Origin of the sequence: Xanthomonas cannabis, from assembly GCF_040616535.1 — a bacterium.
Lineage (GTDB): Bacteria > Pseudomonadota > Gammaproteobacteria > Xanthomonadales > Xanthomonadaceae > Xanthomonas > Xanthomonas cannabis.
In genome coordinates, this window is the sequence record NZ_CP136580.1 from 3,970,442 (window position 1) to 4,028,112 (window position 57,671).

At 62.0% G+C, this 57,671-nt stretch carries 48 protein-coding genes (2 of these 48 running past the window's edge); 20 read left to right on the plus strand and 28 right to left on the minus strand.

Features of this window, described 5'->3' with window-relative positions; translation table 11 throughout:
• The 3 genes in view from RZV17_RS16690 to RZV17_RS16700 are tightly spaced (at most 2 nt apart) and all read left to right on the plus strand, a layout consistent with a single transcriptional unit that may run on beyond the window.
• Positions 1 to 835, plus strand: the 3' portion of a protein-coding gene (locus RZV17_RS16690; protein ID WP_166744261.1) for an ABC transporter ATP-binding protein. Its footprint begins 2 nt before the window's first position; only the last 835 of its 837 coding nucleotides appear in the window; its start codon straddles the left edge of the window (only 1 of its three bases is visible, at position 1); its stop codon occupies positions 833 to 835.
• Between the two features lie 2 nt (positions 836 to 837).
• Positions 838 to 1,764 carry an MlaD family protein gene (locus tag RZV17_RS16695; protein ID WP_039412542.1) on the plus strand — a complete coding sequence of 309 codons (927 nt, stop codon included), beginning with the start codon at positions 838 to 840 and terminating at the stop codon, positions 1,762 to 1,764.
• A complete protein-coding gene (locus RZV17_RS16700; RefSeq protein ID WP_184367716.1) occupies positions 1,761 to 2,405 on the plus strand; it encodes an ABC-type transport auxiliary lipoprotein family protein in 645 nt (214 codons plus the stop codon). The genes RZV17_RS16695 and RZV17_RS16700 overlap by 4 nt, the downstream gene beginning before the upstream one ends.
• A gap of 176 nt (positions 2,406 to 2,581) precedes the next feature.
• Here the strand turns inward: RZV17_RS16700 and RZV17_RS16705 are convergent, their stop codons facing one another.
• Positions 2,582 to 3,178 (minus strand): alpha-ketoglutarate-dependent dioxygenase AlkB, encoded by a 597-nt coding sequence (locus RZV17_RS16705; RefSeq protein ID WP_166744259.1) that lies wholly within the window; start codon positions 3,176 to 3,178, stop codon positions 2,582 to 2,584.
• A gap of 125 nt (positions 3,179 to 3,303) precedes the next feature.
• On the opposite strand from RZV17_RS16705, the gene RZV17_RS16710 reads away from it, so the two are divergent.
• The gene (locus tag RZV17_RS16710; RefSeq protein ID WP_355605119.1) at positions 3,304 to 4,953 is read left to right on the plus strand and encodes an electron transfer flavoprotein-ubiquinone oxidoreductase; all 1,650 of its coding nucleotides are present in this window, start codon (positions 3,304 to 3,306) and stop codon (positions 4,951 to 4,953) included.
• A gap of 29 nt (positions 4,954 to 4,982) precedes the next feature.
• On the opposite strand, the gene RZV17_RS16715 is transcribed toward RZV17_RS16710, so the two are convergent.
• Both RZV17_RS16715 and RZV17_RS16720 read right to left on the minus strand, forming a co-directional pair.
• The gene (locus RZV17_RS16715) at positions 4,983 to 5,615 is read right to left on the minus strand and encodes a CoA transferase subunit B (protein WP_184555993.1); all 633 of its coding nucleotides are present in this window, start codon (positions 5,613 to 5,615) and stop codon (positions 4,983 to 4,985) included.
• Positions 5,615 to 6,346: a CoA transferase subunit A gene (locus RZV17_RS16720; RefSeq protein ID WP_166744256.1), complete on the minus strand. Its 732-nt coding sequence runs from the start codon at positions 6,344 to 6,346 to the stop codon at positions 5,615 to 5,617. The genes RZV17_RS16715 and RZV17_RS16720 overlap by 1 nt, the downstream gene beginning before the upstream one ends.
• A gap of 134 nt (positions 6,347 to 6,480) precedes the next feature.
• Between RZV17_RS16720 and RZV17_RS16725 the strand changes: the two genes are divergently transcribed.
• Together RZV17_RS16725 and RZV17_RS16730 are read left to right on the plus strand one after the other, a co-directional pair.
• The gene (locus RZV17_RS16725) at positions 6,481 to 7,827 is read left to right on the plus strand and encodes a phosphomannomutase/phosphoglucomutase (protein ID WP_039403516.1); all 1,347 of its coding nucleotides are present in this window, start codon (positions 6,481 to 6,483) and stop codon (positions 7,825 to 7,827) included.
• A 45-nt stretch (positions 7,828 to 7,872) separates the two neighbouring features.
• Entirely contained in the window at positions 7,873 to 9,276 is a 1,404-nt protein-coding gene (locus RZV17_RS16730) for a mannose-1-phosphate guanylyltransferase/mannose-6-phosphate isomerase (protein ID WP_039403518.1), read from the plus strand.
• A 274-nt stretch (positions 9,277 to 9,550) separates the two neighbouring features.
• Here the strand turns inward: RZV17_RS16730 and RZV17_RS16735 are convergent, their stop codons facing one another.
• From RZV17_RS16735 to rfbB, 5 genes are all read right to left on the minus strand, one after another.
• Positions 9,551 to 10,717 carry a nucleotide sugar dehydrogenase gene (locus RZV17_RS16735; RefSeq protein WP_047692982.1) on the minus strand — a complete coding sequence of 389 codons (1,167 nt, stop codon included), beginning with the start codon at positions 10,715 to 10,717 and terminating at the stop codon, positions 9,551 to 9,553.
• A gap of 342 nt (positions 10,718 to 11,059) precedes the next feature.
• On the minus strand, positions 11,060 to 11,959 hold the full coding sequence (gene rfbD, locus RZV17_RS16740) for a dTDP-4-dehydrorhamnose reductase (RefSeq protein ID WP_047692981.1): 900 nt from the start codon (positions 11,957 to 11,959) through the stop codon (positions 11,060 to 11,062).
• Positions 11,956 to 12,513 (minus strand): dTDP-4-dehydrorhamnose 3,5-epimerase, encoded by a 558-nt coding sequence (rfbC, locus tag RZV17_RS16745; protein ID WP_047692980.1) that lies wholly within the window; start codon positions 12,511 to 12,513, stop codon positions 11,956 to 11,958. The genes rfbD and rfbC overlap by 4 nt, the downstream gene beginning before the upstream one ends.
• Positions 12,510 to 13,397: a glucose-1-phosphate thymidylyltransferase RfbA gene (gene rfbA, locus RZV17_RS16750; RefSeq protein ID WP_047692979.1), complete on the minus strand. Its 888-nt coding sequence runs from the start codon at positions 13,395 to 13,397 to the stop codon at positions 12,510 to 12,512. The genes rfbC and rfbA overlap by 4 nt, the downstream gene beginning before the upstream one ends.
• Positions 13,398 to 13,448: 51 nt before the next feature.
• Positions 13,449 to 14,504: a dTDP-glucose 4,6-dehydratase gene (gene rfbB / locus RZV17_RS16755; protein WP_047692978.1), complete on the minus strand. Its 1,056-nt coding sequence runs from the start codon at positions 14,502 to 14,504 to the stop codon at positions 13,449 to 13,451.
• Between the two features lie 229 nt (positions 14,505 to 14,733).
• On the opposite strand from rfbB, the gene RZV17_RS16760 reads away from it, so the two are divergent.
• From RZV17_RS16760 to RZV17_RS16785, 6 genes are read left to right on the plus strand one after another with little or no spacing between them, the layout of a single operon-like run.
• Complete coding sequence (locus RZV17_RS16760) at positions 14,734 to 15,480, plus strand: electron transfer flavoprotein subunit beta/FixA family protein (RefSeq protein WP_047692977.1); 747 nt, start codon at positions 14,734 to 14,736, stop codon at positions 15,478 to 15,480.
• Entirely contained in the window at positions 15,480 to 16,424 is a 945-nt protein-coding gene (locus RZV17_RS16765; RefSeq protein ID WP_047692976.1) for an electron transfer flavoprotein subunit alpha/FixB family protein, read from the plus strand. Before RZV17_RS16760 ends, RZV17_RS16765 begins: the two co-directional genes overlap by 1 nt.
• A gap of 52 nt (positions 16,425 to 16,476) precedes the next feature.
• Entirely contained in the window at positions 16,477 to 17,580 is a 1,104-nt protein-coding gene (locus tag RZV17_RS16770) for a DegT/DnrJ/EryC1/StrS aminotransferase family protein (protein ID WP_047692975.1), read from the plus strand.
• Entirely contained in the window at positions 17,574 to 18,518 is a 945-nt protein-coding gene (locus tag RZV17_RS16775) for a glycosyltransferase (RefSeq protein WP_047692974.1), read from the plus strand. The genes RZV17_RS16770 and RZV17_RS16775 overlap by 7 nt, the downstream gene beginning before the upstream one ends.
• Positions 18,519 to 18,520: 2 nt before the next feature.
• Complete coding sequence (locus RZV17_RS16780) at positions 18,521 to 19,459, plus strand: WxcM-like domain-containing protein (protein WP_355605130.1); 939 nt, start codon at positions 18,521 to 18,523, stop codon at positions 19,457 to 19,459.
• Entirely contained in the window at positions 19,456 to 19,875 is a 420-nt protein-coding gene (locus RZV17_RS16785) for a GtrA family protein (RefSeq protein WP_221927967.1), read from the plus strand. Before RZV17_RS16780 ends, RZV17_RS16785 begins: the two co-directional genes overlap by 4 nt.
• Before the next feature lie 654 nt (positions 19,876 to 20,529).
• Here the strand turns inward: RZV17_RS16785 and RZV17_RS16790 are convergent.
• From RZV17_RS16790 to RZV17_RS16845, 12 genes are all read right to left on the minus strand, one after another.
• Positions 20,530 to 21,021 (minus strand): IS3 family transposase, encoded by a 492-nt coding sequence (locus RZV17_RS16790; protein WP_186005703.1) that lies wholly within the window; start codon positions 21,019 to 21,021, stop codon positions 20,530 to 20,532.
• A gap of 102 nt (positions 21,022 to 21,123) precedes the next feature.
• Entirely contained in the window at positions 21,124 to 21,261 is a 138-nt protein-coding gene (locus tag RZV17_RS16795) for a hypothetical protein (protein ID WP_139015136.1), read from the minus strand.
• A 359-nt stretch (positions 21,262 to 21,620) separates the two neighbouring features.
• Positions 21,621 to 23,546 carry a hypothetical protein gene (locus RZV17_RS16800; RefSeq protein ID WP_139015135.1) on the minus strand — a complete coding sequence of 642 codons (1,926 nt, stop codon included), beginning with the start codon at positions 23,544 to 23,546 and terminating at the stop codon, positions 21,621 to 21,623.
• Positions 23,547 to 23,764: 218 nt separating this feature from the next.
• Positions 23,765 to 26,173 (minus strand): hypothetical protein, encoded by a 2,409-nt coding sequence (locus RZV17_RS16805; RefSeq protein WP_139015134.1) that lies wholly within the window; start codon positions 26,171 to 26,173, stop codon positions 23,765 to 23,767.
• 14 nt (positions 26,174 to 26,187) lie between these two features.
• A complete protein-coding gene (locus tag RZV17_RS16810; RefSeq protein ID WP_081422243.1) occupies positions 26,188 to 30,921 on the minus strand; it encodes a glycosyltransferase in 4,734 nt (1,577 codons plus the stop codon).
• Complete coding sequence (locus tag RZV17_RS16815; protein ID WP_081422242.1) at positions 30,918 to 32,267, minus strand: ABC transporter ATP-binding protein; 1,350 nt, start codon at positions 32,265 to 32,267, stop codon at positions 30,918 to 30,920. The genes RZV17_RS16810 and RZV17_RS16815 overlap by 4 nt, the downstream gene beginning before the upstream one ends.
• On the minus strand, positions 32,257 to 33,102 hold the full coding sequence (locus RZV17_RS16820) for an ABC transporter permease (protein ID WP_081422241.1): 846 nt from the start codon (positions 33,100 to 33,102) through the stop codon (positions 32,257 to 32,259). Before RZV17_RS16820 ends, RZV17_RS16815 begins: the two co-directional genes overlap by 11 nt.
• Positions 33,099 to 34,283, minus strand: a complete 1,185-nt coding sequence (locus RZV17_RS16825) for a cystathionine gamma-synthase (protein WP_355605138.1) — start codon at positions 34,281 to 34,283, stop codon at positions 33,099 to 33,101. The genes RZV17_RS16820 and RZV17_RS16825 overlap by 4 nt, the downstream gene beginning before the upstream one ends.
• Before the next feature lie 102 nt (positions 34,284 to 34,385).
• A complete protein-coding gene (locus tag RZV17_RS16830) occupies positions 34,386 to 35,756 on the minus strand; it encodes a pyridoxal-phosphate dependent enzyme (protein WP_039403582.1) in 1,371 nt (456 codons plus the stop codon).
• Positions 35,757 to 35,987: 231 nt separating this feature from the next.
• Positions 35,988 to 36,206, minus strand: coding sequence for a YdcH family protein (locus RZV17_RS16835; RefSeq protein ID WP_005991804.1), 219 nt, complete (start codon positions 36,204 to 36,206; stop codon positions 35,988 to 35,990).
• A gap of 354 nt (positions 36,207 to 36,560) precedes the next feature.
• On the minus strand, positions 36,561 to 37,451 hold the full coding sequence (locus tag RZV17_RS16840; RefSeq protein WP_166744244.1) for a hypothetical protein: 891 nt from the start codon (positions 37,449 to 37,451) through the stop codon (positions 36,561 to 36,563).
• On the minus strand, positions 37,448 to 37,831 hold the full coding sequence (locus RZV17_RS16845) for a DUF4398 domain-containing protein (RefSeq protein ID WP_047692969.1): 384 nt from the start codon (positions 37,829 to 37,831) through the stop codon (positions 37,448 to 37,450). Before RZV17_RS16845 ends, RZV17_RS16840 begins: the two co-directional genes overlap by 4 nt.
• A 99-nt stretch (positions 37,832 to 37,930) precedes the next feature.
• Between RZV17_RS16845 and RZV17_RS16850 the strand changes: the two genes are divergently transcribed.
• A complete protein-coding gene (locus RZV17_RS16850; RefSeq protein ID WP_039403605.1) occupies positions 37,931 to 39,064 on the plus strand; it encodes a PilT/PilU family type 4a pilus ATPase in 1,134 nt (377 codons plus the stop codon).
• A gap of 467 nt (positions 39,065 to 39,531) precedes the next feature.
• Here the strand turns inward: RZV17_RS16850 and maiA are convergent, their stop codons facing one another.
• Together maiA and RZV17_RS16860 are read right to left on the minus strand one after the other, a co-directional pair.
• Positions 39,532 to 40,194: a maleylacetoacetate isomerase gene (maiA, locus tag RZV17_RS16855; RefSeq protein ID WP_355605142.1), complete on the minus strand. Its 663-nt coding sequence runs from the start codon at positions 40,192 to 40,194 to the stop codon at positions 39,532 to 39,534.
• A gap of 43 nt (positions 40,195 to 40,237) precedes the next feature.
• Positions 40,238 to 41,227, minus strand: a complete 990-nt coding sequence (locus RZV17_RS16860; RefSeq protein ID WP_355605145.1) for a fumarylacetoacetate hydrolase family protein — start codon at positions 41,225 to 41,227, stop codon at positions 40,238 to 40,240.
• A gap of 378 nt (positions 41,228 to 41,605) precedes the next feature.
• Here RZV17_RS16860 and RZV17_RS16865 point away from each other — a divergent pair, with 378 nt between their 5' ends.
• Positions 41,606 to 42,988 carry a DEAD/DEAH box helicase gene (locus RZV17_RS16865; RefSeq protein ID WP_039403615.1) on the plus strand — a complete coding sequence of 461 codons (1,383 nt, stop codon included), beginning with the start codon at positions 41,606 to 41,608 and terminating at the stop codon, positions 42,986 to 42,988.
• Positions 42,989 to 43,196: 208 nt separating this feature from the next.
• On the opposite strand, the gene RZV17_RS16870 is transcribed toward RZV17_RS16865, so the two are convergent.
• Positions 43,197 to 45,500 (minus strand): transferrin receptor-like dimerization domain-containing protein, encoded by a 2,304-nt coding sequence (locus RZV17_RS16870; protein ID WP_355605149.1) that lies wholly within the window; start codon positions 45,498 to 45,500, stop codon positions 43,197 to 43,199.
• A 163-nt stretch (positions 45,501 to 45,663) separates the two neighbouring features.
• Positions 45,664 to 48,297 (minus strand): TonB-dependent receptor, encoded by a 2,634-nt coding sequence (locus RZV17_RS16875; RefSeq protein ID WP_355605152.1) that lies wholly within the window; start codon positions 48,295 to 48,297, stop codon positions 45,664 to 45,666.
• 261 nt (positions 48,298 to 48,558) lie between these two features.
• On the opposite strand from RZV17_RS16875, the gene queD reads away from it, so the two are divergent.
• Positions 48,559 to 48,912, plus strand: coding sequence for a 6-carboxytetrahydropterin synthase QueD (gene queD / locus RZV17_RS16880; protein WP_008576903.1), 354 nt, complete (start codon positions 48,559 to 48,561; stop codon positions 48,910 to 48,912).
• Between the two features lie 193 nt (positions 48,913 to 49,105).
• On the plus strand, positions 49,106 to 49,441 hold the full coding sequence (locus RZV17_RS16885) for a phasin family protein (RefSeq protein WP_047692965.1): 336 nt from the start codon (positions 49,106 to 49,108) through the stop codon (positions 49,439 to 49,441).
• Between the two features lie 318 nt (positions 49,442 to 49,759).
• On the opposite strand, the gene bioD is transcribed toward RZV17_RS16885, so the two are convergent.
• Positions 49,760 to 50,434 carry a dethiobiotin synthase gene (gene bioD, locus RZV17_RS16890; protein WP_047692964.1) on the minus strand — a complete coding sequence of 225 codons (675 nt, stop codon included), beginning with the start codon at positions 50,432 to 50,434 and terminating at the stop codon, positions 49,760 to 49,762.
• A 243-nt stretch (positions 50,435 to 50,677) separates the two neighbouring features.
• On the opposite strand from bioD, the gene RZV17_RS16895 reads away from it, so the two are divergent.
• Positions 50,678 to 51,160 carry a GAF domain-containing protein gene (locus RZV17_RS16895; protein WP_047692963.1) on the plus strand — a complete coding sequence of 161 codons (483 nt, stop codon included), beginning with the start codon at positions 50,678 to 50,680 and terminating at the stop codon, positions 51,158 to 51,160.
• Entirely contained in the window at positions 51,157 to 51,549 is a 393-nt protein-coding gene (locus RZV17_RS16900) for a TfoX/Sxy family protein (RefSeq protein WP_047692962.1), read from the plus strand. The genes RZV17_RS16895 and RZV17_RS16900 overlap by 4 nt, the downstream gene beginning before the upstream one ends.
• A 259-nt stretch (positions 51,550 to 51,808) precedes the next feature.
• Here RZV17_RS16900 and gph read toward each other — a convergent pair whose 3' ends face one another.
• Together gph and dinB are read right to left on the minus strand one after the other, a co-directional pair.
• A complete protein-coding gene (gene gph, locus RZV17_RS16905) occupies positions 51,809 to 52,459 on the minus strand; it encodes a phosphoglycolate phosphatase (RefSeq protein ID WP_047692961.1) in 651 nt (216 codons plus the stop codon).
• 119 nt (positions 52,460 to 52,578) lie between these two features.
• The gene (gene dinB, locus RZV17_RS16910; protein ID WP_047692960.1) at positions 52,579 to 53,658 is read right to left on the minus strand and encodes a DNA polymerase IV; all 1,080 of its coding nucleotides are present in this window, start codon (positions 53,656 to 53,658) and stop codon (positions 52,579 to 52,581) included.
• A 345-nt stretch (positions 53,659 to 54,003) separates the two neighbouring features.
• Here dinB and fabA point away from each other — a divergent pair, with 345 nt between their 5' ends.
• Both fabA and fabB read left to right on the plus strand, forming a co-directional pair.
• On the plus strand, positions 54,004 to 54,519 hold the full coding sequence (gene fabA, locus RZV17_RS16915; protein ID WP_039403728.1) for a 3-hydroxyacyl-[acyl-carrier-protein] dehydratase FabA: 516 nt from the start codon (positions 54,004 to 54,006) through the stop codon (positions 54,517 to 54,519).
• A complete protein-coding gene (gene fabB, locus RZV17_RS16920; RefSeq protein ID WP_047692959.1) occupies positions 54,519 to 55,727 on the plus strand; it encodes a beta-ketoacyl-ACP synthase I in 1,209 nt (402 codons plus the stop codon). The genes fabA and fabB overlap by 1 nt, the downstream gene beginning before the upstream one ends.
• A 97-nt stretch (positions 55,728 to 55,824) precedes the next feature.
• On the opposite strand, the gene RZV17_RS16925 is transcribed toward fabB, so the two are convergent.
• Positions 55,825 to 57,671 carry the 3' portion of a M3 family metallopeptidase gene (locus RZV17_RS16925; RefSeq protein WP_047692958.1) on the minus strand. 178 nt of this gene lie beyond the right edge of the window, so 1,847 of the gene's 2,025 nt are visible here — the last part of the coding sequence; its start codon lies off the right edge, out of view — the gene reads right to left on this strand; it ends in the stop codon at positions 55,825 to 55,827.

A 57,671-nucleotide genomic window follows, 5' to 3' on the forward strand; every position in this document is an offset into this window, starting at 1 on the left:
GATCAATCCCGAATCCCCACTCCCCAATCCCGCCCCAGAGGCCGACGACGAGCAGCTGGCGATTTCAGTGCGCGGGCTCACCAACCGCTTCGGCAGCCAGACCGTGCACGAGGAACTGGATCTGGACGTGCGTCGCGGCGAGATCCTGGGCGTGGTCGGCGGCTCGGGCACCGGCAAGTCGGTGCTGATGCGCAGCATCCTGGGCCTGCGCGAGCCGGATGCCGGCAGCATCCACGTGCTGGGGGCGGATGCGCGTTCGGGCAGCTTCGCCGACCGGCAGCTGATCACCCGCAACACCGGCGTGCTGTTCCAGGACGGCGCGCTGTTCTCTTCCATGACCGTGGGCGAGAACGTGCAGGTGCCGCTGAAGGAACATCACGGCGAGTTCCCGGAGCGCTGGTATTTCGAGCTGGCGCTGCTGAAGATCAAGTTGGCCGGCCTGCCGGCCGATGCGTTGGACAAGCTGCCCTCGCAATTGTCCGGCGGCATGCGCAAGCGCGCGGGCCTGGCGCGTGCGCTGGCACTGGACCCGCCGCTGCTGTTTCTGGACGAACCCACTGCCGGGCTGGATCCGATCGGCGCGGCCGCCTTCGACCGCCTGATCCGTACCCTGCAGCAGGCCCTGGGCCTGACGGTGTTCCTGATCACCCACGACCTGGATACGCTGTACGCCATCTGCGACCGCATCGCCGTGCTGGCCGATCGCAAGGTGATCGCCAACGCGCCATTGGCCGAGGTCGAACAACTCGACCACCCCTGGATCCAGGAATACTTCCACGGTCCGCGCGCCCGCGCCGCACGCGCGGCCAAGACCGACTCCACCGAGACCGCCTGAGCATGGAAACCAAAGCCAATTACGTCCTGATCGGCGCCTTCACCATTGTGGCTGGCCTGGCCCTGCTGCTGTTCGGGCTGTGGGCCGCCAAGTACTCCTCCGACCGCACCTGGCAGCAATACCGGGTGGTGTTCCGCGAGGCGGTCACCGGCCTGTCGGTCGGCAGCCCGGTGCAGTACAACGGCATCGCGGTGGGCTCGATCACCGAATTGACGCTGGCGCCGAACGATCCGCGCCAAGTGGTCGCCCACGTGCGGGTGAATTCCACCACGCCGATCAAGAGCGACACCCGCGCCAAGCTGGCCATCACCAGCCTGACCGGTCCGTCGATCATCCAGCTCTCCGGCGGCACGCCCGAGGCGCCGTCGCTGACCACCATCGACAAGAGCGATGCGCCGATCATCCAGACCACGCCGTCGGCACTGCAGAACATCACCGACACCGCCAACCGCATCGTCGAACGCATGGACGAGATGCTCTCGGACAAGAACGTGGCGAGCATTTCGGCCACGCTGCAGAACCTGGAAAAGATCAGCGGCGGCATCGCCGATCGCGACGAAGGCATGCAGGCGCTGATCGTCAGCGCGCGCGATGCCGCACGCAACCTGGATACCACCCTGACCACCACCAACGGCACCATCAAGCGACTGGATCAGAACCTGGTGCAGCAGCTGCCGGGCATCCTGAGCAAGCTCGATGCAACGCTGGTCAAGCTGGATTCGGCCGCCGGCAATGCCGACAACATCCTTGGCGAGAACCGCGCGGCCATCAACAGTTTTGCCAACGACGGGCTGGGCCAGCTCGGCCCCACGCTGACCGAATTGCGCGGCCTGATCCGCGACCTGCGCCGGGTCAGCGACAAACTGGACAACAACCCTGCGCGCTACCTGCTCGGCCGCGACGCACCCAAGGAGTTCGAACCGAAATGACTGCCATGCGCGTGTTGCGTCCCCTGCTGTGCATCTCGTTGCTGGCGCTGGGCGGCTGCTCGGTCCTGACCGGCGGCGACCAGAAGCCGGCCACGATCTACGCGCCCACCGTGCGCGTGACGCCGAATCCGTCCTGGCCGCAGGTCACCTGGCAGCTGGCCATCAATAAGCCCAGCGCTGCGCGCGTGATCGACAGCCCGCGCATCAACGTGCGCCCGACGCCGGGCGAATTGCAGATCTACCACGGCGCCGGCTGGGCGCAACCGGCCACCGACATGCTGGAAGACAGCGTCGTGCGCGGGTTCGAGGACTCCGGCAAGATCGCGGCGGTCGCGCGCATCGGCACCGGCATCCGCTCGGACTACAAACTGGCGATCGACCTGCGCCGCTTCGAGTCCGATTACGCCGGCCAGCCGGTGCCGTCGGCCACCATCGAGCTCAACGCCAAGCTGCTGCACTCCTCGGATCAGCGCGTGGTCGCCTCGCGGACCTTCCTGGTCGCCCGCCCTTCCAGCGGCACCGATGTGGCAGCGGTTGCCGCGGCGTTCGAGCAGGCGCTGACCCAGGTCACCACCGACCTGGTGGGCTGGACGCTCACCACCGGGCAACAGGACAGTGCGGCGCTGCCACGCACACCGTAAGCCGGCACGCCGATCTGCAGCCCCGGACGCATCTCACCCGGCATCAGATCCAGCACCCTGCACGCGACGGGATCCACCCGCCTCCCTTCTCCCGCAAGTGGGAGAAGGTGGCGCGCAGCGTCGGATGAGGGCACGCAATGCCCCATGCCTGATCTCACGCCTGCCGCGAACCACCGTCATCCTGCCGCAGCCGATGCAATCTGCCGAAAAGTCAGATTGATCCGCTCCCCCACCGGACGCGCCGTGCGTGGCAGGGCGTGCTTGTAGCAGCGCTGGGTGTCGCCACCCATCAGCAGCAAATCGCCGTGCCCCAGTTCCAGCGTCTGCTTCAAGGCCGCATCGTCGCGATGTTTGAACGCAAAGCGTCGCGTTGCGCCCAGGCTCACCGAGGCAATCAACGGCTGGGCGCCCAACTCCGGTTCGTCGTCGCTGTGCCAGCCCATCGCATCATTGCCACTGCGATACCGATTGACCAGCACGCTATTGAACGGGCGGCCGGTGTCTTCCTGCAGACGAGCACGTAACGGCTGCAATGCGTCCAGCCACGGCTGCGGCGAAAACTGCGTGCCCGAATAACGATAGCTTGCCTCCGGATCGCCGATCCAGCTGCTCAGACGCGGCGAATCCACCACCCGCCCGAACATGCGGATGCGGTGCACCTCCCACTGCACCTGTGTCAGCAATGTCTGCAGCAACGCATCGGCCGCCGCCGCCTGCAACCAGCCGCGCCACCACTGCACCTGCGCGCCCGGCAATGGGACCGGAATCTTCATCCCCGAACGCTAGCACGCAGGCCCCTGGCGGCGCTGTCCACGGCGGATGAATCGCAGCGATTTGCCGCCATCACATGCAATCCCGGAAAATGCGCACCAGCCATCGAGCCAACGGGAGCGGAGCAATGTCGGAAGCGGGAATCGGCGCGCAAGCGTCAGAGGCGGTCGAGCGTGACGTCATGGAATACGACGTCGTCACCGTCGGCGCCGGTCCGGCCGGGCTGTCGTTCGCGATCCGGCTCAAGCAGCTCAACCCCGAGCTGAGCGTCTGCGTGATCGAAAAATCCAGCACCATCGGCGCACACATCCTGTCCGGTGCGGTGATCGAGCCCGGCCCGCTGGATGCCCTGCTGCCGGGCTGGCGCGACAACCCGCCGCCGATCTGCGTGGCCGCCACCGAAGACGAATTCTGGTTCCTCGGCAAGGACAGCGCACGCAAGTTTCCGATGGTGCCGCCGGGCATGCGCAACCACGGCAACTTCATCGTCAGCCTGGGCGCGATGTGCGCCTGGCTCGCGCCGCAGGCCGAAGCGCTGGGCGTGGAGATCTACCCCGGCTTTGCCGCTGCCGAGACCCTGCATGACGACAGGGGCCAGGTGGTGGGCGTGCGTATCGGCGACATGGGCGTGGCCAAGGACGGGTCGCACAAGCCCGGCTACACCGCCGGCATCGACATCCGTGCCAAGGTCACCGTACTGGCCGAAGGCGCACGCGGGCATCTGACCAAGCGCCTGCTCAAGCGCTTCGACCTCACGGCCGACAGCGACCCGCAGGGCTATTCCATCGGTATCAAGGAACTGTGGCAGGTGCCCGAAGGCCGCGTCACGCCCGGCAAGATCGTGCATACGCTGGGCTGGCCCGCGGACAACCGCACCTACGGCGGCAGCTTCCTGTATCACCTGGACAATAACCAGATTGCGCTCGGCTATGTCAGCGGGCTGGACTACAGCGACCCCGAATACCAGCCGTGGGAAGCCTTCCAGCAATGGAAGAACCACGCACTGATCAAGTCGCTGCTGGAGGGTGGCAGCATTCTGTCGGCGGGCGCGCGCGCCATTGTCACCGGCGGCTGGCAGTCGCTGCCGAAGGTGGAGATGCCGGGTGCCCTGCTGATCGGCGACACCGCCGGCCTGCTCAATGTGCCCAAGATCAAGGGCACCCATCAGGCGATCCGCAGCGGCATGCTGGCGGCCGAACATCTGGTGCAGTCGCAGCTCGCCCCGCAGGGCTTCGACGCCAAGTTGCGCGCCTCCGATGCCATGGCCGAGTTGAAGACCGTCCGCAATATCAAGCCCGGTTTCAAGAAGGGGCTATGGTTCGGCCTGCTCAACGCCGCCTGGGAGACCGCCCTCAAGGGCGCCTCGCCGTGGACCCTGAAGAACAAGCCCGACTGGTCGGCCCTGCGCAAGATCGGCGACTACGAACAACCCAAGCGCGACTACGTCAGCCGCGAGCTCGCCCCGCGCGACCGCCTGCAGGCGGTGTATTTCGCCGCCACCGAGCACGACGAAGACCAACCGGTGCATCTGCAGGTGCTCGACACCAACATCTGCGCCACCCGCTGCGTGGAAGAGTACGACAACCCCTGCACCCGCTTCTGCCCGGCCAACGTCTACGAGATGGTCGCAGACACCGCCAGCCCCTCCGGCAAACGCCTGCAGATCAATGCCGCCAACTGCGTGCACTGCAAGACCTGCGACATCAAGGACCCCTACGAGATCATCAACTGGGTCACACCGGAGGGTGGTTCGGGTCCGAACTACCAGAATCTCTAAAAACAGGGGCCGGACAGGCCCCTGACGATTTATGCGGTCTTGAAGACAGCGCCGGTCTTGCTGCGCAATTCCGAAATCTCCACTCCATCGGCCGCCTCCACCAACACCAACCCATCAGCGGTGACATCGAACACCGCCAGGTCGGTGATGATGCGATCCACCACGCCGACGCCGGTCAGTGGCAGGTCGCATTCGCGCAGGATCTTGTGGCTGCCGTCCTTGGCGACGTGCTCCATCAGCACCACCACGCGCTTGACGCCGGCCACCAGGTCCATCGCGCCGCCCATGCCCTTGACCATCTTGCCGGGCACCATCCAGTTGGCCAGGTCGCCGCGGTCGGTGACCTGCATTGCGCCCAGGATCGCCAGGTCGATATGGCCGCCGCGGATCATCGCGAACGAATCGTGGCTGCCGAAATAACTGGCGCCGGCGCGCGCGGTCACGGTCTGCTTGCCCGCATTGATCAAGTCCGCATCCACTTCGTCCTCGGTGGGAAACGGGCCGATGCCGAGCAGTCCATTCTCTGATTGCAGCCACACGTCCACGCCTTCCGGGATGTGGTTGGCCACCAGCGTCGGCAGTCCAATTCCCAAATTGACGTAGGCGCCATCGGTCAGTTCACGCGCCGCACGGGCGGCCATCTGGTCTCGGGTCCAGGCCATTACTGCTGTCCTTCGCGCACGGTGCGCTGTTCGATGCGTTTTTCCGGCGTGGCGTTGAGCACCAAGCGGTCGACGTAGATACCTGATAGATGCACGTGGTCCGGGTCGATGGCGCCCAACTCCACGATTTCTTCGACTTCGGCAATGCAGACGCGACCGGCCATGGCGCAGGCCGGATTGAAATTGCGCGCCGTCTTGCGGAACACCAGGTTGCCCGCGGTATCGGCTCGCCATGCCTTGACCAGCGCGACGTCGGCCTGCAGTGCGGTTTCCAGCACATAGTGCTTGCCGTCGAATTCGCGGGTCTCCTTGCCCTCGGCCACGATCGTGCCGTAGCCGGTGGCGGTGTAGAACGCAGGGATTCCCGCACCGCCCGCACGCAGGCGCTCGGCCAGCGTGCCCTGTGGGTTGAACTCAAGCTCGAGCTCGCCAGCCAGATACTGACGCTCGAACTCCTTGTTCTCGCCCACGTAGGACGAAATCATCTTGCGAATCTGCCGCGTGGCCAATAATTGACCAAGCCCGAATCCATCGACCCCGGCGTTGTTGGAAATCACCGTCAACCCGCCCACCCCGCTGTCGCGCACGGCGGCGATCAGCGCCTCGGGGATCCCGCATAACCCGAAGCCGCCTACTGCCAGGGTCTGGCCATCGGCCAGCACGCCCTCGAGCGCCGCCTCGGCATCGTCGTAGCGCTTGCCAGCTGCCTTGTCACGTCCATCACTGCGCATCACCGCCCTCACCTCGCTGATGTGAAGCGGCCATTCTATCCGCTGACTGTTCCCTGTCCTCGGTCGCAATTCCGCCACACCCAAGACACGGCGCACCCGCTAAACTCGGGTGTCCCCCACCCCAGGAATTGCCCATGACGCTACCCGCCTTCAAGGCCTACGACATTCGCGGCCGCGTGCCGGATGAACTCAACGAGGACTTGGCCCGCCGCATTGGTGTGGCACTGGCGGCGCAGCTGGATCAGGGGCCGGTGGTCCTGGGCCACGACGTGCGCCTGGCCAGCCCGGCGCTGCAGGAAGCGCTCTCGGCCGGTCTGCGCGCCAGCGGCCGCGAGGTCATCGACATCGGTCTGTGCGGCACCGAGGAGGTCTATTTCCAGACTGATTACCTCAAGGCCGCCGGCGGCGTCATGGTCACTGCCAGTCACAACCCGATGGACTACAACGGCATGAAGCTGGTCCGCGAGCAGGCGCGACCGATCAGTTCCGATACCGGCCTGTTCGCCATCCGCGACACCGTCGCGGCCGATACCGCCGCACCCGGCGAGCCCACAGCCGCCGAGCAGAGCCGCACCGACAAGACCGCCTACCTGGAGCACCTGCTCAGCTACGTGGACCGCAGCACGCTCAAGCCGCTCAAGTTGGTGGTCAATGCCGGCAACGGCGGCGCTGGCCTGATCGTGGATCTGCTTGCGCCGCATCTGCCGTTCGAGTTCGTCCGCGTGTTCCATGAGCCCGATGGCAACTTTCCCAACGGCATCCCCAACCCGCTGCTGCCGGAAAACCGCGACGCCACTGCCAAGGCGGTCAAGGACCACGGCGCCGATTTCGGTATCGCGTGGGACGGCGACTTCGATCGTTGCTTCTTCTTCGATCACACCGGCCGCTTCATCGAAGGCTATTACCTGGTCGGCCTGCTCGCACAAGCCATCCTTGCCAAGCAGCCGGGCGGCAAGGTCGTGCACGACCCGCGCCTGACCTGGAACACGGTCGAGCAGGTCGAAGAAGCCGGCGGCATTCCGGTGCTGTGCAAGAGCGGCCACGCCTTCATCAAGGAAAAGATGCGCAGCGAGAACGCCGTGTACGGCGGCGAAATGAGCGCGCACCACTACTTCCGTGAATTCGCCTACGCCGATTCCGGCATGATTCCGTGGTTGCTGATTGCCGAGCTGGTGTCGCAGTCCGGTCGTTCGCTGGCCGATCTGGTCGAGGCGCGCATGCAGAAGTTCCCCTGCAGCGGCGAGATCAACTTCAAGGTGGCCGATGCCAAGGCCGCGGTTGCCCGCGTGATGGAGCATTACGCCGACCTGTCGCCGGAGCTGGACTACACCGACGGCATCAGCGCGGACTTTGGCCAATGGCGCTTCAACCTGCGCAGCTCCAATACCGAGCCGCTATTGCGTCTGAACGTGGAAACCCGCGGCGATGCCGCATTGCTGGAAAGCCGTACGCAAGAGATTTCCGATCTGCTGCGCGGCTGATTTACCCTCCTCCCCCACTTTGACGCACTGGAGTTTCCCCCGCTCATGAGCGACGTCCTTCCGATTATCTTGTCCGGCGGCTCCGGCACGCGCCTGTGGCCGCTGTCGCGCGAGTCCTATCCCAAGCAGTTCCTGCCGCTGGTCGGCGACAAGAGCATGTTGCAGGCCACCTGGCTGCGCGCGGCTCCCGTTGCAGGCCATGCTCCCATCGTGGTGGCCAACGAGGAGCACCGCTTCATGGCCGCCGAGCAGCTGCAGCAGCTGGGCGTCAAGCCCTCTGCCATCCTGCTGGAACCCAAGGGCCGCAATACCGCCCCCGCCATCGCGGTTGCTGCGCTGGAAGCGACCCGTGACGGCGCCGACCCGCTGTTGCTGGTGCTGCCGTCCGATCATGTGATCGGCGACGAAGCTGCCTTCCAGGCTGCGGTGAACGTTGCTGCAGCTGCCGCAGAACAAGGCAAGCTGGTGACCTTCGGCATCAAGCCGACCGCACCGGAAACCGGCTACGGCTATATCAAGGCCGGCGCGGGCACTGGCGCGAGTGCAGTCGAACGCTTCGTCGAGAAGCCCGACCTGGCAACCGCGCAAGGCTACCTGGCCAGCGGCGAGTACTACTGGAATAGCGGCATGTTCCTGTTCCGTGCTTCGCGCTACCTGGAAGAACTGCGCAAGTTCCATCCGGCCATTGCCGATGCCTGCCAGACCGCCTGGCAGAACGGCAAGCGCGACGCCGACTTCACCCGCCTGGACAAGGACGCCTTCGCAGCAAGCCCGTCGGATTCGATCGACTACGCGGTGATGGAAAAGACCGCCGATGCGGTCGTGGTGCCGTTGGATGCCGGCTGGAACGACGTCGGCTCGTGGTCGTCGCTGCTGGACGTGTCCGAGCAGGATGGCCAGGGCAACGCGCATCATGGCGATGTGATCCAGCTGGATTGCCGCAATACCTACGCCTACGGTTCGCGCCTGATCGCCATGGTTGGCCTGGAAGACGTCGTCGTCGTCGAGACGCCGGATGCCGTGCTGGTCGGTCACCGCGATCGCATCCAGGAGGTGAAGGATGTGGTCGGCCGGATCAAGTCCGACGGTCGCTCCGAAGCCACCTGGCATCGCAAGGTGTATCGCCCGTGGGGCGCCTACGACTCGATCGACATGGGCCAGCGTCACCAGGTCAAGCGCATCACCGTCAAGCCCGGTGCCGTGCTGAGCCTGCAGATGCACCACCACCGCGCCGAACACTGGATCGTGGTGAGCGGCACTGCCGAAGTCACCCGTGGCGAGGAAGTGCTGTTGCTGACCGAAAACCAGAGTACCTACATCCCGCTGGGCGTCACGCATCGCCTGCGCAATCCGGGCAAGCTGCCGCTGGAACTGATCGAAGTGCAGTCCGGCAGCTATCTGGGCGAAGACGACATCGTGCGTTTCGAGGACACCTACGGCCGCGCCTGATCGCGCACTCGACGTAGACGGCAACATCGACGGCGGCCAATGGCCGCCGTTTTGCGTTATCCCTGTCTCGCTTCGATCACAACACGCTGCGCAGGCAGGTCACAGGTCGCCTGCTTCCGCAGGCTGCATCGCACGTGGATGCGACCGGGCAATGCCAGTGCCACCCCGCGGGCGTTCGCCCAAAAGGCCGCGAACGGCCCCGTAGCCCAGGACAACATCATGGATGGCCTGGACGGGTGGAATTGCCACCCGCCAGACACAGGGCCTGCCCGACTCAGTTGTCGCCGAACAGGTCGCGCGTATAGACCTTGTCCTGCACGTCCTGTAGCGCGTCGGCCATGCGGTTGCTGATGATGACGTCGGCCTCGCGCTTGAAGGCCTCCAGATCGTTGACCACGCGCGAGCGGAAGAACTCCGGCTCGCTCAGCGTCGGTTCGTACACGATGACGTCCACGCCCTTGGCCTTGAGGCGCTTCATCACTCCCTGGATGCTGGACGAACGGAAGTTGTCCGACCCCGCCTTCATGATCAACCGATAGATGCCGACGACCTTGGGATTGCGCCGCAGCACGTCGGCGGCAATGAAGTCCTTGCGGGTGGTGTTGGAATCGACGATCGCCCGGATGATGGTCTGCGGCACGCTCTGGTAGTTGGCCAGCAACTGCTTGGTGTCCTTGGGCAGGCAGTAACCGCCGTAGCCAAAGGACGGATTGTTGTAGTGGCTGCCGATGCGCGGATCCAGGCAGATGCCCTCGATGATCTGGCGGCTGTCCAGCCCATGGGTGAGCGCGTAGGTGTCCAGTTCGTTGAAGTAGGACACCCGCATCGCCAGGTAGGTGTTGGCGAACAGCTTGATCGCCTCGGCCTCGGTCGGCTCGGTGAACAGCACCGGCACGTCGGGCTTGAGCGCGCCTTCCTGCAGCAGCCGCGCGAAGGTTTCCGCGCGCGCCGAGCGCTCGCCGACGATGATCCGCGACGGGTACAGGTTGTCGTACAACGCCCGCCCTTCGCGCAGGAATTCGGGCGAGAAGATGATGTTGTCGGTCCCGAACTGCGCGCGCAGCTTGGCGACGTAACCGACCGGAATGGTCGACTTGATCACCATCGTCGCCTGCGGGTTGATCTCCAGTACCTTGGCGATCACGACCTCGATCGAGCGGGTGTTGAAGTAATTGGTGTCCGGATCGTAGTCGGTGGGTGTGGCGATGATCACAAATTCTGCGCCGGCGAATGCCTCGTTGGCGTCCAGCGTGGCCTTGAAGTTCAGGCCGCCCTCGGCCAGCGCAGCCTCGAGCTCCTTGTCGACGATCGGCGAGCGGCCTTCGTTGAGCAGCTTGACCTTGGCCTCGACGATGTCCAGCGCCACGACCTCATGGTGCCTGGCGAGCAACACGCCATTGGACAGACCGACATAGCCGGTACCCGCGACAGCGATCTTCATTGGGATTCCTTGCGATTTTGGATGGGGGAGGAGGCAGCGCGCTGCGCCCAGGTCGTGGCGTGAAGACGGTACGGCCGAGCCCGTCATGGGCCGGCGCGCCCGCTGGGGGACACGCGAAAACCTGCACGGTGCCAACCGATGCGACGTAGCGCACACACATGCACGCATCCAGCCCATGCATCACGCATCGCATCCGCTTCAGCGGCACATCCACGTTGGCCACGACCTGCGCAGAGCAGGTCGCCGGCCTGGCGTGGACCAGTCACCGATGGTAGCCGAAGCGAGAGTCAAGCTATGAGTCGGTGCTGAAGCCGCACCGATCTATGCCGCTATTGAAGCCGCTCAACCCTGGGCGAGCGTGTCCAGCACCTGGCTCAGTCCGTCCTGCCAGTCGGGCAAGCGGACGCCGAACGTGTCCTGCAGGCTGTGGGTATCCAGCCGCGAATAGGCCGGGCGCGTGGCCGGCGTTGGATAGTCGGCGGTGGTGATCGCCTCCACGCGCGGCGCACGGGCAATCAGCCCGCGCGCGTGCGCCTGGGCGAAGATGGCTTCGGCGAAGCCGTGCCAGCTGGTCTGCCCGGCGGCGGTCAGATGCCACAGACCGGAGGGTTCACCGGGCTGGCGCAGCGCGTGCGCCGTGATGTCAGCGATCAACGCCGCCGGCGTTGGCGTGCCGATCTGGTCGGCGACCACGCGCAGCACGTCGCGCTCGGCTCCCACGCGCAGCATCGTGCGCAGGAAATTGTGCCCGTGCGCGGCGTAGACCCAGGCGGTGCGGAAGATCAGATGCCGGCCGCCGGCCGCCTGCACCGCCTGTTCGCCGGCCAGTTTGCTCTGCCCGTAGACGCCGAGCGGCGCGGTGGCGTCGTCCGGCCGATAGGGGCGAGTGCCCTGCCCATTGAAGACGTAGTCGGTCGAATAATGGACCAGCGGCACGCCGGCGCGCGCGCACCACTGCGCAATGACCGCCGGCGCCTCGGCATTGGCACGGAAGGCCGCATCACGCTCCTGCTCGGCACGATCGACGGCGGTGTAGGCAGCCGCATTGACGACGCGGGTGGGCGCAAGGTGATCCAGCAATTCGCTAAGGCGATGCGGTGCGTCGAAGTCGGCCACCTCACACGCGGTACCGTCCGGCAACCGACCACTGCGGGTTGTGGCCAGGATCGGACCATCGCCTGCCAATGCGCGCAGCAATTCCGTGCCGACCTGTCCATTGGCTCCCAGCACCAATGTTGTCATGGTGCAAAGACCGGCAGACGCTCGCCCGGCACATCCGCCAGGAAAGGTGCTGCGGCATCCTTGGCCGAGAGCACCGGATCGCTGATCGGCCAGTCGATGCCGATCGCCGCATCGTCCCAACGCACGCCCGCATCTGCTTCCTTGACGTAGACGTCGGTGCACAGATAACTGAACACTGCACGCTCCGACAGCACAGCAAACCCATGGGCGAAGCCTTCCGGGATCCAGAACTGCTTCTTGTTTTCCGCGCTCAGTACAACCGCCGCCCACTGCCCGAAGGTTGGCGAGCCGTGGCGAACATCCACAGCAACGTCATAGACCTCACCTTCCAGAACGCTGACCAGCTTGCCCTGCGGACGCGGCCACTGGTAGTGCAAGCCACGCAGCACGCCCTTGGCCGAGGTCGACACATTGCTTTGCACAAAACGCGTCGGCAAGCCCTGTTGGCCAAAACGCTCGGCATTCCACGTTTCAAAGAAATAGCCACGTTCGTCGCCGAATACCGCCGGCTCGATGACCACGCAGCCAGATAAGGCCGTTTCGATCACCTTCAAGGGACTACCCCACGCCTGGCCAGTGCATGCAGATATTTACCGTAATCGTTTTTCAACAGGGGCGCAGCCAAGCGCTCCAACTGCTGGGCATCAATCCATCCCTGTCCAAAAGCAATCTCTTCCGGACAGCACACCTGCAAGCCCTGACGCATCTGGATGGTTTCGATGAAATTGGCTGCCTCATGCAACGATTGGTGCGTGCCGGTGTCCAACCACGCATAGCCGCGCCCCAAGGGCTCGAGATGCAGGTCGCCGGCATCGAGATAACAGCGATTGAGATCGGTGATCTCCAGCTCGCCGCGCGGCGAAGGCGTCAAGGCAGCGGCATAATCGCTGGCCTTTCCGTCATAGAAATACAGACCGGTCACCGCATAATTAGAGCGCGGTTTTTCCGGCTTTTCGGCAATGTCGATCACCTTGCCGTGCTGGTCGAACTCGGCCACGCCGTAACGCTCGGGATCATTGACCCAATATCCGAAGACCGTCGCCCCCTGCTCACGCGCATCCGCGCGCCGCAGCGTATCGGTCAGACCATGACCATGAAAGATGTTGTCGCCCAATACTAGGCAGCTCGGCTTGCCATCGACGAACTCGCGGCCGATCAGATAGGCCTGCGCCAGACCGTCAGGGCTGGGCTGCACGGCATACTGAATATTGACGCCCCACTGAGAGCCATCGCCCAGCAGCGTCTGGAACAGCGCCTGCTCGTGCGGCGTATTGATGATCAGGATATCGCGGATACCCGCGAGCATCAGCACGCTCAGCGGGTAGTAGATCATCGGCTTGTCGTACACCGGCAACAGCTGCTTGCTGACGCCTTTGGTGATCGGATACAAGCGCGTTCCCGAACCGCCCGCGAGGATGATGCCTTTACGTTGAGTCATGAGAGCGTCCTTGGAGGTCCGCACAGCATTATGCGGACGCTGAGATGAGTATCAGGCGGTCGCGCCAATGCGTTCAAGGCGATAGCTTCCATCAAGCACGCCCTGTACCCACGCTTGGTTGGTCAGATACCACTCAATCGTCTGCGCGATGCCCTGCTCGAAGGTGTAAGCAGGCTCCCAACCCAATTCGTTCTTCAACTTCGACGCATCGATCGCGTAACGACGGTCGTGCCCAGGCCGGTCGGTGACATGGGTGATCTGGCTTGCCCGCGGCTTGCCGTCGTCGCGTGGACGATGCTGATCCAGCAGCGCACAGATCGCCTGCACGACCTCGATGTTCTGGCGCTCGGAGTTGCCGCCCACGTTATAGGTCTCGCCGACCCTGCCCTTGGCCAGCACGGTGCGGATCGCCTCGCAGTGGTCGCTGACGAACAACCAGTCGCGCACCTGCTTGCCATCGCCATACACCGGCAACGGCTCGCCGGCCAGCGCCTTGGCGATCACCAGCGGAATGAGCTTTTCCGGGAAATGGTAGGGGCCGTAGTTGTTCGAGCAGTTGGTGGTCAGCACCGGCAGCCCGTAGGTGTGGTGGAACGCGCGCACCAGGTGATCGGAGGCCGCCTTGGATGCCGAATACGGGGAATTGGGTGCATACGGCGTGGTTTCGGTGAACTTGCCGGTCTCGCCCAGCGTGCCATAGACCTCGTCGGTGGACACATGCAGGAACCGAAAGGCCTCGCGGCGCGCGTCCGGCAGCGCTTTCCAGTAATCGCGCACGGCCTCGAGCAATGCCAGGGTGCCGACCACGTTGGTCTGGATAAACGCGCCAGGACCTTCGATCGAGCGATCCACATGGCTTTCGGCAGCGAAATTCAGCACTGCGTCCGGCTGATGTTCCTGCAGCAGGCTGGCCACGAGGGCGCCGTCGCCGATGTCGCCCTTGATGAAGACATGGTCGGCATTGCCTTCCAGCGACGCCAAGGTATTCAGGTTCCCCGCATAGGTGAGGGCGTCAAGATTGATTACGCGGATCCCGCGCGCAACTGCCTCAAGAACAAAATTTCCGCCGATAAAGCCGGCCCCGCCGGTCACTAGCCAAGTCGCCACTGTCTACCCTCCTGGTCGCGCGCGAACTGCGCTGCGTCTTCAAACCGCACAGGATATACGGTCGAGCTGCGCTGGGCTTGTATATCTTCGAATGAGTGGCTTCGAATCTATTGCACCGCACCATCCATACGCCATCGCATGGTGCGCCCTGCCCGGTTAGAATGGCTCCACTCCCGAGCCTGCCGCCGCGGCCGGGCCTTCCCGCAATAGCTGAAGGATCTCGTACACGATGAAAATCCTCGTCGCCTACAAGCGCGTGGTGGACTACAACGTCCGCATTCAGGTCAAGCCGGATGGCTCCGGCGTGGTGACCGAGGGCGTCAAGCTCTCGCCCAACCCGTTCGATGAAATCGCCCTGGAAGAGGCGCTGCGCCTGCGCGACGCCGGCATCGCCACCGAGGTGGTGGTCGCCACCCTGGCGCCGGCCGATGCGGCCGCGCACCTGCGCAACGGGCTTGCGATGGGCGCCAACCGCGCCATCCACGTGGTCACCGACACGGCCATCCAGCCGCTGACCGCCGCGCGCGCACTGCTCAAGCTGGTGGAGAAGGAACAGCCGGACCTGGTCATCCTGGGCAAGCAGGCCATCGATGACGACGCCAACCAGACTGGCCAGATGCTGGCCACCCTGTGGGGCCGCCCGCAGGCGACCTTCGCCGGCAAGCTCGTCGTTGCCGATGGCAAGGCCACCGTGACCCGCGAGGTGGACGCTGGCCTGGAAACGCTGGACGTGGACCTGCCGGCGGTGATCACCACCGATCTGCGCCTGAACGAGCCGCGCTTCATCAAGCTGCCCGACATCATGAAGGCCAAAAGCAAGCCGCTGGAAACGCTGGCGTTTGCCGATCTCGGGGTCGCTGCGCATGACAGCCTGACCACTACCCACTATGCGGCGCCGTCCAAGCGCAGCCGTGGTGTGATGGTCAAGGATGCCGCCGAGCTGGTGGCCGCACTCAAGCAGAAGGGGTTGCTGTAATGGCCAAGGTTCTCATCGTTGCCGAACATCTCAACGGCCAGCTCAATGCGGCCACTGCCAAGACCCTGAGCGCCGCGCAGGCGATCTCGGCCGACTCCATCGATGTGGTCGTGCTGGCCGCCGACCCGACCGGCGTTGCCGCACAGGCCGCGCAGCTGGCCGGCGTCGCGCGCGTATTGACCGTGGCCAACGCGGCCAACGAACACGCCATCGCGCAGGTGCTGGGACCGCAGATCGCCCAACTGGCCGGTCAGGGCTACACCCATGTCTTTGGCCCCTCCACGACCTTTGGCAAGGATCTGATGCCGGTCGTGGCGGCATTGCTGGGCGTCAACCAGATCTCCGATCTGATGACTGTCGAAGACGCGCATACCTTCAAGCGTCCGATCTATGCGGGCAACGCCATCATCACCGTCAAGGCCCCGGCCGACCAGATCGTGGTTGCGACCATTCGTAGCGCGTCGTGGCCGGAGGCCGCCAAGGGCGGAAGTGCGGCGGTCGAATCAGTCTCGGTTGACGCCACGCTGCCGACCCACAGCCGCTTCGTCGGCCTGGCCGCAGGCAGCTCCGATCGCCCGGACCTGCAGAGCGCCAAGCGCGTCGTCTCCGGCGGCCGCGGCGTCGGCTCGGCGGAGAACTTCCAGCACATCTACAGCCTGGCCGACAAGCTCGGCGCCGCCGTGGGCGCCTCGCGCGCCGCAGTGGACGCTGGCTACGTGCCCAACGAGCTGCAGGTCGGCCAGACCGGCAAGATCATCGCCCCCGAGCTCTACGTGGCAATCGGCATCAGCGGGGCGATCCAGCATCTGACCGGCATCAAGGACGCCGGCACCATCGTGGCGATCAACAAGGACCCGGAGTCGCCGATCTTCGAGATTGCCGATATCGGGTTGGTGGGAGATTTGTTCAAAATTCTTCCAGAACTCGAATCTGCACTAAGCTAGTTGCCCATTTCGGGCGGCCGGTGGCTGCCCTGTTTCATACTTCAGGATACCCATGACTACGCCCGTCCCCGTCAATGCCCTCGACCGCCACATCGGGCCCATTGCCCGTCAACTCGAAGAAGCCGCTGCCACGGCTATCGGCAGTGGCTATTACGTGCTTGGCCCGAACGTAAAAGCGTTTGAGAAAGAATTCGCGCAGTGGTGCGGAGCCCGCGACTGTGTCAGTGTCGCCAACGGTACCGAAGCGCTCGAGTTGGGTTTACGTAGCCTGGGGGTAAACGAAGGAAAGCGGGTGGGCGTAGTCGCCAATGCCGCCATGTACGGGACGACTGCAGTACTCGCTTGTGGGGCTGAACCGGTTTTTATCGACATCGACCCCGTTACTTGCACCATGTCACCGGCTGCTCTGGAAGCCGAGCTAGCTCGAGGTCAGATCGACGTTGTCATCGTGACCCATCTCTACGGCAAGCTAGCCGATATGGCCGCTTTCACTAAGCTAGCGGAAAAATATGGCTTCGCCATCTTTGAAGACTGCGCCCAGGCGCACGGCGCGAGCGATGCTGGAGGCCGCAAGGCTGGCACGTTCGGCAAGGCCGCCAGCTTTAGCTTCTATCCCACCAAGAACCTGGGTGCACTAGGCGATGGCGGTGCCGTTACCACTAACGACCCGTCCGTCGCCGATACACTTCGCAAGCTTCGCCAGTACGGTTGGACAGCGAAATACCGTAACGAATTGCTGGGCGGCCGTAATAGCCGCCTCGACGAAATCCAGGCGGCGTTCCTGCGCGTGATGTTGCCCTTGCTCGACGGCTGGAATGCCCGCCGCCGCGCTATTGCCAACCGCTATTCGCGCGAGATTAAGCATACCAACATCGCGGTACCGCCAGTGAGTGGAGAGGATTTTGTCGCCCATCTCTATGTGGTGCATACCGACAATCGCACAGGGCTGCAGAAGCATCTCGCCGACGCCAACGTGAACAGCGAGGTGCACTACCCTACACCCGATTACCGCCAGCCGCTGTTTGCAGGGCGCTTTGACGACATTGCGCTCAAGGCCACGGACCATTCGTGCTCGCACGTTGTCACTTTGCCTTGTTTTCCCGAGCTCACCGACGCAGAAGTGTCCCGAGTAATCGAGGCCTGCAACTCGTGGTAAAGCCGCGCTATTCGGTAGTGATCCCTGTTTACAAGAACGAGGGCTCCATCCCTGCGTTGCTTGTTGCTCTGGACGCGTTGGCCGGCGACCTTGAAGCACCGCTTGAGGTGGTCTTCGTCGTCGATGGCAGCCCAGATGCCAGTTTTGCGCTCTTGGAAAAATCTCTCCCCACGGCGACTTTCCAGGCTCGTTTGATATTGCTTTCGCGCAATTTCGGTGCGTTCGCGGCCATCCGCTGTGGACTTTCCGAAGCGAAGGGCGAGTACATTGGTGTCATGGCGGCCGACTTGCAGGAGCCGCCTTCGCTGATGCGCGAATTCTTTTCTGCATTGTCTACGAGACCTTTGGATGTCGTTTTTGGCAGACGTATCGGCCGTGCCGATCCAGGCCTCAGCAAGCTTGCTTCTACTGTCTTCTGGGGCGCTTATCGCCGCTTGGTGCAGCGCGACGTCCCAAGCGGGGGGGTCGATGTGTTTGCCTTGACAGCGCCGTTCCGTGACCGCCTCGTCGCCCTTGGCGAAGCCAACAGTAGTTTACTGGGGCTCTTGTTCTGGCTGGGCGGTCGCCGAGAGTTTATCGGCTATGCACGTCTGGAACGCGAACACGGCACGAGCGCATGGACTTTGAAGAAGAAGGTCACGTACCTGCTCGACAGCGTCTTTGCTTTCTCAGACCTGCCAGTGCGCATCCTGATGGGCGCCGGCATGCTTGGACTCGGCGTCGCCGTGCTTCTCGGCCTGGCAGTACTCATCGCCCGCTTCGCGGGCAGCTATGAAGTACCTGGCTATTCCATGTCGATGCTGGCGATCCTCTTTTTCGGCGCGCTCAATACGTTGGGTATCGGCATCGTCGGTAATTACGCTTGGCGTGCCTATGAGAACACCAAGCAGCGCCCCCTCAACATCGTTTCTCTGCAGCTTGATTTCCCCGGAAAATAACAATGAACTTCTACGTGCACGAAAAGGCACTTTGCGAGTCAACCACCATCGGCGATGGTACACGCATCTGGGCGTTTGCCCACGTGCTGCCAGGCGCGCGCTTAGGCGCCGGCTGCAACATCTGCGATGGGGTGTTCATCGAGAATGACGTCGTCGTGGGCGACAGCGTCACGGTCAAGTGCGGTGTTCAACTGTGGGATGGCGTCACCTTAGAAGACAATGTGTTTGTTGGCCCTAATGCCACATTTACCAACGACCTTCGTCCGCGAAGCAAGGTCTACCCTGAAGCATTCCTGCGCACGGTGGTCGAGACCGGCGCATCGATTGGGGCGAATGCCACGATCCTGCCTGGCATCCGCATCGGCCGCAACGCCATGATCGGCGCAGGCGCAGTTGTCACTCGATCAGTTCCCCCCAATGCCATCGTGGTGGGTAATCCTGCCAAGATCGTGGGCTACGCCAACACCGGTACCGTCGCGACCGAGAAACTTCAGCCGCAAGGAACAAAGACAGGTATCCATCCGTCGTCCGTCCGCGGCGTGCAGATGCACACGTTCAATACCATCGCTGACATGCGCGGTAGCCTGTCCGTCGGTGAATTTGAAAAAGAGATCCCGTTCGCGCCCAAACGTTATTTCCTTGTTTATGACGTGCCTACGGCCGAAACCCGTGGCGAGCATGCGCACTTTGAGTGCCACCAGTTCCTTATTGCAGTAAAGGGCTCGGTACACGTAGTGGCCGACGACGGCAAACAGCGCGAGCAGTTCGTACTCGACAAGCCAAACCTCGGCCTGTACCTGCCGCCCATGACGTGGGGCATTCAGTACAAATACTCCGAGGACGCGGTGCTGCTCGTGTTCGCCTCGCACTTCTATGATTCGGCAGATTACATCCGCGAGTATGGTGCTTTCATCGATCAGGTGCGTAACAACCACGCATGAGTATGCCCATGCTGCAAAAGGCAAGGGACTTGGTAAGTAGGTCCAGTTTCGTTCGCTTCCTCATCTCGGGCGGCATCAATACGGTTGCTACCTATGCCGCCTATCTCGCACTGCTGCAGGCCACTCCCTACAAGGTAGCCTACACGGTCGCGTACGTTTTCGGCATTGTCATCGCTTTCTTTATCAATCGCCTTTTCGTCTTCCGGACGCACCGCGGCTGGCGGTCACTGCTGATGTTTCCGTTTGTCTACCTTGCACAGTATTTGGTGAGCTTAGCCGTGGTGTTTGCGTGGGTGGAACACCTGAAAATGTCCGCAGTCCTCGCTCCATTGATTGCAATATTAGTGACAATTCCATTGACCTTTATTTTGTCACGCTTCGTTTTTGGCAACGGCACTCTAGTCAACAAAGGTTAAGAAAGGCCTATCAGCCCAAGCGGCGTCTCAAATTTTAGTCAGCGTCACCTCGACGGCGCATAGCGCCATATTACGCGCTTCAAGGGTTAGCGTCCTGTAAAGCCGACCCAGCACGACTGTGGGTTTCCAACATACTACGTCCCAAGGAACCTAACGATCAGCAAGTGCAAATCCACCAAAGTCAACTCGTCGTTACGCGAATGCGGGGCGGCGCCGCCAAAAGATCAATGACGTTGGCTCTTAGCCGGACATTTTGATGCGAAATACCACTTTGGAAGTCAATCACGGCAAGATGGAGGCCCCTGAGACGTAGCGCCTTCGTGACCTAGGGACTGAGCACAGCAGGCTCAACGCACATATGCCGAGCTAGCAATGGAAAACCAAGCGCTGAAGGATGTCAGCGCGTAAAAACTTTAGACCCGCTTAGGCACCAGTTTCTTGCCTAACTCGTCAAGCAACATGGCTATAACAAGCACCAAGCCTATCTCGGCAGTTGGTGACCTCCTCCCGCATTAGGCCGGAGCGGAAAACTGGAACATTCGGCTTTGGTTTGGTAAACGAGTCGGGCGGCAAACGCGGCCCGCGGGACGTCACGGATCGATGAGTGCGTCCTAATCCATGGTGCGCGGTTGTCGTAGGACCAGCGGTCCATCGTCACCGGATGAAGTCGCTATCATTGTCGGTGTGGATGCGTTGCGGCAGGTCGCGTCGGTGGCGTATGCATTTCATAACTGTCATTACTTCTTCGCCTTTGAGGGTCTGATTCAATTCGACGGCCAGACTTTCCTTGGTGAAGTTGTCCACGATGGTCAAAGCCCGGGAGTGGCGGCCGTCGAATAAGACGTCGGCAACAAAGTCCATGCTCCGAGGCTGATGGGGGCCGGTTAGCACCGTGGTCTCCAGGCAATGTGCGGCAGCCTTGCACTGAGCCGGCAGGTTGAGGCCAGCTTGGCAGCACAGCCGATACATACGCTTGTGGTTGGCCTTCCAGCCTTCTCGGCGCAGCAGCAGGCAGATCCGCCAAAAGCCATAGTGCACCCGCTTGGCAGCGATCTCTTCGATCCGTCGAAGCAGTGGCGCATCATCATTGTCGCGAGGCTGGTAGTAAAGCGCCAACAGCGCTGCTTGACGACGGCGTAGGCTCAACGAACCCTCCAACGCGATACCGATCGACCAGACGGCCCACGAGCGTCTTGCGCTGCGCGGGCATCAGAATTTTTTGGTGGCACGTCCTGCAGCATGTCCTTGTCAAGGTTCAGATCCGCCGTCACCTGCTTGAGCCTGCGGTACTCTTCCCTCAAGCTGGCGTAGCCGGCGCAGCTCGACCACGCCTAGTCCGCTAAGCTTCTTGCGCCACGCGTAAAACGTGGCCTGATTAATGCCCATCTTGCAGCAGACATCCTCAGTCGTCGTGCCGATCTCGGCCTACCTAGGGCGAACGCGATCTTCGGTGAACTTTGACTTCTTCATGGCGAAGGGCTCCTTTGGGGCTCAGTGTCACCTAACCCTTTAGTTTTTGGCTGGTCGAAGTTACAGGGGAGTCAATACCGCACGACAGCCTAGGCGGGCGTCGCCCGCCGAGTTAGGTGCTTAGCATCAACCGCAGGCCTAGTTTTAGCTAGCACTGAATTGCAGAGAGTCGACACGGCAAGGCTTCTACCTGGCAATACGCATTATTAATGGGAAACCTGTTGTAAGGGGCAAGCTGCAAAAAGCGTATAAAGATGCAGCTGCCGATGCGGCCTTCAAGCTGGAACGCACTGCTTGAGATAAGCTGGCAAAATTTGTCGCGGGGTGAAAATTACTAAAATTGCAATAAGCAAACCAATGGCTGCGGCCAAATAACCGGGCCAAACGGGCGGACCCTTAAAATGAATGCGAACTTCACTATAACCTGCTGGAATCACCCAACTCCGAAGGCCTTGAGTGGTCGACGCAACCTGCCGGCTAGGCAGACAAAAGGACGCCTTGTCGCAAGCAACGTAGCTCCAGCCAGGCCAAGAGATTTCGTTTTCAACTACCAAAGTAGGACTTGGCACATACAGGCGATATACCACTTCCGTCGCACTGTATTTTACGTATTGAACGTGCGCAGCATCTGTACGCCCTATAGCAGATGCAGTGCGGCTCTCTTGAGCAAGATGTGGCACCTGTCCTGTTTCATCAATATTTAAGAGTAAAAGTTGACCTGGCCGCCTTATAAATTCAAGCAGATCATCCTGACCAGGACCACCAAGTGCGTGGAGCAGGCCGGCGTGCGGCAATGACATGCGAACATTGTCATATCCAAAGACACAATAGGTACGCATATACCAACAGCGGTTGTATTTTTGGCTATTACGATTTTCAACGGCCTCAGCCGCTGAATTCCCTATAACGAATCTTCGGGGGCGGTGTTCAATAGGCATGAGAGGACCGCGTTTGGCCCGAAATTCGTCAAAGGAGCCGCCTAACCATACTTTCTCAGCATCCAAACTCCACCCCGGAGCCCAAGGCGCGGACTGAGCATTATGAAAATCATAACCATCGCGGAAACAAAACAGCGTAGCACACAGAGCTAAGACGATCCCTGCGCCACGCCGGCGCCAAACAGTCGACACGAGCGCACATAGACTACACAAAAGGGCACAAATTGCTATGGACCCCTGCATCCGACTGATTTGCGGAATCGCCAGCCCAAGACTGGACGCGCGCACAGACATATAGGTAAAAAAAACCAGAGAAGCCAGCGAACCTATCAAAATTCGCCGCATCGTTAGCTCACCAGCTAACAACCGTGTCCATCCATTAGCTGCAACTGAAAGAATCCCTAAGTGCAAAACGGGTCTCCAGTCGGAGAGCGGAAACCTACTTACCGAAGCGCCGGGAATGATCTCACGGATAGCCGGATTACCAGCAGACAACATGCCAATTAAAAGCGCTACACCTATAATACATATTCCTGACCGCGTGGCAACGCTTCTCCAGCTTGCGTATGCGCAGCCCCATAGCGCTAAAGTTGGCAACCAAAGACTGCGCATCGTGATGTCACCGGGCACCTGCAGCTCGGCGTAAGGAGAAAACAGGGTCAACAGGTGAATTGGGCCAAATGGCTGACTAGGAAAATGCTCAAGATTCAGCCCCTTAGATCCATTCAATGCCAAAGGCAACCACTTTAGCAGTGAGATGAACGAACCGGACACGACTGCCGTAATTACGGCCCAAGCATATCCAACTCGTCTTTTCCCTGGCTCAAGATGTATGTAATGGACGAGGCAACTGGCGGCGCAGGCATACACCATCGCAACCGTAACTCCTGGATAACCTGCTATGACAAGTTGTGAAGTGGACAAAGCGGCCACAGCCCAGCCAAAGCGCTTCGTTGTAATAGTTGGCACTAGCCCATATAAAAGCCATGGAGCCCATGCCGCAGCGCGCACAATATCAACGTGCTCCTGGTTTGCGTAAAAAGTGGCACTGAAATGGTATGCAACACCCAACAACAAGGCGACGAGGCGATGCCCTGACAGGGCCTGAACGAATAGATAAGCGCCAACAGCACCGAAGAGAACATGCAATATTTGGAATACGGTGGCCACATGCACCGTATAATCGATACCCAAACTATGCAGAACAGCCAGTGGCATATACCAAGAGCCCGACTGGAGGGTCAGGAAAGCGGGGAAACCCATGTTAGTCCATGGCAACCACGATGGCGGCGACAAGACCCCACCGTTGTCGAACCAACCGTATGCTTGCGAGTGGTAGCCACCTAGGAAATCCCAGGGAAATGTGGCGTGGTTTGCGTAATGCTCTCGAAAGGTAATAAAATTAACTAGGGCAAATAGCGCAATAGGTCCAATATGTATCAACCAGGATGGGATGCGTTTAAACTGGAATGCCTGGCCCATTAATTCGGCACCCCGATCGAATTTAGCACGAACGACAATACGCGCTGGTCGCCTTGACCAGGGGAAGGATGAGTCTGACAACTAGATTTGAGTCCGACCTTAACGGGGCGACCCAGCTGATCAACCGGTACCGGTAGCTTCAGAGAGAACGTGCCATCGTGCCGATGCTCAAGGCGCGCCACATCAACACCGTTTATAGAACCTTGAACGCCGCAAATTGCGTTTCCAAACATGGAAACATTCAGGGTGCCCTTGACCTCGACATACTGACCTGTTGCTTTCACGTAGGCCAACACTTTAGGTCCGGCCCATGAGTACACTTGCTGACCGTCTTTTTCAACGCCATAGGTACCAACGACGCGATCCAGGTTGCCCGCTTCACTTGAGTACATCGACGGCAGACCATCCAGCATCTCGATTTTTTTATTCATTTTACGAATATATGCCATGTCGGGCAGGTCTCTCCCGTAATCGTCCCTGGCACTAGATTCCTGGATGAACCGGTAAGCATAAATGCGGGAGAGCGTAACACTACCTGTTAAGACACGAATAGAGAAGGCAGTTCCTGTAACAGCCTCGGGTAAAAACATGGTGATCTCCTTTGCGGCACCGCTAACGCGCATGCGTGCAGCCCTCTTACCGAGCGAGACTTCGATCTCGCCATCACCACCTGCGATCATATTCACTCGAACATTGTCAGCGAAATTGACATAATGATCGCGCGAAACAGGGACTTGCTGGCTGATGGTGCCTCCATCACCCAAAGTAGCCGAGAAAGGTGCGGCACCTTGCAGTACAACCGTGCCTTTGGTGTCCCAGCCCTTCATTCCGAGCGCGAAGTCGGGGTTATATAACAGGTTGGCCCGGTAGTTCTGGTAACCCCATAGCGCATAGCCTGACGTAAACTGAAGGAGAGGCGCGGATAGCTCAGAAAGAAAATCACCCATCTGTTTCGGGTCTATCTTCGCATTATGAGCCATCTTAGGCGTGTTGTCGGTATACAACAGCTGCTCAACAAAAATATGGTTATCCGTGTGCTCAAGGATCTTTTTTTGGTTATAGACGAATCTAGCAATTGCGCTCTGGGCTGTATCGATTTCGCCCTTGTTCTGGGCCCCCATTGCCGGAGCCCAATACGTCATTAGGTATTGCGATGACGGCACCGAATACGTCGCATTGTGCGAGTACCACGTTGCAATTTCGCCGTTCGCATAGATAGGGTCACTATCGACGCGTGCCTCAATGCTCATGTTGGGTAGCACCTGCGCCGCACGCGCAAGCAAGCGCGACGAAAGTTGTTCGTCGAACCATGCGTACAATTGAGTAAAATTGGGATCTTTCGTTTGAGGCACGGGGTATGCCCCTAGCACTTTGCGATCCGCATCAAATCTTTTACGAAACGCCTCCGATGCATGCGAGGTAGCCCATTCATCAAAGCCAATAAGCTTGGAAATACGTGCCGATTCCTCTGGAGTTCTGCCAGACTGCGCCATATCTAGAACATGCCAGTAATCTTCCCATGAAAGAAAGTATCCTTTCGCACAAGAAGAAGTAGCTTCCCCAACCTTCGAAAGGTACCCAGTCCATGCCGGCTGTAGTTTGTCACTTGTAAACAACTCATTAGCACGTGCGACTGCTGGCAGCTGTACATCAGATGCGAAATCCCATTCATACGAAACTCGGAAGTATGCGTCAAGCCCCGCAGTTTTCGCAGATTTACAAACATCGCGCAAACGACTGTACATTTGCTGATCGTAGCGGATCGGGTCTAAGCCTGGTTGGAATTCGCCCCAGGGAACCACGAACACGACAGAATTGAATCCGTCGGCCCGCATGCGTTTCATGTCTTCATCCACACCAGTTAGATCTGAAGTCCAAAAGTTAATGGGCCACGCGTGACCAAAGTATGTAACAGCCTTGATGTACCTCGGCACCGCGGCACGCGCAACATTAGAAGTTCCTTTGGACCCACACTCGCCTATACTCTCGCTATCAGCCGAAGGCTCGCATTGCGCTTTTTCCACCTTCACAGGAACTGCTGGCGCAATGATTTTCTGGTCACCGGCAACTTTTGTAATGACAACACTGATAGTGCCTGGCGTCGAAAAGAGCTGGGCTGGCACTTTGACGGTAATCAAGTTATCGGAAATATCGGCACGAATATTAGTCCCGTCAAGGTTAACCCAGACTGTGCTTCCGTCCATAGGCTGGTTCATACGGAACCACGCAGCCGAGCTACCATCCGGCTGCACGTTGAACGTGGCGCCAGCATTTATAGACGTGGGACCGTAGTCGATCACAGCCAATTGTTGGTGGTGGGATTTCTGGTAGCAGCCCGCCACAACAGCTGACACCGCTACAACAAGGCATATGACCGTTAACTTGGCAACAAAAAGCAGAAATTTCATGTGCGAATCCAATATTACCCACCCAATCCGTGTCGCATGGCGGCGAGGACTGATTGAGCAGAAAATTCTTTATTAATAAACGCTTGACCGTCATGGGAGCGACGCAACCATTCAGGGTCGTTTTCCAATAATAGGTTTGTTGCAGCGGCAAATTCCTTAGGGTCGTCCGCAGCGTAAACAAAGTCACGAGTTGCCGATAATCCCTGCACACCAGTCGACGTTGTCACAATCGGTAGACCGTAGCGCATTGATTCGAGTACCTTTCCCTTCATTCCGCCACCAAACCGTAAAGGCGCAATAGCAACGCGCGCCGATTCGTACATGGCCTCTAGCTGTTCATCGGAAACAAAACCAGTTACCTTGATGAACTCATTTGCCAGTGCCTTCACGTCGCTGGTCGGATTAGATCCGACCATTATGACATGGACATCCGGATGCTTTACCCGGATTAGGGGAAATATCTCAGCTACAAACCACTTTGCTCCATCGACATTAGGCGGATGCCCAAAGCCCGCTACAAATAGGATATCGCGACGCAAACGAAGATTTTCCTGCGCTCGCAATGGAACACTTTCATACGCGTAGAGGGGCACTGTTGTGGCCTTACATTCCACGTCCGCTGAAGCAATCCACGAATTCACATAAGCCGTCTCGATCTCGCTTGGGTAATAAACCTCATGCATTTTTCGCCAGAGGCCCTCTTCAATTGCACGATAGTGCTCAAGATCAACTTGAAGTTCAGGCGACGGCTCTACCTTCATTTGCTCCGCAAGGCGCAAGTAATGGATGTCGTGACCATAGTAGAGACGGCGGGCTGGCGAGTATTGAATAACAGCGTCGATAAACTGGACGCTAATATGCGGCCGACTGAATATTATCGTGTCAATGCTAGCGCCATTTTCGGCGATCCATTTTTCGAAACCACCGACATACTCAGCTCCGTACATCACGTCAACCCCAACATCCTGCAGTGGACGCGCATATGGAGCATCGTGCCACATGTTTTCTGGCCAGAACTTTACCGCATAGCCGTTGGCTATCAACAACTTCAATAATTGGTACATAGCCCGCGACCCCGCGTCGCGGTCTGGCTGCGGAATGTAGTGGTCAATGACCAGTATCACCTTTTTCAGGTGGCTACGATCGCGAGCAAGGAATGGCCGGTCGGCATTCGCCAAGTGATCTCGCTCTAGCACACCCTTCCAGCGCTCATAGAACTTCTTCTGGTTGTCCACCTGGAAAGCTTTGATGCCGCCGCCCGTATCGGTACCGTGCGAAATTCCTTCATAGTGAACGACAACAGAGCGGGGCTCATACACGACCTTGCGCCCTGACGCACGCACCTTGAATGCCAAATCGGTGTCTTCAAAGTAAGCGGGCAGATATAATTCGTCAAAACCACCGAAATAATCGAACAGCGCCTTTTCAATCATGATCGACGCGCCGGAAATGTAATCCACTTCACGCGTGTAGTTGTAGATGCTACGGGATGGGTCATCCAATCTTCCATAGTTCCACGCGCTTGCATCTTTCCAAACAATGCCACCAGCCTCCTGCAGGCGTCCATCTGGATAGATCAGCTTGGACCCCACAAGACCGCATTCCGGCCAGGATTTTGCCGTATTCACCAGCGCGTCCAACCAGCCTTCGGTTACTTCCGTATCATTGTTAAGGAAGTAGATATATCGGCCTCTCGCTAGGGACGCCGCATGATTACATGAGCGCAGAAAGCCTAAATTGATCGGATTTTCCGAGTAGCGTAGACCTGGCACCTGACTCAGCGCACCAATCTGCTCGTCGCCAGACGCATCCTCGACAACCAGAACCTCTATTGATGCATTCGGCAAATTGGCGTAGATCGATCTGACGCATGCAGCGGTGTGGTCGAGTCGCCCATATGCGGGAATAATAATACTGACTTCAGGCGCATCGACAATCTGAAATGAGACGCCCTCAAGCAACCGTGCAGGGTCGTCCTGAGTATGCATCAGCAGTCCGTCAGGCGGCGCTGGAGAAGCTGCGTCGCGCTGCATGAGGAAACGTTTCGCCGGGTTACGAACCAAATTTAGAATCGGTGACTGCGCCCAAGGCTTACCGCGTACGGATGCAGCGACGGCATTCCAATCCCCGCGCATGATCCGCATTGCAAAGCGCAGCGGCTTTGTCATGCGCCACGACTGAGACTTGACCACGGTGTCGTAGGCTTCCCGAGCCAGCTCGACCTCAGTTTCAAGAGCACGGACCCGGTTTTCGGCTCCGATCAGTTCCGAGGATGACTGCGCAGCCAAAAGCGCCTCCTCAGCCACTTTGCGCTGTGTATCAAGTGCGACCATTTCCCTGTCTGCCCAGATTTTGTCACGCTGGGACGCTTCGTTCTCGCGCTCTATAATGTCCTTCTCGCGCTGCATCGCAGCATTCCTTTCCGCAGACTGCCCTACTTCCATATTGGCCATTAGATGCCTCAGCCTGGCAAGATCGGATTGCAACGCGCGCTCTTGATGCTGCAGCGACTCCACCAGTTTCAAAGCTCCCTGTTCACCGGCCAATGCCCGTTGGAGTTGCGTCTCGGCATCCTCCACACGAAGTAACAGTTGCGCGTTCCGGCCCTCGGACTTTGCCAGCTGGACTTTGACGGCATCCATTTCGTCAACAGTTCTCTGATCCGTACGCTTCAGCAGACTGTAGTCACGGCGAAGCGTTACAAGCTCTAGCAAGTAGGCACCCAAGATCCCCGCGTCCAATTTTCCATCTTGCTCTGCATGTACGATGAGCTCGTCCAAGCTGTTAGCGGCACGCAACACCTGCTCATCCAAGCCTGAGGCCCATCGTGCAACCTCTTCGTGCTCGGCTACCAACGCGGCATGTCGCGTCCTGTCCTCCATGAGTTCCTGATCAAGGCCTTTGGCCCATGCTGCTACCTTCTCATGTTCGGCAAGCAGAGCATCATGGTGGGAAAGGAGATCGTTTAGCTGCTCCCGCACCTCTCTCGCTTCGATCAGTGACGTGATCAATGGCCCCTCTACTGTCGAAGTTGATGTAACAGGCATCTTTGCTTCAACCAGCAACTTGTACTCAAGCGCAGCCGGCCTGCCCGAGGCAGCACACTGGAAGCGGCGCTCTAGAGCTATATATCGCTCGATATCTGCGACAGACGGCATGAGCATGCCTCCACACTCACGCATCGCATCCGTGATGAAGTGCATCAGGTACAGATGTCGCTCATCATAAGGTCGAGCCACACTCACGCAGGAAGACACCACTTCCAGCAGGCCTCGGAAAACCAGGTATCCGAGTGCCACGGGCTCAGCACTACGCCACTCCAGATCGATGAAGCGAAGCGACCCATCGGCCGCCTCCATTAGATTGTGCGGAACCAGATCAATAACGTCGCCAGGCAGCAACATTTCCGCGTTGTACTCGGAATTGACCAGCGCTTCCGGTTCCAGACCCACATGGCGCGCAACCGCCTCGAGCCAACGCCTTAACCATGGACCCACATCACCGATCTGCCATCCATCATGCAGCAACATTTCGTAAAGCGAATCAGTTAGTGCGCACCCTGCAACATAGCGCTCATCTTTCGGAGTGCATTCAAACCCGTCAGCTTCACGCGCTAGGCCGGGGATAAGAAAGCTACGACTAACCCAAGGCTTCCTGTCACGCAATTCGAAGCGAGTGACCTTCGCAAACGGTCTATCTCGTTCGGTGGATAAGTGGTACCCAGCTACGTCACAGTTTTTGGATCCGAACAATGCATCAGTCGTCTGCATGTGCGCTACAAAAAGGAACGAATTGGCCATCTCCGGCAGCAAGCCATTGCGGGCGACAACATTCCAGACACGGTCGACAGCAAACAATGGCGGCCGTCCAATTTGAGGATCGCGCGTCACCGATGCAGCCGCAAGCGCAGCCCCATCGTCGAATCCTGGCGCGGCTTTGCCATCTTTGGAAAACCAGATCGATGTCGGAAGTTTATAATCAGGAAACGGTAGCGCCACCGCGACATCGGCAAACCCTGCGAGACGCATCATTTCCTCTAGCTCTCGACGGCCATAGGTGCGCGCCCCGCTACCTGCGTAAACCTCCTCAAGACCCAGCATGGGCCGACCCAGATGGTCCTCCGGCGCACCAGCGAAATACTTGAGGCCCAGTTGGTTTTCAATGGCAACCAACAAGACACCGCCGGGCTTGAGCAGATTACGGGCGCAAGCTAACCAATGGGCTGCTGCGTCCGGCCGATCTGAGAAGCGCTCCGCATATTCGAGAACGCCGATTAAAGTGACTGCGTCAAATCGCGCCTCTGTTCTAAAAGCCTCAAGGTTCTCCACAACCAATTGGACATTGGCAAGGTCCTCACAGCGCTTTTTCGCAACTCGCGCACGGCGTGGCGCAGGTTCCAACGCCACCACGTTCCTGGCGGTTTCGCCTAGATAACGCGTGATCGCTCCACACCCCGCTCCCACCTCCAGCACATCACCGCTGAGCAGCTCGGCCACTGGCCTAAGCAGATTGGCGCGACGTGGACTGAAATAGTATTTGGTCGGCCAGTCAGTAATGCAATTAGACAATTCGAGCGACTGAACACTTCGATCCGTACAGCCAGCGACTAGCTGATAGAGATTATCTTCGACAGCGTCGCCGTCCGAATAGGACCACTCAGCTCCCAATCCGGCAGGCTGCCAGCAGTTGGATTTTTCATCAAACGTATAGTGCCCAAAGCTGGTAGCGGGATCAAAAATCCATGTCATAGAAGTTTCAAATTAGCTCGAAGGTCGGTGATCCCGATAAAGGGAAGAGTCGTCTCGACACACAAGTGAATTGCATCGTAACGCCGATCATGAGGAATGACCTCGCCATCTGTTTCACGGCTGGCTAGTCCCACTGAAATAAAGTAATCGCCAGCCGCACAATTTAGCTTCAGGCGACAAAGCGCGATCCCGGTCTTTCCGTCTTTCGCGAAGGCGCCTTCCACTGCCGCCATTTCAGTATTCGTCCCATATACCGTCAGCCCCTCCTTGGTCTTCAAGGTAATGCCCAAAATCGGCCTCACCAACTCGGCAGAGCAACGATAGCGTAGGTAGAGATCGATCTCTGCTCCTGCAGGGAGACTGGAAGGAAAAGACTGCCCCTGCGAAAAAAGAGCAAAGTCCAAAAACTCTGCTTTGCCGTCACCCCACCGATGCTCGTAAGGATTGAACGCGGGGCGTGAAGCAAAAAGTGCTTCGTTTCTCGTTCCGAAACCCGCATCGAATTGAGCCAATTGCTCATCTAGCGGGGAGCCAAGCGCTTCTACCGCTGAGGGTGAAGCTTGAGATGTCGCCGCCTTTTGACGGCCGTACAACAGATCAAGGTATAAATTCACAACGGGGCGCGGAGCACCATCTTCGATTTTCTGTCCATGATCGATGAGGATAGCTCGGTCGCAGTGGGTGACTACCTGCTCAGTTGAATGGGTTACGAGCAAAATTGAAGTTCCACGCTCTCGTAAAGATTTCAGGCGAGCGAAACACTTCGCCTGAAAGCGTGCATCGCCAACAGCCAAAGCTTCATCGACAATCAGTACATCGGGGTCAATCTGGGCCTGCACGGCAAATGCTAGGCGTACGGTCATTCCGCTGGAATAAGTACGGACAGGCTGATTAACAAAGTCACCAATGTCGGCAAACTCTAGAATCGCATCAAGCCTGGCATCGACTTCTTGACGAGACAAACCTAGAAGAGATGCGTTGAGATAGACATTTTCAAGTCCAGTAAACTCGGGATTGAAGCCGGATCCAAGTTCAAGCAGTGCTGCAACGCGCCCATCTACCGATGCTGTCCCGGCGGTTGGCGTCACCGTGCCCGCAATAATCTGCAACAAAGTGGATTTTCCCGAGCCATTGCGCCCAATAAGCGCAACACACTCACCACGCTGCACCTGCAACGACACTCCGTGCAGGGCCCAAAATTCCTTGAAGTAGCGGCGTTCACGCATTGGCACAAATTTGCCCAACGCCGAAATCGTCATCTGCTTAAATCGATCTGAAGGCTCCGCGTATATTTCGTAGCGCTTGCTAACCTGATCGACGGTAATGACTGGTTTTTCAGAGGACATCTGCAAATCCCTTGCGTGTCGCCTTAAAACTCAACCATCCAAGCCATGAAATGACTAAGGACACCAGCAGGTACATCAAGACGTGCTCCGCCGACGGCAGCTTATCCCAAAGCACCGCATCACGGCCGGCCTCAACGACAAAGGTCAGTGGATTGAGCATTTGAAGCCACTGATACTCCTGCGGCAGGCTGCTGCGCGGATAAAAGATGGGCGCCAAAAAGACCAAAGCAGTTGTAAGTACCATCATAATCTGCTGCGCATCACGAAAATAAACACCCAACGCAGAGACCAACCAAGTAACCCCTGCAACCATTGGAAGAAACAACAACATGACAACCGGAAAGAACAATGCCGCGGGGGAGATCGAAGCACCTGTAAGCAGCATAGCGATCAGTAGCACCAAAAAGCTGATTACGGCGTGAAACATTGACGTACCCACAACTACCCAGGGAAGAACCTCCAAGGGGAAGATTACCTTCTTTACATAATTTGGGTTAGATGTGATAAGCACGGGTGCTCGACTTAGACATTCAGAAAATAAATTCCCGAAAATCAAACCTGAAAACAAGACAACGGCAAAATGTGTATCGCCCGTTGCCGCTCCCGACCAACGTGACTTGAAGATATAGCCAAACACAAACGAGTAGATAGCCAACATAAGCAGGGGGTTCAAAAAAGCCCAGAGCGAGCCCCCCATAGATCCGCGGTACTTTCCAGCAATATCGCGCTTGCATAGCTCCCACACCAAGCGACGGTGACGCGAAAGTGACGCATACGGGGCAATTGGGCTTGAGCCCGTATGGACAGAACTGCCTAATCGGTTTGAACGGGTCATTTCAACGCACTATCTAGATCACTTCGCAAATCCCCCACATCCTCAACCCCCACACTCAGCCGCACCAGCGCATCGCTGATACCAAGCTGGTCGCGGCGGGCCACGGGGATGGAGGCGTGCGTCATGACGGCTGGATGGTTCACCAGGCTTTCCACGCCGCCCAGCGATTCGGCCAGGGTGAACAGTTCGGTCTTCTCGCAGAAACGCTTGGCCGCGTCGAAGCCGCCCTTGAGGACGATCGAGACGATGCCGCCGAAGCCGTACATCTGGCTTTTCGCGAGCGCGTGCTGCGGGTGCGAAGGCAGGCCGGGGTAGATCACCTTCTCGATCGCGGGATGCGTCTCCAGCCACTGCGCCAGCGCCAGGGCGTTTTCGCAGTGTGCGCGCATGCGCAGGGGCAACGTCTTCAATCCACGTAACGCGAGGAAGCTGTCGAACGGGCCCTGGACACCGCCGATGGAGTTCTGCAGAAACGCCAGTTGTTCGGCCAGTTCGGTGTTGTCGCCGACCACGGCGATGCCGCCCACCATGTCCGAGTGACCGTTGAGGTACTTGGTGGCCGAGTGCACGACGATGTCGGCGCCCAGGCTGAGCGGGCGTTGCAGCATCGGCGAGGCGAAGGTGTTGTCGACCACGATCAGCAGACCGTGCTTGCGCGCGATCGCAGCGATGGCGGCGATGTCGACCAACTTGAGCATCGGGTTGGTCGGGGTTTCGATCCACACCATCTTGGTGTCGGGGCGGATCGCGGCTTCGAAGGCGGCCGCGTCGGTCAGATCGACGAAGCTGAAATCCAGGCCGGCGGTGCGACGGCGCACGCGCTCGAACAGACGGAAGGTGCCGCCGTACAGATCGTCCATCGCTACGACGTGGTTGCCGGCATCCAGCAGTTCCATCACCGTGGAGGTGGCGGCCATGCCGGAGGCGAAGGCGAATGCACGCGTGCCCCCTTCCAGCGATGCGACACAGCGCTCATAGGCAAAGCGCGTGGGGTTGTGGGTGCGCGAGTACTCGAAACCCTGATGCTCGCCCGGGCTGGACTGCGCATAGGTGGACGTCGCATAGATCGGCGGCATCACCGCCCCGGTGCTGGGATCCGGCGACTGCCCTCCATGGATCGCCAGCGTCGCGAGCGACAGTGCGCGCTCGCCATCATGGCTGTTGGTGGTGCGATTGGACATGGAGGTTCCCGGAAAAAGTGGCGGATTGTAGCAAGCAGGTCTGAATGGCCGGTGCCGCGCGTCTCATCCGGGCGCGCGGCGCTGGCTGATCACTGCATGCGATCACTGCACGCGGCGGCGCAGGTAGTTGAGCAGGTCGATACGGGTGATCAGGCCCAGGAACTGCTTGCCGTCCATGACGATGGCGACCTGGCCGCGGTCGAACACCGGCAGCAGCGCTTCGATCGGCGACGCGACGTCCAGGCGATCGAGCTTGCTGACCATGGCGGTGGAAATCGGGTCGCGGAAGCGCGCCTCGTCGCCATACACATGCAGCAGCACGTCGCTCTCGTCGACGATGCCGACCAGCTCGCCGTCGTCGATCACCGGCAACTGCGAGACGTCGTACAGCTTCATGCGCTGGTACGCGGTGGTCAGCAGGTCCTTCGGGCCGACCACGACGGTGTCGCGCTTGTTGTACGGGCGCAGGATCAGGTCGCGCAGGTCGCCGTGCTGCGGGCGCTCCAAAAAGCCGTTGTCCAGCATCCAGTAGTCGTTGTACATCTTCGACAGGTACTTGTTGCCGGTGTCGCAGACGAACACCAGCACGCGCTTGGGCGTGGTCTGCTCGCGGCAGTACTTCAGCGCAGCGGCCAGCAAGGTGCCGGTGGACGAGCCGCCGAGGATGCCCTCCTTGGCCAACAGCTCGCGCGCGGTATGGAAGCTCTCCGCATCGCTGATGGAATAGGCCTTCTTGACGCGCGTGAAGTCGGAGATATCCGGCAGGAAATCCTCGCCAATGCCCTCGACCAGCCAGCTGCCGGACTTTTCGCTGACCGTGCCCTCTTCGATGTACTGGGTCAGGATCGAGCCGACCGGGTCAGCCAGCACCAGTTCGGTGTGCGGCGAGGCGCTGGCGAACGCGCGCGACAGGCCGGTCATGGTGCCGGAACTGCCGCAGCCGAACACGATCGCATCCAGCTGGCCGTCCATCTGCGCCAGGATTTCCGGGCCGGTGCCGAATTCGTGCGCGGCCGGATTGTCCGGGTTGCCGAACTGGTTGATGAAGTAGGCGCCCGGGGTCTCGGCGGCGATCTTGGCGGCCAGGTCCTGGTAGTACTCCGGGTGGCCCTTGGCCACGTCCGAGCGGGTCAGCACCACGTTGGCGCCCATGGCCTTGAGATTGAAGATCTTCTCGCGGCTCATCTTGTCCGGCACCACCAGGATCAGCTGGTAGCCCTTCTGCTGCGCCACCAGGGCCAGACCCAGGCCGGTATTGCCGGCGGTGCCTTCCACCAGGGTGGCGCCGGGCTTCAGGTCGCCGCGCTGTTCAGCTGCCTCGATCATCGACAGGCCGATGCGGTCCTTGATCGATCCGCCGGGATTGTTCGCCTCCAGCTTGAGGAACAGCTCGCAGACGCCGGTGTCCAGGCGCTGGGCCTTGACGATCGGCGTGTTGCCAATCAGTTCGAGTACGGAGGAATGAATCGCCATCGGGATATCGTCGCTGCGCCGCGCGGGCTAGACCGGTCATTATCCGACGAACCGGCGGGGAATGCTCATTCAGGCGTGAAGCGATTGCGCGCCCCCATGAACAAGCGTGCTCAACCGCCCTGGCAACATGCAACAACCGGCGCTGGCCGAATAAAGACGCGGACGGTGGCAAGCCGACGAGGAGGCCGCCACCGCCCGCGACGGTGAACTTGTTCTAGCGGTGGGGAAGGATCAGTGCGTGAGCTGGTCGTACATCCGGGTGAGCTTTTCTTTGGCCTGCAACTTCTCGCGTTTCATCTGGCCCAAGGTCACGTCGTCGATGGGGAGCACCCCAAGTTCGGCATCCATGCATTTCTTGTTCAAGAGCTTGTGGCGTTGGTACAGCTGCTTGAACTCGGGATCGGACTTGATCAATGCGTCGATTTCGGTCTGCGGTTGCCCTTCGAACATGGCGTTACCTCCTTCACTTAAAACAAGAACGCCCCGGCCGCGGGCGGCACGGGGCGCTGCTTGGGGATGGAAGACCCACGAGTCACGGTGGCGAAGGTGACAACGGCACACGCACTGGCGAGACCACCTGCTCTTCCACCACGTTGCGTCGCTGCGTGCCCTTGCGTCACTGGCCCGGCCCTCCGTACTTTCCAGGCAGCGGAGTTGCTGCCTGGAGGTACGACCCTACGCCGGTCGCGCAGGGGGTTCAAGGCCGAAAGGGCCGCTCCGCCGCTTCTTGGCGTGAATCAGTGACCGCGGTTCAACCGGGCGTCATGCCGGAGTTAAAAGACCTTAACTTCCAACCACTTGCCATCAGGGCGCAACAACGACCTCGGCTGCCCGCGTCTTGCTGGCGGCACCCTTGGCGCCGCTGACCTGCAACCGGGACGCAGCCACCCCGCCGGCCACCAACGCATCGCGTACCGCCTCGGCACGCTTCTTAGCCGTGGCCGCGTCGCTGTCGAAGCCAACGATGCTGACCCGGCCCTTCTTGCCGATGTTCAGGTATTCGGCCAGGGCCTTGGCCTGCCCGGCCGCATCACCGGACAACGCCGTCTTGCCACCGAAGGCACCGCTCCCCAGGGAAAAGACCTCGCCACGGCTATCGAACTTGGCAGCCGGCAACTTGGCCCCGGCCACCAGTTCGGCCTCCTCGTGTGCCAGCTGCACGGCTTTCTGCTGAGCCGCATTGAGCTTGGCGGTCTGTTTGCCGGCCACGCTAGTGAGCGCCAGCTCGGCGTCCTGCCGGGCCAGGGTCTCCTGTTCGGCGGCCTGACGCATGCGCTCGGCCTCTTCGGCCTGGATCTGCGCCTGCACGCGCAAGCGTTCGGCCTCCTGGCGCGCACGCGAGGCGTCGCGACGGCTGGCTTCGATCAGCAGATCGTTACGGGTGCCTTCCAGCCGATCCAGCTCACGCCGCGCCAGTGCGGTGCGGGCGGTGAGTTCGGCAATTTCGACCCGGCGGTCGGCCAGGAACACCAGCTCGTCGCGGTCGCGGCGCTTGGCCTCGGCCAGTGCGGCCACGCTTTGCTGGGCCTGCAGCCGCTCGAAGCGGGCCAGGTCGCTGGTCTGCGGGTCGTTCTGCAGCGCGGCCAGGCGCCGGTTGAGCGCGTCGGCCTGCGGGTCGTCCTTGGCCGCCATCGCCAGCGGCGGCAAGCTGGCCAGGCTCAATACACCGATGTAGAGCAGCGGGCGCAGTTTCATCGGCCGCCCTCCCCGGTGTTGAGGCTGTTCTGCAACTGCGCCACTTCCTTCTTGCGCTGTTCCAGCTGGGCGGTGACCACCGCCTCTTCGCTGCGGGCCTTGGCCAGATCGGCGTCGGCCGCTGCGCGCAAGGCGATCTGCGGCACCTGCTTGCGCTGGCGCTTGTCCAGTTGCGCCTGCTGGGCCTGCATCAATTCCTGGCGTGCCAGGTTGACCAGATCCGGTGCGTATTGGTCGGCATCGGCCTGGGTGGCGCGTTGCACGGCCTGTTCGGCGGCGGTGAGCTCCGGGGCCACCTGAGCGGCGGCCGGAGAGGAAAGAACCATGAAACAGGCGATGCCATACAGGGATCGCCGCAAGTATGCGAAGCTAGCCGTCATTAGGGGAGCCGTAGCGAGGAAGTCTCGAGCACGGCCATTGTCGGAAGCCTGCGGCGGACTTGCAACGAGACGCTGCTGTTTGTTGGGGAACCATTGCGCATGGATATCGGCTACTTCCTGAAGCTGATGACCGAAAAGAATGCCTCGGACATGTTCTTGACCACCGGCGCGCCGGTGTACATCAAGATCGAAGGCAAGCTCTACCCGCTCGGCAATACGGGGTTGCCGCCGGGAATGGTCAAGAAAATCGCCTATTCCTTGATGGACGAGGGCCAGGTGCCGCAGTTCGAGCGCGAGCTCGAGCTCAACATGGCCATCGCCCTGCCCGACGCGGGCCGCTTCCGCGTCAACGTGTTCAAGCAGCGCGGCGAAGTGGGCATGGTGATCCGTGCCATCCGCAGCCGCATCCCGAGCATCGAAGAGCTCAACCTGCCGCAGGTGCTCAAGGACGTCATCATGACCCCGCGCGGGCTGGTGCTGGTGGTGGGGTCCACCGGTTCGGGCAAGTCGACCTCGCTGGCGTCGATGATCGACCATCGCAACAGCACCACCACCGGGCACATCCTCACCATCGAGGACCCGATCGAATATCTGCACAAGCACAAGATGTCGATCGTGAACCAGCGCGAGGTGGGCCTGGATACCCACGCCTTTCAGAGCGCGCTGAAGAACGCGATGCGCGAGGCGCCGGACGTGATCCTGATCGGCGAGATCCTGGACGCCGAAACCATGGAGGCGGCCATCGCGTTCGCCGAAACCGGCCACCTGTGCCTGGCCACGCTGCACTCCAACAATGCCGACCAGACCATCGAGCGCATCCTCAATTTCTTCCCCGAGAGCGCGCACAAGAACGTGCTGATGAATCTGGCGCTGAACCTGCGCGCGGTGGTGTCGCTGCGCCTGGTCAAGGGCGTGGACGGACGCCGCCGGCCGGCGACCGAGGTACTGCTCAACACGCCGATGATCCGCGACTTGCTGCGGCGCGGGCAGGTGCACGAGGTCAAGCAGGCGATGGAGGAGTCGCTGGAAGAAGGCATGCAGACCTTCGACCAATGCCTGTTCCGGATGGTCAAGACCGGCGAGATCGAGCAGGAAGAGGCGCTGCGCGCCGCCGATTCACGCGATGGCCTGGCGCTGAAATTCCGCCTGTCGGAAGGTGGCTCGGGCGAGCACGACCCTTACGCGGATTACGAAGCGGCGGCTTCGCCGAAGATCAGTCACGGGTTCATCTGATCGGTCTGGCGGTGAAGGTCGGTCATTGCGGCGCTCGGGTTGCCGGCTCCTGAACTGTCAGGGCGGACGCTGCGACGAGCCCCCTCATTCGCGATATCGATGCGACAAGCGCCCTCATCCGGCGCTGCGCGCCACCTTCTCCCGCATGCGGGAGAAGGGACATAAGTGAGCGTGCGGTGCCTTGGGGCTCGCGCTTTGAACCGTAGGGCTTTGGGTCGCAACATCAACCAGCATCGCAACGGCCCGGATCGAGCCAGATGCCTGGCTTGCCCTTCTCCCGTCCACGGGAGGAGGGACACCAGTGAGCGTGCGGTGCCTTGGCGCTGGCGCTTTGGCCCTACGGCTTCACGTCGCAACATCAACCAGCATCGCAACGGCCCGGTTCGGGCCAGACGCCCGGCTTTCCCTTCTCCCGTGCCACGGGAGAAGGTGCCCGAAGGGCGGATGAGGGCCTCGATGCGCAGCCCTCACGCCACCGCATCCACCTGCATCTCCGGCCGTGCCGCGTCGAAGGCCGGTAACGCCAGGCAGGCCTGTTCGATGCGCTGCAGGGTGGGATACGGGCCCAGATCGACCTCGAACCGGTGCGCGTTGTAGAGCTGCGGGATCAATACCCCATCGGCCAGGCCTGGCACATCGCCATGACAGAAGCGGCCAGTGAGCGGGTCGCGTGCCAGCTGCTGTTCCAGTGCGGCAAAGCCGCGCTCCATCCAGTGCCGCGTCCAGTGCTGGCGTTGCGCCGCATCCAGCGCGAACTCGCGCTCCAGCAACTGCATGACGCGCAGGTTGTTGAGCGGATGCACATCGCAGGCAATGACCTGCGCCAGCGCACGCACGCGGGCGCGCTCGGCAGGCGCTGCCGGTAACAGACGAGGCGTCTCGGGGAAGGCATCTTCCAGATACTCCAGGATCGCCAGCGATTGCGCGATCACCACCGGGCCATGCCGCAGGGTGGGTACCAGTTCCTGCGGATTGAGCTGCGCATAGGCCGGCGCATGCTGCTCGCCACCGCCGCGCACCAGATGCACCGGATGCGCACGATAGTCCAACGCCTTCAGGTGCAGGCCGATGCGCACGCGATAGGCAGCACTGGAGCGCCAGTACGAAAACAGCTCCAGCGGCGGGCTCATGCGCGGCCGCCGGTGGCGACGTCACGCGACGCGGCAATGCCGTTCACGGCAGCGGCTGCCGTTCGACGCGCTGCTCGATCGCCCCGAAGATGCTGGTGCCATCGGCCGCGAACATTTCGATCCGCACCACGTCGCCGAAGGCCATGAACGGCGTGCTGGGCTTGCCGTCGCGCAGGGTCTCGACCACGCGCTGTTCGGCAAAACACGAGGCACCCAGGCTGGTGTCCTGGTTGGCAATCGTGCCCGAGCCGACGATCGTGCCGGCCGACAACGGGCGGGTCTTGGCGGCGTGGGCGATCAGCTGGGCGAAGTCGAACTGCATGTCGTTGCCGGCTTCGGGGGCGCCGAACCAGGCGCCATTGACATGGGTCACCAGCGGCAGATGCACCTTGCTGTCGCGCCAGGCAGCGCCCAGCTCGTCGGGGGTGACGAACACCGGCGACAGCGCCGAGCGTGGTTTGGATTGCACGAAGCCGAAGCCCTTGGCGAGCTCGGCCGGGATCAGGTTGCGCAGCGAGACATCGTTGACCAGGCCGACCAACTGGATGTGCCCAGCCGCCTGCTCAGGCGAAGCGGCCATCGGCACGTCGTCGGTGATCACCACAATTTCCGCTTCCAGATCGATGCCGTGCTCTTCGCTGATCACCTTGATGGCATCGCGCGGGCCGTAGAAGCCGGCGCTGGTGGCCTGGTACATCAGCGGGTCGGTGTAGAAGCTCTCCGGCACTTCGGCGTTGCGCGCGCGGCGTACGCGCTCCACGTGCGGCAGGTAGGCACTGCCGTCGACGAACTCGTAGGCGCGCGGCAGCGGCGCGGCCAGGGCCTGCATATCCAGATCGAACACGCCGTCGGCGCTGCCGTCATTGAGCGAGGCCGACAAGGCGTTCAGACGCGGCGCGACATTGCTCCAGTCTTCCAGCGCGCGCTGCAGGGTGGGCGCGATGCCGGTGGCGCGCACGGCGGTGCGCAGGTCGCGGGAGACCACGATCAGGCTGCCGTCGCGGCCGCCTTCTTTCAGGGAACCTAGCTTCATGACCTTCCTGCTGCAGTGACGGATCGGCCGATTGTACGACCTGCTGCAGCAGCCGTTACACCTGAAACAACTGAGCCGCAGCACAACCGCACCACGTGAATTTTGTGCAGCGCGCCAAACCCGCGTACACTTGCCGGGTCTGCATGCGGCCGTCCGTTTCCCTTTGGGACCGCCGGCGAGGCCAGGATCGATCGATCCGCTCGCCCGCCCCACCCGACGCCTTTCGTGGTGCCGACAAACCCATCGCTCTTTGATCGGGTTGTTCCACCATCTCGCAGCGCGGTTCACGGGAACGCTCCGAGCCTCACCTTTTTGCATCTGCAATGCGTCTGCGCTCCGGGCTGTGCCTGGCGGCGACGCTTTACTTGGAGCTTCCTGATGTCTTTTGAATCCCTGGGCCTTGCGCCCTTCCTGCTGCGCGCGTTGGCCGAGCAGGGCTATGAAACCCCTACCCCGATCCAGCAGCAAGCGATCCCGCTGGTGCTGGAAGGCCACGACCTGCTGGCAGGCGCACAGACCGGCACCGGCAAGACCGCAGCGTTCGGCCTGCCGCTGCTGCAGCACCTGGGCACCTCGCCGCAGCCGGTCAACGGACCGCGCAAGCCGCGCGCGCTGATCCTGACCCCCACCCGCGAGCTGGCCACCCAGGTGCATGACAGCCTGCGCGGCTATAGCAAGTACCTGCGCATTCCCAGCGCGGTGATCTACGGCGGCGTGGGCATGGGCAACCAGCTCGACGCGCTGCGCCGTGGCGTGGACCTGCTGATCGCCTGCCCGGGCCGCCTGATCGACCATATCGAGCGTCGCAGCGTGGACCTGTCCGGCATCGAAGTGCTGATCCTGGACGAAGCCGACCGCATGCTCGACATGGGCTTTTTGCCGTCGATCAAGCGCATCCTGACCAAGCTGCCGCGCCAGAACCGCCAGACCCTGCTGTTCTCGGCCACCTTCGAAGAGAACATCAAGCAGCTGGCGCTGGAGTTCATGCGCAACCCGATGCAGATCCAGGTCACCCCGAGCAACACCGTGGCCGAGAGCATCACCCACCGCGTGCACCCGGTCGATGGCGCGCGCAAGCGCGATCTGCTGCTGCACCTGCTGGCGCAGGACAGCCGCGAGCAGACCCTGGTGTTCGCGCGCACCAAGCATGGCAGCGACAAGCTGGCGCTGTTCCTGGAGAAGTCCGGCATCAAGACTGCGGCGATCCACGGCAACAAGAGCCAGGGCCAGCGCATGCGTGCACTGAGCGACTTCAAGGCCGGCCGCGTCACCGTGCTGGTGGCCACCGACATCGCCGCGCGCGGTATCGATATCGACCAGCTGCCGAAGGTCATCAACTACGACCTGCCGATGGTGGCCGAAGACTACGTGCACCGCATCGGCCGCACCGGCCGTAACGGCTCCACCGGCGAGGCGATCTCGCTGGTGGCGCAGGACGAAGCCAAGCTGCTGCGCCAGATCGTGCGCATGCTGGGGCGCGATGTGGAAATCCGCGACGTGCCGGGCTACGAGCCGCAGACCCCGATCCGCTGGGGCAACAGCGCGCCGGGCCGTGCCGAACAGCCGGGCGGCGACCGCGCGCCGCGCAAGAGCCACGCGCGTCGTCCGCATGGCGATGCCCCGCGCCAGGCGCATGCGCATGCCGGCCCGAAGAAGCCGGGTGGCCAGCGCAGCAGCGGGCCGCGTCAGGCCAACGCCGGTGCGGGTGCCGGCCGTCGCGATGGTGGCCGTGGCGGCCAGCGTCCGAGCGGCACGCGCTGATTCCTGCGCGCCGGTGCGACCGGCGCTTAGGTTGGCGTTGAACTGAAAAAAAGCCGCCCTTTCCGGGCGGCTTTCTTGTGGGCGCGGTGCAGAGGATGCGCTGTAGCGAACCGGCTGCGCGCAACAAGCATCAGACATCAGGCAAGACTGGCAGCTGCGGCGGCATCGCTGAGCTAGCGTGCTGCCAGTCTTGCCGTGCAGCGCTCCGCTAGCCCTCGATCAACGTGGTATTGCGATCGATGGCCTCGCGATACCGATCCAGCACCGCCGCAGTCTGCACGATGTAGTTGCGCAGATCGTCCCAGCGCCGGTCTTCCAGCGCTTCGCGGATACCGGGCAAGGTCTTGACCTCGTAGCCGGTGGCCAGGCCCGGTGCGTAGATCAGGTTGCGATACCACGGCCGGCCCGGCAAACCGCCCGCGACCAACAGCGTTTGATCGATGCGTTGCAGCGAGGCATTGAGCTTGCCGCGCACGTTCGCATCCAGGTCGCCGCCACGCGCGGCCAGTGCAGCGTCGTAGCGCTTGGCGCTGGTCTGCAGCCGCGTGATCGCCTGATCCAAGGCGGCGAAATCGATCGACGGCACCGCCGCCTTGGGCTCGGGGGCACGCTGCGGACGGTTGGGGTTATCGACCGCCGCATAGGCCCCGGCCTGCAACAGCTCGGCCTGCGTGCGCGCCGCGGTGCGGTCGCTATCGGCCTGCTGCTTGAGCTCCTGTGCATAGCCGGCCACCGCATCGGCGAAGTCGCCGAAACGTTGCGGCAACACCGGTGCATTGGCCACGCGCAACACGGTGCGCCCCACCGTTTGCGACAGCAACGGCAGATAGCTGAAATCCGGATCGATATAGCGCGCGAAGTAGTCGTAGGAGTCGTACAGCGAGTGGTAGACGCCGCTGCCGCCACCCTGCCCGCCATAGCCCAGATCCAGCGTGGCCAACCCCAGATGCTGCAGGAACGGGCTGTAGTCGCTGCCGGAACCGAGCGCCTTGAGCGGGACGTCACCACCGGCGGCCACCTGCTTGGCGATCTCTTTTTGCGCCGGCTTGGCGGTGGGCGCCAACGCATCGATGCGCGCACGCGCGCGTTGCCGTTCGAGCACGCTCACGCCGCTGTCGGGGTCGCGCACGTCTGCCGCCACGCCATTGACCAGCCGCTGCAGCGCATGGCTGCCACCGGCATTGAGAAAGCCGCGCCCGTTGCCGTCGGTGTTGACGTACAGCACCGCCTTGCGACGCAGCTCGTCGGCGTGCTGCTCGGCCCATTCGGTGGAGCCGAGCAGCCCGGCTTCTTCGCCATCCCAGCTGGCATACACCAGCGTGCGCTTGGGGCGCTGGCCCTGTTTGGCCAGCTCGCCGATCGCCTTGGCTTCGGCCAGCAAGGCGGTGGTGCCCGAGAGCGGATCGGCCGCGCCAAACACCCAGCCGTCGCGGTGGTTGCCGCGCACGACCCACTGGTCGGGATACTCGCTGCCACGCAAGGTGGCGATGACGTTGTAGATGGTCTTGCTGCCCCACTCCGCATCGACCTTGAGATGGACGCGTGCGGTGTTGTCGCCACCGATGCGGTAGGTGATCGGCAGGGCGCCACGCCAGTCTTCCGGTGCCACCGGGCCGCCGAGCGCGGCCAGCAGCGGTTGTGCGTCGCCCCAGCTGATCGGCAAAGTCGGGATCTTCAAGACGCTGCCGGCCTGTTCGATCTTCAGCCGCTTGGCGCCCTTGCTTGCGCCCACGCCCGGGGTCAGCGGATCGCCCGGATAGATGGCGAAGTTGGCGACCGAGCCGCGTTGCACGCTCCACTGATTGCGCGCCGGGCCATCCGGATAGACCTGATCCTGAAAATAACCGTCGTCACGCGGGTCGGAATAAATGATCGCGCCGATGGCGCCATGCTCCTGCGCCAGCCGCGGCTTGAGCCCGCGCCAGCCCTTGCCGTAGCGCGCGATCACGATCTTGCCGCGCACATCCACGCCGTTGCGCGCCAGTGCTTCGTAGTCTTCGGCGATGCCGTAATTGACGTAGACCAGGTCGCCGGTGACATCGCCATTGCCGCCGTAGATTACATACGGTGGCAACACGTTTTCGGTCTGGGCGGAGGTGCTGTCGCCCGCCAGCGGCGGCTCTTTGAGGCGCGCCACATACGGCGTGGAGCCCAGCAATTCCAGCTGCGAGGTCTTGGGCGATGGCCACAACACCTCGAAGGTTTCGATGCGCGCATCCCAGCCGTACGCACGCAGGCGCGTTTGCAGATCGCGGGCGTTTTCCAGGTTGTGCGGGGCGCCGACGTGGTTGGGCGCCGACGACCACTGCTTCAACCAGCCTCGATAATCGGCGTCCTTCAAGCCGCCGTCGAAGCGCGCTTCCAGCGCGCGTTGCGCCTGGGCGGCAGCGGCATCGTACCCGGGCAGCGCGGCCGGTGGCGCTGCAGGATCTGCGGCGGGTTGTGCGGCTAGCGAAGGTGCGGCCAAGGCCAGGGCCAGGGCGATCAGCCAGGCATGCTGCGAAGAGGTCATCGTGCGTCCTTGAGAGTGTTCAGGGCGAAGAGCGAGTGGAATCGTCGAAGCGATGGCAGCCAGGGCCACCATCGCATGGCCAGGCACGCGCAACCAGCAGGCGATGGCGCGGTGGCGGTTTGACGGCAAACCACCACCGCGCGCATCGGCGCTGCACTGCGGGTCAGAACCGGTAATCCAGTCCAACCGTGAAATAGCGCCCGCGCAGGTCGTACTGGGTGAAGTCGTAGGGCGCGCGAATGCCCGGGAACGAGGCATCCACCGGCGGCTGCTTGTCGGCCAGGTTCTCGATCTTGGCGTACAGGGTGAGCTTGTCGATGCCGGTGTAACCCAGATACAGATCGAACTGGTTGTAGTCGCCCACGCGCGACTGCACCGCACTGGCCGCCGCACTGGCCTTCTGGTCGTAGCCGCCGGTGTAGTACCAGGTCAGCGCCGCACTGATCGTGCTCAGGTTCCAGTCCAGCGTGGTGGTGGCCTTGTTGCGCGGCAACGATGGGCCGAGATTGCTGCCGGCGTAATCCTGCAGTGGGCCACCGACCACGGTGGGGCGGCGGTAATCGCGTACATGCGTGTAGGCGGTGTTGAGGCCGAAGTTGCCGGCCGCTTCGGTACGCCAGTGCTGGCGCAATTCGACATCGATCCCGGAGGTGGTCAGCTCGCTGAGGTTTTGATAGCGGTTGTACACCGCCACCAGGGTGCCGCGCTCGTTGCGGATCACATCGGCCGGGTTGTTGTTCTGCACGATGGTGGCGTTGTTGCCGGTGCCGACCAGGTTGTCCAGTTCGATCTTGTACCAGTCCACGCTCAGGCTGGTGTCGGCCCACGGCGACAGCACCACGCCCAGGTTGTAGCTGCGGGTGCGCTCGGGGTCGAGGTCGGTGTTGCCGACGGTGAAAAAGGTGGGGTTCTGGCGCGAGCCCGGCACGTCCGGATCGAACGGATCGACCACCGAGCCGTAAGAAATATTGGTGCTGGCCGCATTCTCCGACAACGACGGTGCGCGAAACCCGCGCGAGGCCGCCGCGCGCACCAGCACCGCGTCCAGCGGCTGCCAGCGCAGGCTGGCCTTGGGCGAAAACGCATTGCCGAAATCGCTGTAATGATCGCCACGCCCGGCCAGCTGCAGTTCCAGCGATTGCAGCAGCGGCACGTTGACTTCGGCATACAGCGCCGAGATCTTGCGCTCGCCATCCACCGCGGCGATCGCCGGGCGGATCTGCAGGCCCTGGTCGATCTGCACAGGATTACGCGAGACCAGCTCCTCCTGCCGCCACTCCGCTCCGGCGGCGAACCCGACGCTGCCGGCCGGCAACGCGAACAGATTGCCGGAGACCTTGGCATCGACACCACGCAAGGTGGATTGCGCTGGACGCAAGGTGCTGAGGTTGATGCCGTCGATCACCGCTTGCGGCGTGGCCGATGGGTTGCGCAGATTGTAGCTGCCATCGGCCAGTGCCTGGGCCAGGGTGAAGCGATTGGCGAAGCCACCGGAGACGGTTTCGTGCTCGGTGCTGCGCGCGGTGAACGCGGCCGCTTCCCAGTCCCAGCGCTCGGTCTTGCCGCGCACGCCGCCAAGAAATCGGTAGGACTGCGAGCGGTTCGTCTTGACCGTCTGGCCCAGGTTAAAAAAGGTGTATTCGATCGGCACTGCCACCCCGTACGGGTTGTACGGGCTGGAGGCCGGCAGAAGGTTGGACACCGGCTCGGCCAAGCCGGTGCTGGCGTTCAACGCAAAGCGGCCGCCTTCCAGGGTGAAGTACGGGCTGGAGCCGAAGATCGACACACCCTTGACCTCGCTGTAGAGCGCCTCGCCGAACGCTTCGACGGTGTCGCTGAGCCGGAAGGTGGCGTTGGTGTAGGCCTGATAGCGCTTGGTCGAGGGAATCAGCGTGGTGAACGGGGCCTGGTTGAAGCCGCAGGTGTCGCCGGCCAGCCCGTCGATGGGCGCGCTGGCGGTGAGCACGGTGCCGGTGGGGCAATTGCCTTGCGCATCCAGCAGCGGCACCGAGCGGCCACCGATCAGATATCGGGCGCCCTTGGCCGACCAGCCGTTCCAGCGCCCACCCGGTAGATCGGTATAGATGCCCGAACGGGTCAGCGCGCGCTGGTCCTGATCGAGCCGGTCGCGGTTGTAGGCGTCGAAGCTGAAAAGGATGTTGTAGCCGTCACTATCCAGGTCGCCGATGCCGCCGATGAACTTGGCGCGCTGGGTGTCCATGCCGCCCTGATCGGAGGTGCCGCCGCTCACGCCCAGCTCGGCGCCCTGGAAATCCTGGCGGGTGATGATGTTGACCACGCCGGCCACCGCATCGGAACCGTATACGGCGGAGGCGCCGTCCTTGAGCACTTCGATGCGCTCCACCGCCACCAGCGGCAGCGCATTGAGATTGACGAAGGTGTCGCCCAGGCCGTTGGCAGGAAAGCCGTAGTTGGCCAGCCGGCGGCCGTTGAGCAGCACCAGGGTGTTCTTCTGCGACAGCCCGCGCAGGCCGATGCCCGCCGAGCCGGAAGCCCAGCCGTTATTGGTGGTCTCGTTGGTGGCGTTGCCGGTGTTGGCCGAGATCGAACGCAGCGCGTCGGCCACGGTGACCTTGCCGGACTGCTCCAGTTGCTGGCGGTCGATCACCTGCACGGGGTTCGGGCCTTCGCTGTCGCTGCGCTTGATGTTGGAGCCGGTGACGCTGACGGTGGCCAGGGTCTTGCCCGTTTCCGGTGGCGCCTCGTCGGCGTGTGCAAGGGGAATCAGCGCCGACAACACGGCAATAGACAGCAGGTAAGGCGTAGGGCGCTTCACGCACGGCATCCATGAACAGGGGGCTGTGCAGTGAGCCATGTACGTTTTACTAACAAAAATTACATATCTGCATACGGATATGCGCTGCGGTGACGCACACAGACACACGGGCGCGCTGGCCAGCGCGTCGAACTTCGGCGCTGCGCTGCATGTGGGGAGTGCAACCAGGCGATCGCCGATTGGCACCGTGACGCGGCCATATCGCTGCGCGTTGCGCTGGCCGTCGGCTGCAGACCGCCCGGCGCACTTACAATGCCGCGCATGGATATCTTCAAAGTTTTTACGCTCGAGGCCGCGCACCGTCTTCCCAACGTGCCGCCTGGGCACAAATGCGCCCGCCTGCACGGGCATTCGTTTCGGGTCGAACTGCACGTCAGCGGCGAGCCCGGTGCCGAGACCGGCTGGATCATGGACTTCGGCGACATCAAGGCCGCCTTCCAGCCGATCTACGACCGCCTGGACCACCATTACCTCAACGACATCGAAGGGCTGGAAAACCCCACCAGCGAGCGGCTGGCGATCTGGATCTGGCAGCAGCTCAAGCCGGCGCTGCCGCAGCTGAGCGAGATTGTGGTGCATGAGACCTGCACCTCCGGCTGCCGCTACCGCGGCTAATCAGTTAGCGCAGTCCCGTGTCCAGAAGCCGCCCATTGGGCGGCTTCTGTCGTTTCGGAACTTCTTTAACCATCTGATCTAGAAGAGCTTCCGCAGAGAGTTGGCAAATCTTCAGCAAACGTGTTGCATCGCAACAATATCGGCGTATGCTGCAACGCAACAAACGGTCACACGCTTCCCCAAGGGGTTCGCAATGTCGGCGCAGTTCGAAAACAGCTTCACCAGTCAGTTTGCTTCTGCCGCAGCACGTGCCAACCAGTTGGCCTTGGACACGCTGGAACAGAACGTCAACGCGACCACCAGCTTCTTCGGTGAGTTTGCGCAGGCACGCGACCTGGGCGCCTACCAGACGCTCTGGCCGAAAGGACTGCAACTGGCCCGCGACAACCTGGAACGTCTGGCTTCGGTCAATCAGGAAGTGGTGGGAATGGGGTTGAAGATGTCCAGCGAGCTTGGGCAATTCGCCAAGCAGCAGTTCGACACCGGCAGCGATCAGGCCGGCGCAGCACGCAAGACCCGGCGCAAGTAACCGCCACTAAATTCAGCGTCTTTGCATGGGTCCCTCCCCCCGTGCAATCCGGCCCGACAGATCCCTCCCTCTGTCGGGCTTTTTTATTGTCCTATCGCTGGGTTTCGCTGCGCAGGGATGGCTCGGAGACGCTGCAGGTGCGCAGCTGCTGCGATGACCTGCAAGCGTGTTGCGTAGAGAAACAAGTGATCGCGCGCTGCCCGCGCATGGAGCGTGCGGTGCGCTGCCTGGTCAGCCACAACACGCGCGCTGGGCGCGGACCAACCAGACGCCGACCACGCTGCGTGCCAGCAGGCTCGCGTACTTGCCGGGTCTGACCTAAGCCGGCAATTGCAGCCTTTGCGCCTGGCTGGCGGCATCGGCACCCGGCCGCCAAGGAATCCGTCCCCAGCACGGCATCGCCAGACGCGCGTGCAGCATGCGGATGTTGTCTTCGGTGCGTTCCATCTGCGGATCCACCTCGTTGGCGATCCAGCCGATGCAGTCCAGGCCGTCGGCGGCAATGGCGGCGGCGGTCAGGCGCGCATGATTGATGCAGCCCAGCCGTACGCCGACTACCAGCACCACCGGCAGCTGCAGCGCGCGCACCAGATCGGCCTGATCCAGATCGGCGCTCAGCGGCGCGGCCCAGCCACCGACGCCTTCCACCACCACGACGTCGGCCTGCGTGCGCAATTGCGCAAAGGCCTGGGTGATCGGGTCCAGCGACAGCGTCACGCCGACATCGGCTGCCGCCAGCTCTGGTGCCAGCGGTGCGGGCAAGGCGTAGGGGTTGAGCGTGGCGTAGTCCGGCTGCGGGTCGCTGGCGGCCTGCAGGGCCAGCGCGTCTTCGTTGCGCCAGCCCTGCGCGGTGCGCTCGCACCCGCTGGCCACCGGCTTCATGCCCACCGCCGTGCGCCCTCGCGCCCGTAAGGCGTGCAGCAACGCGGTGCTGCCCATGGTCTTGCCGATTCCGGTATCGGTGCCGGTGACATAAAACGCCGGATGCTGCATCGGTCAGGTCCTGCGGCCGCGCCGCCATTGCCGTGAGGGCGCGCAGCATAGCGTGCGCATCCGTACTCGACGCTGAGCCGGCAAGCAGTTGTTGCGGCGGGCGTCGCACCGGCCACGGGCGCCGGGCGGCGGGCGGCGCCGCGAAGCGCCAAGTCGCACGGCTGCCATGCGGGCAAGCGCCACCAGCGCCGCCCTGCGCTGGCGCGCCATGCCGCCACAAAGCGCCGCTGCTAAACTTCGGCCATGTTCGCCACCTCCTCGCTGACCGGCAGCAAGCCGGAACAATATGCCCAGCTCACCGCCCAGGCCCAGGCCCTGGTGCACGGCGAGCCGGACCGGATCGCCAATGCCGCCAATCTGGCCGCGCTGATCTTCAACTCCCTGCCCTCGCTCAACTGGGCCGGATTTTATTTCTACGACGGCCGCGAACTGGTGGTGGGGCCATTCCAGGGTCTGCCGGCATGCGTGCGCATTCCGCTGGACAAGGGCGTGTGCGGCGCGGCCGCCAGCACCCGGCAGAGCCAGCGCATTGCCGACGTGGATACGTTTCCCGGGCATATCGCCTGCGACTCGGCATCGCGCTCGGAACTGGTGATTCCGCTGGTCAGGGGCGATGCGTTGATCGGCGTGCTGGATCTGGACAGCCCGGAGCTGGACCGCTTCGATGCGGACGACCAGCGCGGCCTGGAAGCGATCGCGCAGGTCTTTGTGGACGCGCTGACGTGACCACCGAACGGCTGCGCAACATCGGCCCCAAGAGCGCGGCGTGGCTGCGCCAGGTCGGGCTGCGCACGCAGCAGGACCTGCAAGCCGTCGGTGCGGTGGGCGCATTCGTGAAAGTACGCCGTGCCGGCTTCAAGCCCAGCCTCAATCTGCTGTATTCGCTGGAAGGCGCGCTGTCCGATTGCCATTGGCAGGACGTTCCGGAAGCGCGGCGCCACGCCCTGCTGGCCGAATACGAAGCGGCCAGCGCGCTGTTGCCGGTGCGCGGCCGTGCGGTTGGCGGACCGGTGGAAACCGTGCATTACGCGCGTGCCGACAATGACGACGCGCAGGCCGATGCAGGCGACCTGCGCGATGACGACCCGGCGATGGACGCCGCACACGACGACTGAAGGTTTGCGCGCGGCCGTAGCTGACGCGGCGCACCGAGGCTTCGTTTGCATGCGCCGCAACGAGCACCCAAGCACGATGCAATGGTCGCCACTGCAAATGGCACTACCAACTGCAGATACGCGCGTGCACGCTTTTCTCGCGACGCTACCAGAGCCGGAACTGCAGATGCGGTGCCGCTGTTGAAGCCCTACGCGCCTGCGTCGCCGCGCAGGCAGACCGCAACGAATCGCGCGACACCGCGCGAAGGCATCAAGCGCATCAGCGCAACGCCAGCAGTTCCCGCATGTCATCGACAATGGCCACCGCACCGGAGCCCTGCACGTCGAAGCCGCGCAGATAACCGTAACGCACCATGGCCAGCGGCATGTTGGCGGCATTCGCCGCTGCCGCGTCGGTGCCCGAATCGCCGACCATCAGGCATTGCTGTGGCGTGTACCGGAACTGCGTGGCCAGATGCAGCAGCGGCGTCGGGTCGGGTTTGCGCTGCGGCAACGAATCGCCACCAAGCACGCTGCTGAAGGACGCGGCGATGCCCAGATGCTCCAGCAGCGGTGCGATGAATCGCGATGGCTTGTTGGTGCATAGCGCCAGCGTCGCCCCGGCATCGCGCAGGCCGTGCAATGCCTGCGCTACACCCGGATACAGCTGCGGGTCGTGCAGCAGGCATGCTTCGTAGTGCCGCATCATCACCGGCATGACCGTGGCCGCATCGTCCGTGCTGCCGGCTTCGCGCAGTGCGGCAGCCAGTAGCACCTGCACCCCTTCGCCGATCCAGCCGCGGATGGTGGATTCGCTGAACTGCTCCAGCCCCAACTCCTGCAAGGTGTCATTGAGGGCTTCGGCGATATTGGGCGCGCTGTCCACCAGGGTGCCGTCCAGATCGAAAATCACCAGCGGGTACGCAAACATTCGGACGGCCTCGTGCGGGGAACGTGGCAGTTTACGCAGTGCGGGATTCAGGCCGCGTCACCGCGCGAGCGCAGCCGTTTTACCCGTCGACGCGCGCGGCAACGCCGGCAGGCATGCGCTCACGGCGCCTGCGAGACCTCGCCGAACAACTGCCCCTGCACCGCGCCCTCTTCCACATCGCTGAAACCGCTCAGCCCGACACCGACCAGGCGGTAACGCGTATCGGCAGGCAACTCCACGCGCCGGGTCAGCGCCAGCGCAATCTGCGCCAACGCCTCGAACGAAGCCGGTGGTTGCTCGGGCGTGTGGGAGCGCGTCAGGATACGAAAATTGGAGGTCTTCAATTTCAGCACCACCGTCCGGCCGATGCGTTCGGTGCGGCGCGTGGCCAGCCAGGTCTTTTCGGCCAGGCGCAGGATGTGCGGGTCCAGCGCATCAAGCGCAAGATCCTCGCTGAAGGTGTCTTCCGAGGAGACCGATTGCACTTCCTGGTCTGGTTCGACCGGTCGTTCGTCGATGCCGCGTGCGCGGCGGTACAGGCTCTGCCCGAAGCTGCCGAAATGCGCCTGCAATTCTTCCAGCGGGCGCAGGCGCAGATCGGCCACGGTGACGATGCCCAATGCCGCCAGCTTGCCGTCCATCACCTTGCCCACGCCGGGAATGCGATTGACCTTGAGCGGCAGCAGGAACGCGTCCACGCGGCTGGGCGCAATCACGAACTGGCCGTCGGGCTTGCGCCAGTCCGAGGCGACCTTGGCCAGGAATTTGTTCGGCGCGATGCCGGCCGATGCGGTGAGCCGGGTTTCTTCGCGGATCTGGGTGCGGATCAGTTGCGCGATTTCGGTGGCCAGCTGCATGCCGGTCTTGGCCTGGGTGACATCCAGATAGGCCTCGTCCAGCGACAGCGGCTCCACGAGGTCGGTATGCCGATGGAAGATCTCGCGCACCTGCCGCGACACCGCTTTGTAGCGGGCAAAATCCGGCGGCACGAACACCGCATCCGGACACAGGCGCTCGGCGCGCAGGGCCGGCATTGCCGAGCGGATGCCGAAGGTGCGCGCTTCGTAAGAGGCCGCGCACACCACCGAGCGCGCACCGCGCCAGGCCACAACCACCGGCTTGCCGCGCAGGCTCGGGTCGTCACGTTGCTCCACGGATGCGTAGAACGCATCCATGTCCACGTGCACGATCTTGCGCATCAAGCTGGTTTCTCTGTTGCAGGTCTGCATCCATGATAAGCCAGCGCCGTCTCATGCCTTGAGCGGCGATCGCGCACGATGTATGCGGCAAACGGGCGCGACCGGCCATCGAACACCAGCGATCACGCCTGGAAGGCACAGCTGCAGAGCCAACCATGCGGGCGCGCCAGCTCCCCAGAGACGGCATGCCGGCATGCTGCCGTTCCACATGCAATCCGGCCCTGATGAACGACGCAAGCGGCTGAAAACAGCACGCATGCGTACGGATAAAACGTTTGATTGAACCGCGCAGGCTCATGCACCCTTGCCGACCTTGCCTCTCGCTCCTTGCAGGACACGTTCGTCATGACTCGTCAAAGTGCGTACTCGCGCGACCAATTGCTGGCCAGCGCGCGTGGAGAATTGTTTGGGCCCGACAGCGGCAGGCTGCCGAACGATCCGATGCTGATGTTCGACCGCATCACCGAGATCAGCGACACCGGCGGTGCACACGGCAAGGGCGTGATTCGCGCCGAACTAGATATCCGCCCGGACCTGTGGTTCTTCGGCTGCCACTTCATCGGTGACCCGGTGATGCCCGGTTGCCTGGGCCTGGATGCAATGTGGCAGCTCACCGGCTTTTTCCTCACCTGGATCGGTGCGCCCGGGCGTGGCCGCGCCCTGGGCTGCGGCGAGGTCAAGTTCACCGGACAGGTGCTGCCCAGCGCCACCCTGGTGAGCTACGAGATCGATGTCAGCCGCGTGATCAACCGCAAGCTGGTGATGGCGCAAACCGACGCACGCATGCTCGTGGACGGGCGTGAGATCTATACCGCCAAGGATCTGCGCGTGGGCATGTTCACTTCAACGGAGAGCTTCTGATGCGGCGTGTTGTCGTTACCGGAATGGGCATCAATTCGTGTCTGGGCAATGATCTGGACACCGTCTCCACTGCACTGCGCGAAAGCCGCTCCGGCATCACCGCGCTGCCCGATCACGCCGAAGCCGGCCTGCGCAGCCAGGTGGGCGGCGCGGTGGCACTGGACCTGGAGGCATTGATCGACCGCAAGCTCAAGCGCTTCATGGGCGATGGCGCGGCCTATGCGTATCTGGCCATGCGCGATGCGATCGCCGATGCGGGCCTGAGCGCCGAGCAGGTCAGCGATCTGCGTACCGGCGTGATTGCCGGCTCCGGCAGCGGCTCCAGCCAGTGGCAGGTGGAAACCGCCGATCTGCTGCGGGCACGCGGCGTGCGCAAGGTAGGCCCGTACATGGTGCCGCGTACGATGAGTTCGGCGGTCTCTGCATCGCTGGCCACCGCGTTCAAGATCCGCGGCCTGAGCTATTCGCTGTCGGCCGCGTGTGCGACCTCGGCGCACTGCATCGGTGCGGCAGCGGATCTGATCCGCCATGGCGCGCAGGACGTGATGTTCGCCGGCGCCGGCGAAGAACTGCACTGGACCATGAGCGTGATGTTCGATGCGATGGGTGCGCTGTCCACCGGCTTCAACGATCGTCCGGCGGTGGCATCGCGCCCGTACGACGCGCAGCGCGATGGCTTCGTCATCAGCAGCGGCGGTGGCATGCTGGTGCTGGAAGACTACGACCACGCCATCGCGCGCGGTGCACGCATCCATGCTGAATTGCTGGGCTACGGCGTGACCTCCGATGGCGCTGACATGGTCGCCCCCAGCGGCGAAGGCGCGGTGCGCTGCATGCACATGGCCATGCAGGGGCTGGATCGCCCCATTGATTACCTCAACACGCACGGCACCTCGACACCGCTGGGCGATGTCACCGAACTGGGCGCGGTGCGCGAGGTGTTCGGCGACAACGTGCCGCCGCTGTCTTCGACCAAGGCGTTGTCCGGCCATTCGCTGGGCTCGGCCAGCGTGCACGAGGCGATCTTCAGCCTGCTGATGTTGCGCGATGGGTTCATGGCCGGCTCGGCGCATATCGAAGAACTGGACCCGCGCGCGGAAGGTTTCCCGATCCTGCGGCAAACCCAGGACGCCAGCTTGAACACGGTGATGTCCAACAGCTTCGGCTTTGGCGGCACCAACGGCACGCTGGTGTTCGGCCGGGTGTAAGTACGCGGCGCTAGACGCCGCGCGGATGGGGAATGGGGAATCGGTGTGCCGGGAGATCGCTCTTGCCACTCCCCGATCCCGATTCCCCACTCCCGGGTCAGCCGGCCATGCCGTTATGCCGCAGCAACGCGTCGATCCGGGGCGCGCGGCCACGGAAGGCGCGGAAGTTGTCGGCCGCGCTGCGGCTGCCGCCACGCGACAACACCTCGTGGCTGAAACGGGCGCCGGTCTCGGCTACCTGCTCGGGCGCCTCCTCGAACGCGGCATAGGCATCGGCGCTGAGCACTTCGGCCCACTTGTAGCTGTAGTAACCGGCCGCATAACCGCCGGCGAAAATGTGGCTGAACTGGTGCGGGAAGCGATTCCACGCTGGCGGGCGATTGACCGCGACTTCGTCGCGCACGCGTTCGATCAGTTGCAGCACGTTGTCCTGGGTCGGGTCAAAGCTGCTGTGCAGCTGCATGTCGAACAAGGCGAATTCCAGCTGGCGCACGGTGAACATGCCGCTCTGGAAATTGCGCGCAGCCAGCAGGCGGTCGAACAGGTTACGCGGCAGCGGCTCGCCGGTCTGCACATGCGCGGTCATCGCCTGCACGCGCTCCCATTCCCAGCAGAAGTTCTCCATGAACTGGCTCGGGAGCTCCACCGCATCCCATTCCACGCCGTTGATGCCGGCCACGCCCAGCTCGCCGATGCGGGTCAGCAGCTGATGCAGGCCGTGGCCCATTTCATGAAACAGCGTGGTGACTTCGCCATGCCGGAAGGTGGCCGGTGCATCGCCGCTGCCGCGGCCGAAGTTGCACACCAGGTACACCAATGGCGTCTGCACGCCGTTGGCCGTTTCGCGGCGATTGCGGCAGTCGTCCATCCACGCGCCACCGCGCTTGCCCTCGCGTGCATACAGATCCAGATAGAACTGGCCAACCAGCGCACCTTGCGCATCTTCCAGCCGGTAGAACCGCACATCCGGGTGCCACACCGGCGCGCTGTCCTGTGTGACGCGCAAGCCGTAGAGACTGTGGATCACATCGAACAGACCAGCCAGCACCTTCGGCTCGGTGAAGTACTGCTTCACTTCCTGCTCGGAAAAGCTGTACCGCGCCTGCTTGAGCTTTTCGCTGACGTAGGCCAGATCCCAGGCCTGCAGTTCGTCCAATCCCAATTCGTCGCGTGCGAAGGCTTCAAGCTCGGCGCGGTCGCGCTGCGCATAGGGCTTGGCGCGCACGGCCAGATCGCGCAGGAAGCCCATCACCTCGTCCGGGCTCTGCGCCATCTTGGTGGCCACCGAATAGTCGGCGTAACTGGCAAATCCGAGCAGCTGCGCCAGTTCCGCACGCAGCGCAAGAATGCGGTCGATATTGGCGCTGTTGTCCAGCGCGGCATCGCCGAATTCGGAAGCGCGCTCGGCGTTGGCGCGATACAGCAGCGCGCGGAGTTCGCGGCTGTCGGCATCGCTCTGCACCGGCAGATAGCACGGCATCTGCAAGGTGAACTTCCAGCCCGCCACGCCGTCCTTTTCTGCGGCAGCACGCGCGGCGGCGATCACTTCGGCGGGCAGGCCGGAGAGCTGCGCTTCGTCCTCGGTCACGTGCGACCAGGCATCGGTGGCGTCGAGCACGTTTTGCGAAAACTTGGCCGCCAGTGCCGACAGTTCTTCCTGGATCTGCGCAAAACGCGCCTTGGCGTCGTCATCGAGTTCGGCACCGCCCAGGCGGAAATCACGCAGCGCGTTGTCCAGCACCTTGCGACGTGCCTCGTCGTAGGACGCCGCCTCCGGCGACTGCGCCAACGCCTTGTACTGCGCATACAGCGCCAGGTTCTGGCCCAGCGCACTGCCGAAGCGGCTTACCTTGGGCAGGTTGCTGTTGTAGGCCTCGCGCAACTCCGGGGTGTTCATCACCGCCTGCAGATGACCAACTTGCCCCCAGGCGCGCCACAGGCGCT

What these genes read in the sequence shown, in the direction of transcription:
- RZV17_RS16695 (WP_039412542.1), top strand. Translation starts at nt 838, where the DNA reads ATGGAAACCAAAGCCAATTACGTCCTGATCGGCGCCTTCACCATTGTG.
- RZV17_RS16700 (WP_184367716.1), top strand. Translation starts at nt 1,761, where the DNA reads ATGACTGCCATGCGCGTGTTGCGTCCCCTGCTGTGCATCTCGTTGCTG.
- RZV17_RS16705 (WP_166744259.1), bottom strand. Translation starts at nt 3,178, where the DNA reads ATGAAGATTCCGGTCCCATTGCCGGGCGCGCAGGTGCAGTGGTGGCGC.
- RZV17_RS16710 (WP_355605119.1), top strand. Translation starts at nt 3,304, where the DNA reads ATGTCGGAAGCGGGAATCGGCGCGCAAGCGTCAGAGGCGGTCGAGCGT.
- RZV17_RS16715 (WP_184555993.1), bottom strand. Translation starts at nt 5,615, where the DNA reads ATGGCCTGGACCCGAGACCAGATGGCCGCCCGTGCGGCGCGTGAACTG.
- RZV17_RS16720 (WP_166744256.1), bottom strand. Translation starts at nt 6,346, where the DNA reads ATGCGCAGTGATGGACGTGACAAGGCAGCTGGCAAGCGCTACGACGAT.
- RZV17_RS16725 (WP_039403516.1), top strand. Translation starts at nt 6,481, where the DNA reads ATGACGCTACCCGCCTTCAAGGCCTACGACATTCGCGGCCGCGTGCCG.
- RZV17_RS16730 (WP_039403518.1), top strand. Translation starts at nt 7,873, where the DNA reads ATGAGCGACGTCCTTCCGATTATCTTGTCCGGCGGCTCCGGCACGCGC.
- RZV17_RS16735 (WP_047692982.1), bottom strand. Translation starts at nt 10,717, where the DNA reads ATGAAGATCGCTGTCGCGGGTACCGGCTATGTCGGTCTGTCCAATGGC.
- rfbD (WP_047692981.1), bottom strand. Translation starts at nt 11,959, where the DNA reads ATGACAACATTGGTGCTGGGAGCCAATGGACAGGTCGGCACGGAATTG.
- rfbA (WP_047692979.1), bottom strand. Translation starts at nt 13,397, where the DNA reads ATGACTCAACGTAAAGGCATCATCCTCGCGGGCGGTTCGGGAACGCGC.
- RZV17_RS16760 (WP_047692977.1), top strand. Translation starts at nt 14,734, where the DNA reads ATGAAAATCCTCGTCGCCTACAAGCGCGTGGTGGACTACAACGTCCGC.
- RZV17_RS16765 (WP_047692976.1), top strand. Translation starts at nt 15,480, where the DNA reads ATGGCCAAGGTTCTCATCGTTGCCGAACATCTCAACGGCCAGCTCAAT.
- RZV17_RS16770 (WP_047692975.1), top strand. Translation starts at nt 16,477, where the DNA reads ATGACTACGCCCGTCCCCGTCAATGCCCTCGACCGCCACATCGGGCCC.
- RZV17_RS16780 (WP_355605130.1), top strand. Translation starts at nt 18,521, where the DNA reads ATGAACTTCTACGTGCACGAAAAGGCACTTTGCGAGTCAACCACCATC.
- RZV17_RS16785 (WP_221927967.1), top strand. Translation starts at nt 19,456, where the DNA reads ATGAGTATGCCCATGCTGCAAAAGGCAAGGGACTTGGTAAGTAGGTCC.
- RZV17_RS16795 (WP_139015136.1), bottom strand. Translation starts at nt 21,261, where the DNA reads ATGGGCATTAATCAGGCCACGTTTTACGCGTGGCGCAAGAAGCTTAGC.
- RZV17_RS16800 (WP_139015135.1), bottom strand. Translation starts at nt 23,546, where the DNA reads ATGGGTTTCCCCGCTTTCCTGACCCTCCAGTCGGGCTCTTGGTATATG.
- RZV17_RS16805 (WP_139015134.1), bottom strand. Translation starts at nt 26,173, where the DNA reads ATGAAATTTCTGCTTTTTGTTGCCAAGTTAACGGTCATATGCCTTGTT.
- RZV17_RS16810 (WP_081422243.1), bottom strand. Translation starts at nt 30,921, where the DNA reads ATGACATGGATTTTTGATCCCGCTACCAGCTTTGGGCACTATACGTTT.
- RZV17_RS16815 (WP_081422242.1), bottom strand. Translation starts at nt 32,267, where the DNA reads ATGTCCTCTGAAAAACCAGTCATTACCGTCGATCAGGTTAGCAAGCGC.
- RZV17_RS16820 (WP_081422241.1), bottom strand. Translation starts at nt 33,102, where the DNA reads ATGACCCGTTCAAACCGATTAGGCAGTTCTGTCCATACGGGCTCAAGC.
- RZV17_RS16825 (WP_355605138.1), bottom strand. Translation starts at nt 34,283, where the DNA reads ATGTCCAATCGCACCACCAACAGCCATGATGGCGAGCGCGCACTGTCG.
- RZV17_RS16830 (WP_039403582.1), bottom strand. Translation starts at nt 35,756, where the DNA reads ATGGCGATTCATTCCTCCGTACTCGAACTGATTGGCAACACGCCGATC.
- RZV17_RS16835 (WP_005991804.1), bottom strand. Translation starts at nt 36,206, where the DNA reads ATGTTCGAAGGGCAACCGCAGACCGAAATCGACGCATTGATCAAGTCC.
- RZV17_RS16840 (WP_166744244.1), bottom strand. Translation starts at nt 37,451, where the DNA reads ATGAAACTGCGCCCGCTGCTCTACATCGGTGTATTGAGCCTGGCCAGC.
- RZV17_RS16845 (WP_047692969.1), bottom strand. Translation starts at nt 37,831, where the DNA reads ATGACGGCTAGCTTCGCATACTTGCGGCGATCCCTGTATGGCATCGCC.
- RZV17_RS16850 (WP_039403605.1), top strand. Translation starts at nt 37,931, where the DNA reads ATGGATATCGGCTACTTCCTGAAGCTGATGACCGAAAAGAATGCCTCG.
- maiA (WP_355605142.1), bottom strand. Translation starts at nt 40,194, where the DNA reads ATGAGCCCGCCGCTGGAGCTGTTTTCGTACTGGCGCTCCAGTGCTGCC.
- RZV17_RS16860 (WP_355605145.1), bottom strand. Translation starts at nt 41,227, where the DNA reads ATGAAGCTAGGTTCCCTGAAAGAAGGCGGCCGCGACGGCAGCCTGATC.
- RZV17_RS16865 (WP_039403615.1), top strand. Translation starts at nt 41,606, where the DNA reads ATGTCTTTTGAATCCCTGGGCCTTGCGCCCTTCCTGCTGCGCGCGTTG.
- RZV17_RS16870 (WP_355605149.1), bottom strand. Translation starts at nt 45,500, where the DNA reads ATGACCTCTTCGCAGCATGCCTGGCTGATCGCCCTGGCCCTGGCCTTG.
- queD (WP_008576903.1), top strand. Translation starts at nt 48,559, where the DNA reads ATGGATATCTTCAAAGTTTTTACGCTCGAGGCCGCGCACCGTCTTCCC.
- RZV17_RS16885 (WP_047692965.1), top strand. Translation starts at nt 49,106, where the DNA reads ATGTCGGCGCAGTTCGAAAACAGCTTCACCAGTCAGTTTGCTTCTGCC.
- bioD (WP_047692964.1), bottom strand. Translation starts at nt 50,434, where the DNA reads ATGCAGCATCCGGCGTTTTATGTCACCGGCACCGATACCGGAATCGGC.
- RZV17_RS16895 (WP_047692963.1), top strand. Translation starts at nt 50,678, where the DNA reads ATGTTCGCCACCTCCTCGCTGACCGGCAGCAAGCCGGAACAATATGCC.
- gph (WP_047692961.1), bottom strand. Translation starts at nt 52,459, where the DNA reads ATGTTTGCGTACCCGCTGGTGATTTTCGATCTGGACGGCACCCTGGTG.
- dinB (WP_047692960.1), bottom strand. Translation starts at nt 53,658, where the DNA reads ATGCGCAAGATCGTGCACGTGGACATGGATGCGTTCTACGCATCCGTG.
- fabA (WP_039403728.1), top strand. Translation starts at nt 54,004, where the DNA reads ATGACTCGTCAAAGTGCGTACTCGCGCGACCAATTGCTGGCCAGCGCG.
- fabB (WP_047692959.1), top strand. Translation starts at nt 54,519, where the DNA reads ATGCGGCGTGTTGTCGTTACCGGAATGGGCATCAATTCGTGTCTGGGC.